The following is a 56,870-nucleotide window of genomic DNA, read 5'->3' on the forward strand; positions in this document are numbered from 1 at the left end:
CGGTTCTCGATCGCGGGAGCCCGCTCCCGGCTGGCAGGCTGCTCCCATGGATCATGCGGAGGTTCTGCTCATCGGTGGGCGCGCGGGTGTCGGGAAGTCGACAGTGGGCTGGGAGGTCTCGGCCCGGCTGCGGCGGGCGCAGGTCGCCCACGCCGTGCTGGAGGGCGACTTCATGGGGCAGGTGCATCCGGCGCCGGAGGACGATCCGCACCGGGCAGGGATCACCGAACGCAATCTGGCGGCGGTGTGGGGGAACTTCGCCGAGCTCGGCCACCGGCGCCTGATCTACACGAACACCGTGAGCGTGCTGACCGAGGCCGCGGGCATGTTCGAGCGGGCCATGGGCGAGAACGTACGGCTCGTACGGGTGCTCCTCACCGCCTCCGACGCCACCGCGGCCAAACGGCTGAAGGGGCGCGAGCTGGGCTCCGAGCTGGAACAGGAGCTGCGGGGCAGCGCGAACAAGGCCCGGCTGCTGGAGGAACGGGCGCCCGCGGACACCGTACGGGTGGTCACGGACGACCGCGAGGTGATCGACATCGCGCGCGAGGTACTGGACGTCACCGGCTGGACCGGAAACGGCGCCGGCTGAGAGAAACCGCCCGGACTGCACTCACGCCGACGGGGCACTTGTAGACGTAAGGAGTATGACGAAGAGGGGCGAAGAGGGGCTGAGATGGAGATCTCGGGCATCATCAGTGCCATCGTGATCGGCATCATCATCGGTGTGCTGGGCCGGCTCGTTGTTCCGGGCCGTCAGCGCATCGGCATTCTGTGGACGATCGCGGTCGGCATCGTGGCCGCGCTCATAGGATCGGCGCTGGCCAACGCGTTCGACGTGTCCGACACCAACGGAGTGGACTGGATCGAGTGGCTGATCCAGATCGGACTCGCGGCGCTCGGTGTCGCGGCCCTTGACCGGTCGAAGGCAGGGCGCCGCTGACCACGACAGACCGCGGCGCACCGCACACCGGCGCTCCACGAGGCGTCCGCCGTCAACCGCATGGCGCGTCGCAGTACGAAAAGCTGTTGCAGGTCGATCTCCGTCACGGCTAGCGTCTGCGGGTTTCCCCCCGCAGCCCGCACCGCACCTCAACCGTGACGGAGACACCTTGCCGCACCGCATCACCGCGCTCACCGACCCCCAGCCCAGCGCGTCGAGCCGCCGTCTGGCGTGGCTCGCGTCCGACGACGAGGGGGCGCCGGTCGGATCCGCCTTTCTGCGGCTGTTCACCAAGGAAGGGCAGGAGCATCTCGCCGAACTGGAGATCGCCGTGCACCGGACGGAGCGCCGGCGCGGTGTCGGCGCCGGCCTTCTGGACGCGGCCGTCGCGGCGGCCCGGGATGAGGGGCGCCGCTCCGTTCTCGCCCAGACAGAGGCCGGTTCCTCCGGCGATCTCTTTCTGGCGGCGCGCGGTTTCCGCAGGGTGCTGGCGCTGACGTACGCCCGGCTCCCACTGGCCGACGCCGACCTCCACCGGATCGACGAGATCGTCGAACAGCCCCATGAGGGTTACCGGTTGGTCCAGTGGGACGGCACGGTACCGCCCGAACTGGCCCTCACCTTCGCCCACTCGCGCCGGGCCATGGACGACATGCCGATGGACGGCACCGACTACGGCACGGTCGTCTGGGACGTGGACCGGGTACTCTCGGCCGCCGAGGCGATCGCCAAGCGGGGCGAACTCCTGCACACCGTCGCCGTGGTGGACACCACGGACGGGTCGGTCGCAGGCTTCTCCGAACTCGTCGTTCCCGGCGACGGCCGGGGAGACGCACAGCACTACGGGACCGGCGTGCTGCCCGAACACCGAGGCCACGGTCTCGGCCTCTGGATGAAGGCACAGTCCATCCGGCAGGCCCGTGAACACCACCCGGAACTCGGCGGCCTGCTCACGGACACGGCCGACAGCAACGCACACATGCGCGGCATCAACGACACGCTCGGCTATCTGCCCACGCACAAGGCGGTGGAGTACCAGCTCGATCTGTGAGGCGGCGTCGTCACAGCCGTGCGATGGGGTGCACGTACGGCGTGGTCGTCGTCAGTGGGGCGAAGCCGAGCCGGTCGAGGATGGGGCGGCTCTCGTCTGAGGCGTCGACCTGGAGGTAGCGGTAGCCGCGGTCGGCGGCGATACGGGCGCGGTGGGCGACCAGGGCGCGGTAGATGCCGCGGCCGCGCCAGGCCTCGGCCGTGCCGCCGCCCCACAGCCCCGCGAACCGTGTGCCGGGGATGAGTTCCATACGGGCCGAGCTCACCGGCACGTCGTCGGCGAGGGCCACGACGGCGACCACGGTGTCCGGCTCCTCGGCGAGCTGGGTCAGCAGCAGATGGCGGAGCCGGGAGCTGTCCGTGCCGAAGGCCTGCTCATGGACGTCGGCCACGAGGTCGACGCCCGCCGCGTCGGTGACAGGCCGCAGCTCGATGCCCTGCGGCGGCCGGACGTCGAGGTCCAGCTCGCCGACCTCGGCGATCATCAGCGTCTCCTCGGGTTCGGCCGTGAAGCCGGCCGCGCGCAGCCGCCGGCCCAGATCGACGGGCCGGTCGTGCCCGTACAGCTTCCACTCGAACTCCAGGCCCAGGCTGGTGAAATGGCGCACCTGCTCGGCGATCGCCGCGTCCGCGTCGGCCTCCGAGAGGTCGGACCAGAGCACCCCGTTCCAGCCCTTCTCGGGTCCGACGTGCCGCACCACCCCCGGGACGCGCTCCACCACGGAGTCGAGGCCGAAGGGGCGCGCGCCCTCGCGCATGTCCCGGTCGAACAGTGCCAGTACCGCTGCGTGATCCATTACGCCACTCCAGCATCCGCGGGACGGGCGGGCAACGGAGTTTCGGGCGAGTGGGTGCTCCGGGCGCCGACCGGGTGATCATTCGGCGTCCCGGTCGTCATTTGGCGTCGTGGAAGACCAGCCCGAGCGTGCGCCGCCGCCCGGAGCGGACCGTGCTCACCCCGTGCCGCATGGGCCCGGTGGACCAGCCCCGCCTGGAGGCCACGGGCCGGTCGCGGGTGGTGAAGATCAGGCCGTGGCCCTGGGGCAGGGTCGTGGACGATCCCCTGGACTGGGCGCGCGGGCGCTGCTCGGTCATGATGAACTCGCCGCCCGTGAAGTCGGCTCCAGGGGCGTCGAGACCGATCACGACCTGGAGCGGGAAGAGCAGGTCACCGAACACGTCCCGGTGCAGGGCGTTCCAGTCGCCCGGCCCGTAACGCAACAGGATCTGGGCGGACTTGGACTGTCCGGCCGCGTGGCACCGCTCCACCCACTCCCCCAATGTGTCGGGCCAGGGCGCGGGTTGGCCCAGCCTCTCGGCCCAGTCGCGGGCGACGGGCAGGAGCCGCGGGTAGAACGCCTCGCGCAACTCCCGTACGACATCAGGCAGTTCATGCGTGAAGTAGCGGTACTGGCCGGAGCCGAAGCGATGGCGGGCCATGTCGATGGTCGAGCGGAATCGGTCGTCCTCGTCGTACAGGGCGGCGATCCCATGGCACTGCCCTGGGGTGAGGAGCTGTCCTGTGAGCGCGTTGCCGTGCTCGTCGAGTTCGCCGGTCAGGGCGACCCAGTCCTGCGCCGCGACCCGGGCCGCCGGGTGTGTGGTGTGGTTCATGGTGAGAGGTGCCTCAGGGGTCAGAGGAGGGTGGGCTGCAGGACGCCCTCGTGGGTGAGGAGCCGTACCTTGCGCTCCACACCTCCGGCGTAGCCGCGCATGGTGCCGTCCGCGCCGATCACCCGGTGGCAAGGGCGCACCAGCAGCAGGGGGTTCGCTCCGATCGCCGCGCCCAACGCCTGGATCCGTGCGCGGGGCACACCGAGCCGCTCGGCGAGCGCGCCGTACGTGGTCGACGTGCCGTACGGGATCTCCTCCAGCGCATGCCACACGCGCTGCTGGAAGTCCGTACCGCTCGGGGTGAACTCGATGTCGAACTCGGTGAGTTCGCCGGCGAAGTAGGCGGTCAGCTGCCGGACGGCATCCGCGAAGCGGTCAGGGTCGCGCCGCCAACCGGGCTTCACAGCAGGGGCGTTGCGTTGCCCCGGCATGGACAGCGATGTCAATGTGACGCCGTCCGGTGTCTCCTCACCGACCAGTAGCAGCTCACCCAGCGGGCTGTCGATCGTCGTAGAGACGGTCATCGTGGCCTCCCTTTCACACGCTTTCGTTCCACTCCTCATACTGGGGCGTCCCGATCACGGACGCTGGCGGGATTCGGACGCCACGCTGCCCTGCGGATGCCAGTGGTCAGCACATGGCGGACTCCTGGCTGGGCGGCCACATCGCGGTCGAAGCGTGGAGCTGTCGCCCCTACCTCCCCGGGAGTAGCCCGCCGACGGGTCCCGGGGGCGCCGCGGCGGGAGCCGGTCTCGGCCGCCCGGCGGGCTTGCCCTCACACTGATGTGAACGTTTCACCATGGGCCGTATGACGAGCGCACCGATCGCCGAAGGCCCCGGCACACCCCCGTCCAAGCCCGAACCGAGGACCGCTGGGCCCGCTCTGCCCCTCTCGGGGCTGCTCGCTCTGTCCACGGCCGCCTTCACCGCCGTACTGACGGAGCTCCTTCCGGCAGGTCTGCTGCCGCGGATGGCACCGGATCTCGGGGTCTCCGAGGCGCGGGTGGGCTTCCTGGTGACGGGCTACGCGGTCGCGTCGTTCCTCACCGCGATCCCGCTCACCGCCGCGCTGCGCGGGCTGCCGCGGCGGCCCGTGCTCATCGGTGCGCTGTTGGGTTTCGCGGCCGCCAACGCCGTCACCGCGTTGTCGTCCTCGTACGGGCTGACGTTCGGGGCGCGGCTCGTGGCCGGAGCGATGGGCGGCACGCTGTGGGCGATGCTCGTCGGGTACGCGGCCCGTATGGTGCCCGCCGAGCGGCGCGGCCGGGCCATCGCGATCGTGCTCGCGGGCATCACGCTCGCGCTCTCCCTGGGGCTTCCGGCGGGCACCGCGCTGGCCGACGCACTCGGCTGGCGTGCGGCCTTCGCCGCGCCGGCGCTGCTGGCCGTGCTGCTCGTGGTGTGGATACGCCGCCGGGTGCCGGACTTTCCGGGTGAGGCGCGGGGCGAGCGCGTTCCGTTGCCTCGCGTCGCCGCGCTGCCCGGCATCGGCACGGTCCTGTCCGTCACGCTGACGCTGCTCGTCGGCCATCAGGTGATGTACACGTACGTGGCACCGTTCTCGGAACACGCGGGCTTCGGCCGTACGGGGCTGGTGCTGCTTGTATTCGGTGCCGCGACCGTCGTCGGGATCTGGCTCACCGGGCTCTTGATCGACCGGCATCCGCGCCGGACCCTGCTGAGCGCGCTCACCCTGCTCGCGTCCGCGATGCTCGCGCTGGGCACGTACGCCGGTCATGGAGCCGTGCTTCTGGTCTCGGTCGCCCTGTGGGGCGTGGCGTTCGGCGGCGCGCCGACGCTCATCCAGACCGCGCTGGTCGACGCCTCCGGTCCCGCGAACGCCGATGTGGCCACCTCGCTGCAGGCCACGGTCTACAACGCGGGCATCGCGGCCGGTTCCCTCAGCGGCGGTCTGATCCTGGAGAGCTCGGGCGCCGAAGCCCTCCCCTGGACGACGTTCCTGCTGGTCACGGTCACGCTCGCGATCGTGGCGGCCGGGCGCCGGCACGCCTTTCCCGCGCGGCGCGGCACGGAGTTGAGTACGGTCGGTCCAAGGTCAACAGGAGGGCTGGTACGGCATGGTGAGTGAAGCCGAGCTGAAGCATCTGCGCCGGTGTGTGGAGCTCGCGGCCGAGGCCCTGGACTCCGGTGACGAGCCGTTCGGGTCGGTCCTCGTGGGCGCGGACGGCACGGTCCTGGCCGAGGACCACAACCGGGTGGCCTCCGGTGACCGCACCCGCCACCCGGAGTTCGAGCTGGCCCGCTGGTCGGCGGCGCATCTGACGCCGGAGGAGAGGGCCGCCGCGACCGTCTACACCTCCGGCGAGCACTGCCCGATGTGCGCGGCGGCGCACGCCTGGGTGGGCCTCGGCCGCATCGTGTACGTGGCATCCTCCGAGCAACTGTCGTCCTGGCTCGGAGAGTTGGGTGTTCCCGCTTCCCCGGTCCGTCCGCTGCCGATCCGGGAGGTGGCACCCGGCGTGCTCGTCGAGGGGCCGGTCCCGGAACTCGCCGACGAGGTGCGCGCCCTGCACCGGCGGTTCCATCACGCGGAGGGATAGGCCCCCTTGGCGGCGAGCAGCCGTTCCAGTTCCTCCCAGAGTTCGGCCTCGCGGGCGGGGTCGTACGACGCGGGCGAGGACCGGACGGGACGGCCGCGGTCGAGATAGCTCCCGGACGGGGCGACCGGCTCACCGACCGCCGCGTAAGCGAGTTTGCGTCCCGACGCGCGCGGGTTGGTCGAGCTGGGATGGACCCGGGTGAGGTGCAGCAGGCTGTTCCAGGCGAGGCGGTCCAGCGGTCCCGCCTCGCGGGCGAGGCCGGTGCCCGGCATCAGACCGGGGTCGAAGGTGTAGACGCCGATGCCCTCGGGGGTGCGGCGGTCCAGCTCGTGGGCGAGGTGCACGGTGGCCAGCTTGCTCGCCGCGTACGCGGACCGGCCCGCCCTGACGGTGTCGGCGTCCGGGGTCGTCCAGGGCAGCGCCAGCTCGGCGACCGGAGCGGTGCGCGGCGGCGGAGTCAGCCCCCAGGTGTGCCGGAGGTCCCCGAAGTGCGTGCCGCTGCCGACGAGGACGATCCGCCCCGGTGCCGTCAGCCGGTCCTGAAGCCGCCGGATCAGCAGATGGTGCCCGAGGACGTTGGTACCGAAGGTGACTTCGAAGCCGTCGGCCGTCCGGTCCGTTGCGGTGACGGCCTGCGTGCCCGCGTTCGCCACCACGGCACGCAGCGGCGGGAGCTCCTCGGAGTCGAGCAACTCCCTTATGGAGTCGGCCGCTTGGTGTACGGAGTCGAGTGAACCCAGGTCGCAGGCGACGCCGCGCACCCGCGACGAACCGCTCTCGGCGGCCAGCCGCGCCGCGAGTCCGTCCGGGTCCGAGCGGACGGCGACGAGGAGGTGGAGGTCGGGGCGGTCGCGCAGGAGTGTCAGGGCGGTGGCACGTCCGAGACCACGGCCCGCGCCGGTGAGGAGGACGGTTCCGGGAGAGGGGATGACAGACATGGCTTGCTCCGGCCGTGGGAGAGGAGGTGAGGCACGCGAAGACGGAGAACCAATCCCCGTGAAGGAAAATAGGTTCCCGATACCAAACGGTACTTGATACCATTATGGATCGGGTACCCCGCGGACCGATATCCTGGCCCCATGGACAACGGCAAGCCGCTGAGCAGCGACGACGAGATCCCTCTCCGGGAGCGCAAGCGGCTGCGGACCCGCGGGGCCCTGATCGACGCGGCCATGGAGCTCTTCGTCGAGCACGGCTTCGAGGCGGTCACGGTCACCGACATCGCCCGCCGCGCCGAAGTCGGCCGGACGACCTTCTTCCGCTACTTCACGGACAAGCAGGAGGTGCTCTTCGCGGACGAGGACCAGCACCGCGAGGCCCTCGTCTCGGCCCTCGACGACGCTGCCGCCGCCCTCGCCCCCATCGGCGCTTCGCTCGACCACGCACTGGACGCGGGCCGCGCGGGCCTGAGGGCGCTGCTGGGCAGCATCGCCGAACACACCAGATGGCTGGCCGAGCGCGAGCGGCTGATCAACGGGGATCCCGCACTGCTCGCCCGCAGCCTGCTGAAGCAGCGCGCGTACGCAGCCGCGGCGATCGAGGTGCTGGAGCACCACGGGGCCGACCGGGAGACCGCCGTGCTCGCCGCCGCCGTCTGCCAGGCCTGCTACGAGGCCGCCGTCGCCCTGACGGACGCCGAGCCGGACCGGCTCCCGGCCGCCATGGAGGCCACTTTCGAACGGCTGTCCGCGCGGGGAGCGAACGTACGCGACGACTGAGCCGTACGAGAGGGGGCAGGCGGGACGGATCGGTTCCCCGCCCCGAGGCCAGGAGATGTGGTGTCGCAAGACTTATCAGCCCCCGCGCCCGTAGCTCTGCGGGAACGCCTGCCGGAGAAACGGGCCAAGCCGGCGTCCGCGCGCAGAGACCCGTACTTCGACAACGCGAAGTACCTCACCATCGTGCTGGTGGCCTGCGGTCACGCGTGGGAGCCGCTGACCCACGGCAGCAGGGCCGCGACGGCGGCGTATCTGACCGTGTACGCCTTCCACATGCCGGCGTTCGCGCTCATCTCCGGCTACTTCTCCCGGAGTTTCGACATGGCGCCGGGCCGGGTGCGCCGGTTGCTGACGACAGTCGTCGTGCCGTACTTCGTCTTCGAGATCGCCTACACGCTCTTCTACCGCTGGGCGCAGGACGATCCGGGCTATCCGTTCAGCCTGCTCGATCCCTGGTACGTGATGTGGTTCCTGGTCGCGCTGTTCGTCTGGCGGCTGACGACCCCGATCTGGCTGGCGCTGCGCCACCCGGTGCCGGTCGCGCTGGGTTTCGCCGTGCTGGCCGCCGTCTCACCCGACCTGGGCGGGGACATCTCGATCCAGCGGATCCTGGGCTTCCTGCCGTTCTTCGTACTCGGACTGACCCTGCGCGCCGAGCACTTCGAGCGGCTGCGCACCTGGCGCGTACGGCTGCTCGCACTGCCGGTGGCCGCTGTGGCGCTCGGTGCGGCCTACGCGGTGGCGCCCTGGTTCAGTGCCGGATGGTTCTATCACCGGGGCAGCGTCACGGGTCAGGGCGCGCCGGCCTGGGCAGGGCTGTTCACCACCCCGGCACTGTTCCTGCTCGCACTGGTCCTGACCGGCTGCTTCCTGGCCTGGGTACCGGGCAGGCTCCTGTGGTTCACCGCTCTGGGCGCCGGGACGATGTACGGCTATCTGCTGCACGGCTTCGTCATCAAGGCGTCCCGCTTCTGGGACTGGTACGACCACGCATGGGTGCGCACCCCGCTCGGTGAACTGGCCGTCACGGCGGCCGCCGTGGCGCTCATCACGGTGCTGTGCTCGGGCCCGGTCCGCTCCGTGTTCCGGTTCGCCGTAGAGCCCCGCATGGCATGGATGTTCAGCCACCGCGGCGAGACCACGACGACCGACAGACGCCCGTCCGGCTAGCCCAGTTCGAGTGTGGTGACCGCGTAGACCCGGTCCGTGGCGTACGGGCGGACGGATCCCGTGTACATCCGGGCCGTCTCGAACGACGGGGTCAGCCCGTACTCCTCGGCAAGGGCGACTCCCGCCGCGTTCGTCTCGGGCATGTCCACGGACACCGGGCGCCCGTCGGCCTCGGCGACGAGTGCGGCGAAGAGGGCCCGGGCACCCTCCGCCGTGTCGGCGAACAGCGGTCCGATACGCAGCGAGGTGAGCGCGGGCCGGATCACGCTGTAGCCGGTGAGCCGCCCGTCCACGATCCGGACCAGCGCGCGGTGCCCGGGCCCGGTGAGCCAGTGCTCGACGAAGCGCGCCCGGTCGGCCGGGTAACAGGCGCTGTCGTAGGCCGTGATCGCTTCGAGGTCCGCCGCCTCGGCGGCCCGGACGCCGGATCCGGCGGACTCCCCCGCGGCCGGGACGCCTCCGAACCGGAAGGTCTTGTAGGCGAGTTCGAACCCCGACTGACGGTAGTTGCCCTGCTGGGCGACCACCCCGTCGAGTCCGACGGTCCGGCCGCCGGCATGGGCGAGGGCCGTCTTCCAGGTGGTGAGGCCGTAGCCACGGCCCCGCAGATCGGGGCGTACGAGATAGCAGCCCAGGAAGGCGTAGTCGGCGCCGTAGTTGACGACGGAGATCGCGGAGACCGGCTCACCGTCGATCCTGCCGAGGAAGAACCCCTCGGGATCCTGGGTGAAGAAGCACGCGCCGTCCGACTCCCCCGGATCCCACCCCTCGTCCGCCGCCCACCCCTTGATCACGAGCCAGTCGTCGAGTGAGGCCTGCGTGACGACGAGGCCTTCGGGGCTCGGAGGGGTCATCTGTGCGCTCCATTCGTCGGAAGGGGTCGGAGGGGACGGAACACGGCGAGCGGAGTGCGGTGATCGGCCGCACCGCGCAGCATCCTTCCCGATGGCCGAGGTGCGTGGCGCGGCAATGAGCCAGTGTCCTTCGGAGGAGGGAGTACAGGGCCAACAGCCGCACCTAGGGTGGCCGTTCATGGATCATGTGACACTGCGCCCGGTGGGCAAGGACGACCTGACCGTGATGGAGCGGTTCCTGACCGACCCGGAGGAGGCCTCCCCCTTCCAGTGGTACGGCTGGTGGGACACCGGACGCTGGCGCCGGCAGTGGTCCGAGACCGGCCTGATCACAGACGACGCGGGCCACCTGATCGTGGCGCTCGACGGGGAAGCGATGGGATTCGTGGCCTGGCGCAGGATCGTCGCCACCCGCACCTCGTACTACTGGAACATGGGGATCGCCCTGCTGCGGGAGGCCCGCGGCAAGGGGGTGGGTACGCGGGCGCAGCGGCTGCTGGTCGAGTACCTGTTCGCGCATACGCAGGTGGTCCGGATCGAGGCGGACACCGAGGTGGAGAACATCGCCGAGCAACGGGCCCTGGAGAAGGCGGGGTTCACCCGCGAGGGCGTGCTGCGGAGTGCGGGGTTCCGCGATGGGCGGTGGCGGGACGTGGTGCGGTACAGCGTGCTGCGCGAGGACGTGGCCCCGGCGGACTCCTGAGCGCCGGGTCGTGAGGGGTGTGCCGGGCGGTGAGGGGCGGCGCCGGGCCGTGAGGGCGCGCCGGGGATTGAGCGGTGTGCCGGGCACGAGGAGCACGCGCAGGGCACGAGGGGCGTGCGCAAGGCATGAGGGCGCGCGGGCGTTGTCAGAGGGAGACCCCACCGGTTGGTGTGCCCGGTGGGGTCTTCCGTCCTCGGAGGTGTCACTCGGCTGAGAATCGACGCGGTGTCCTGCCGTGCGTGATTCAGCGCACTGCCGAGGGCGGTGCACGGACGACCGTGGGTACGGATCCGTCCGCGACCGGGACCACGTCCGCGGGCCCGGTCCGAGTGGGCGACCGCAGACCGCCGGGCGGGCCGGATCGACGTACGGTCGCCGGTTCGGGCCGATGACCGGCCGCGAACCCGGCGGACCGACCTGAGGCTCCGGTCAGGAGCCGTCCGCGGACTCCGGCCCACCCGCACCGGCATGCCCGGACCGGGGCGTGACAGCCGTCCGGAAGCGCCGGTAGAGCGCGGCGCCGCCCAGCATCAGCGCGGCGCTGGCCGCGAGCGTCGGGCCCGTCAGGTCCGTGCCGGTCTGGGCGAGGGACGCTCCGGGCTCCTGCGGCACGGCCCGTGGCGCCTCGGGCTCCACATCCGGCTTGGCCGGCTTGGCCGGCTTCGCCGGTCGCTCCGGCTTCTTCGGCGGCTCCACCGGCTTCGGGGCGGGGGGCGACACCGGGTTCTCCGGGTGGTGCGGCCGCTCCCCGGACGTGTTCGTGGACTCGTTGCCGACGGCGGGGTTGCCGATGCCGACAACGCTCACCGAGTTGCCGGTGACGTTCACGGGGAGCTGGACCGGGAGCTGGATGCCGTTGCCGGAGATCACACCTGGTGAATCCTTTGCTCCGCCCTCGGCGACCGCGCCGGCGGAACCGTCATGGGGACCGCCGCCCTTTCCGTCGCCGCCCTTGCTGTGGCCGCCCTCGTTGGCGCAGCGGTTGCCCGCTGCGGGGTTGAGGAGTCCGACCACGTTCACCGTGTTCCCGCACACGTTCACCGGAACGTGCACCGGGAGCTGAATGGTGTTGCCGGAGATCACACCCGGCGACTTGGCCGTGCCGCCGTCCGCCGCGGAGTCCGCGTACACCGGCATCGTCACGGCCACGGCGCCCGAGGCGGCGGCCGCGATGATCAAACCATTTCGGGCGACCCGTTTCATAGGTTCCCTGCCTTCCAGACATGGTCGCGGGCACTCACCCGCACCGGATAAAACGCCGGTGGGCGATGCGGGTTAGTGGGTTGCCGATTTTTCACCCCAACGGGCGGTGCCTCAGTCGAACTGTCCGGCGCGATGCCGTGACACCGCGCCGTGGGGCGCGCGGCGCGCAGAGTAAGGCCTCCGGCGCAGGTCCGCCCGCCCGGAGGCGTGGCCGGGGGTGCCCCCTTATCGTGATCGAGGGGGAATTCCCGGCTGCGCGCCGGGGCGTCCCGGGAGGCATTCATGCTGTCCACGCATCAACGCCGCGCGTTCACCGGCGCCGTGACGCTGGCCCTGCTGGGAGCGGGGCTGCCTTCGATGGCCGCGGCGGACACCGACCGTCCCGATCTGTCCCGCTTCTACGACCAGCGGATCAAGTGGTCCGCCTGCGAGGGCGACGGCCTGCCCGAGGACCTGCAGTGCGGGAAGGTGACCGTCCCGGTCAACTACGCGAAACCGGCCGACGGGACACTCGACCTCGCCCTGGCCCGTGTCCGGGCCACGGGGAAGTCCAGGGGTTCGGTGGTGCTGAACTTCGGCGGCCCCGGCGGGCCCGGAGTCAGCGAACTCGCCGCGGGTGGCGAGGACTTCATGGGCCTGACCGACGGCTATGACGTGGTGACCTTCGACCCGCGCGGCGTCGGCAGAAGCTCTCCCGTCAGCTGTGGCGAGGGAACGAGCGAGGGAACGGGCGAGGGAACGGGCGAGGCCGCGGACGAGGCGGATCCCGACGCGGACGACAGCGACGACCCGCAAGCCGCTCTCGACCTGCTGCGCAGGGCCGCCGCCGAATGCGCCGAGCACTCCGGGCCCGTGCTGTCCCACATAGGCACGGTCAATGCCTCCCGCGACCTCGACGTGCTGCGCCAGGCCCTCGGCGACAAGAAGCTCAACTACCTCGGTTTCTCGTACGGAACGCGGCTGGGCGCGGTGTACGCGGCCCAGTTCCCCAAGAAGACGGGCCGGTTGGTGCTCGACGGCGTGGACACCCTCACCGAACCACTGAGCGAACAGGGAATCGTCGGCGCGCAGGGCCAGCAGACAGCGCTTGAGGGCTTCCTCGACTGGTGCACCGAGGACATCAACTGCGCGTTCGGACAGGACACGCGCACCGCCCGGCAGGACGTGGTCCGGCTGGTCGACTCGCTGGACGAGGACCCGGTGCCGGGGGACTTCGGCGAACCGTTCTCCGGCCAGGATCTGGTGGGCGCGATCGTTCAGGCCCTCTACAGCAAGGAACTGTGGCCGGCCCTCTCGCAGGCGCTGACCTCGCTGGTCCAGGACGGCGACACCCGGGGCATCATGCGGTTCGCCGGCGGCGGTGTCTCCCTGCCCGGCGGCATCACGGTTCCCGGCGACGGCGGGCTCGCCGATGACGGGGAGGGCGGCCTGGTCGACGAGGGCGACATTCCCGTCGACAACCTCCCGGCCGCGCTGATGGCCGTCAACTGCGCCGACGACCCCGACCGGCCCACCGCCGACCAGATCACCGAGGACATCGACCGGCTGCGCGCCGAGTACGACGCGGCCTCACCGGTGTTCGGCGAGTACCGCCTCACGCAGGTCCTGATGTGTTACGGCCGCCCGAAGGGCACCACCTACATCCGCGAGCAGGTCCGCGACGTCGACACCCCGAAGCTGCTCCTCGTCGGCACCCGCGGCGACCCCGCGACCCCGTACCGCTGGACCACGGAGACCGCGGCACGGCTCGGCTCGTCGGCGGTCGTCCTCGACAACAAGGGCGAGGGCCACACCGGGTACGGGTCCTCCAAGTGCGTACACCGCAAGGTCGACGACTTCCTGCTGTACGGGTCGCTGCCGGCCGACGGGAGCTCGTGCGGGGCGGAGGAGTGAGGGCGACAGGGCGGGGCAGGGCGCGATACGACTGCCCGGTGACGTCGACGACCGATCGCCCTGTCCGCCCGGTCCGGTTCCCCCGCATGCCCGTTCGCCCATTCGGTCATATGGTGCATCTATGGAGCATGTTCTGAGTCCCACCACACTCACCGAACTGCGCCGCCCGCGGCCCTATCCGGCCGTGTCGGTGCTCACTCCGACCCATCGCCGCGAGCCCGACAAGGCGCAGGATCCCGTCCGGCTGCGCAACGTCCTGGCCGAGGCGAAGAAGCAGCTGGAATCCGACCCCGCGGTCACCCGTGAGCTGCGGATGGATGTCGTCGGGCAGCTGGATCAGGCGCTGACGGAAGTCGATCTGGCACACGCCGAGGACGGCCTCGCGATCTTCGCCGCTCCCGGGGAGCACCAGGTGTGGTCGCTGGCCCGGACCGTGCCGGAGCGTGTCGTCCTCTCGGACACCTTCCTGACCCGCAATCTCGTCGCCGCGCAGGCCTCCGAGCGTCCCTTCTGGGTACTGGCCGTCTCCGCGGACCGGATCTCCCTGTGGAGCGGCGGCGGGGGGCATGTCGTCGAGTCCGAGGCGGCCGGCTTCCCGATGACCCGGAGTCTGGAGGACCCGGACGCCGAGCGCCAGGAACGCATCGGCGACCTGCCGAGCACCTTCCGCGACGAGCGGACGCGCCACTTCCTGCGGGACGGCGACACCGCCCTCGCCGGTCTCCTGCGCGGCGACCCGAGGCCGGTGTACGTCACCGGCGAGCAGGCCGCGCTCTCCCTTCTCGACGAGGTCGGCACCGTCACCAAGGACGGCGTCCACGTCGCGCACGGCGGTCTCGCGCACGCGAATGCCGACGCCGTGTGGCAGGCGGTCAGCCCCCTGGTCGCGGCCGAGGACCGCAAGAGCGCCGACACCGTGGCGCGGGAACTCGAAACGGCCAAGGGCCGACGGGCGTTCGCGGCAGGCGTCGACGAGGTCTGGCAGAACGCGACAGCGGGCCGGGTCCGGCTGCTGGCCGTCGAGGAGAACTACCGCGTGACCGTACGCGACGACGGCGGCGACCATCTCGTCCCGGCCGGCACCGGCGATCTGGACGCCCGCGACGACATCGTGGACGAGATCGTCGAACAGTGCCTGGACACCGGCGCGCAGGTCCGCTTCGTCCCGGACGGCGCACTGGGCGACGCGGAGGGCATCGCGGGGGTACTGCGCTACTGAGCTACTGACACCGCGAAGGCGGCAGACCCGGTGCTGGGCGAGTGACCGGGGGTCCGGCCGTCCCGAAATGCCTCGCCGGAATATCCGGCATAAGGTTCATTTCGCCGACCGACCCGGCAGCGATCGACCAGGCGCCGAGAGCAAGGACGACCCGCGATGCACAGACCGTCGCCCCGTGACCCCCGCCGGCCGGGCAGGACTCGTTCGGCCGCCGTCGCGCTGGCGGCGATCGCCGCGGCCATGAGCACGCTCGCGGCATGCAGCACCGACAGCGACTCCGGGGATTCCGACCCGTCCTTCAGCGAGCGGCCGTCCCCTCCCGACACGGCGTCCTTCTCGGGTACGGCCCCCTCGGTCAACGAATCGGCCGTCGAGTCCGCACGCGCCCGGGCCTCAGCGGCTGCTTCCTCCGCCTCGGCCGCGGCGTCCTCCTTCGAGGCGTCCGTGTCGGCGGAGGTCGCCCGGGCCAACGAGGCCGCGGAGAACGAGCTCAAGGACGTCGACGGCCAGGGCAACGCGATGTCCGACGTCTCCATGACCGGCAAGCCCAGGTCCGAGACCGGCGGCCTGCTCGCCGTCGTCGTGACCATCACCAACAAGACCGACGCGCAGGCCTCGTACGCCGTGCAGGTCGACTTCCTCGATTCCTCGGGCAAGACGGTGGAGACGAGGTTCGTGGGCGCCGAGGACCTCGGCCCGGGTGAGCGCGCCCAGCCGCTCGCCATCAGCCGCAAGCCCGCCGAGCCGGTGCTGACACCGAAGCTGGTCAAGGCCCAGCGGTACTGAGGGCCCAGCGGTGCCGATGGGGCAAAACCTCGACCAGGTACCGCACATACACTCGCCGAACATACGACTGAGTGGGCCGCAGCCACTGCCGTCACTCCATCAACTCGCCTATCCTGTCTGCGACTTGACCGGATCGACCGCGTACCGACTCCGCCCCGCCCGCATCCTCCGTGAGGACTGCGACATATGCCAGAGGCACCACCGAGTCGCGTGTTGCCAAATCCCTTACAGCGCGTCGCAGGCTGTGCGACAGTCGTAACCGGTCCTTCCTTCAGCCTTGGTCGTACCGTGCCTGTATCGGAGTACGTCATGCCGTCCCATCTCTCGGCGGACCACCCTGCCGCCCAGCCGCCCCCGCGCGGCTCGGTCGACGCGCTCATTTCACAGACGCGCCGGCTGCGGGGCGAGGTGGACGCCGTACGGCGCGACGCACCGGCCGACGGCACGGATCCGGAGGGACGCTGGCAGCGTGCCCTGTGCGATCTGGCGATGCATCAACTCAGCGATCTCGACGAGCACTTGGCGCAGTTGAGGGACGGCCCGCCGGCCGTTCCCGTCGAGCCCGAGGCGGCGGCTCCCACCGCACCAGCCGTGTCGGCCGCACCCCGGCAGGGCTCACTGCTCAGCCGGGTCGGCAGCGCGGAGTGGAATCTGCTGACGGACGAGGCGAGTTGGTCCGGCGAGCTCTACCAGATCCTCGGCCGTGACCCCGCCGCTCCCCCGCTCACCCTCGACGAACTGCCCTCCGTGGTGCTGGACCAGGACCGACCCAGGCTGACGGCGATGGTCACGGACTGTCTCATCGACGCCAAGCCGATCGACGGCGAGTTCCGTGTCGTCCGGCCCGACGGCGACGTACGGACCGTGCACATGATGGGCGAGCCCGTGCTCGACACGGACGGCAGCACCGCCTCGATGTGGGCGGTCCTGCGGGACGTCAGCGAGCTGCGCCGCAGCCAGCGGACCGTCAGTGAGACCCGTGACTCCCTGCGGCACCAACGGCACCTCGCGCAGACCGAGCGCCGGCTCGCGGTCGAATTGCAGGAGGCCGTGCTGCCGCCGTGGCGCGGCTCTCTGCGCCTCCCGCGCCAGGGGCCCGAGACGCTGGACCTGGCCGCCCGCTATCTGCCGTCCTCGACGAGCGAGCTGATCGGCGGCGGCTGGTACGACGCACTCGAACTGCCCGGCGGGGACACGCTGTTGAGCGTCGGTGACCTCACCGGCCGCGGTGTGACCGTCACCTCGGGCGTGGCGATGATGATCGGCGCCCTGCGCGGTATGGCCGTGGCGGGCACCGAGCCCGGACAGCTCATGGCATGGCTGAACCAGTTACTCGACGCCTCGGTCCAGCCCGCCCTGGGCAGCGCGGTGTGCTGCCGCTACCGGCCCGAGAGCCGCACGCTGACCTGGGCGCAGGCCGGACACCCCGCCCCGCTGCTGTTCCGCAACGGGACGGGGCGCGTGCTCTCGCCGCCGGACGGCGTACTGCTCGGCGCCACCTCCGGCGCTGTCTACGGACAGGCCGAGGAGACGCTCGAACCGGGTGATCTGCTCCTCCTTCACACCGACGGACTGGTTCCCCGGCGATGGGTGTCCCCCGAGTCCCAGGAGTCCCAGTCATGGGAGTCCCACGACTCGAGCGAGGTCGAGGGTGGAGGCGACACCTCGGCGGCCGTCAGCCGTCTCCTCGACCTGGCTCCCCGCTTCGGCGAGGCGCGCGCCGCACAGGACTGCGTACGGATGGTCGTGGAGGAGTTCGGCGAGACGGAACGCGAGGACGACGCCTGCGTACTGATCGCCAGGATTGCCACCTGACGCGAGCGCAGCCCAGCCTCGGCGGACATCCGGCGTGCGACCTCGGTGGACGCCCGACGTGACTCCGGACGTGACTCCCGACAGGGATGAACAGCCGCACAGGCCCCCTATGCCCGTGCGCTGTTGCCGCTCCTGGCCTTCAACGAGCCCTTGGGCAGCGCCAGTTTGATCTCCTCACGCAGATCGTTGATCTTCGGATAGCTGGAGTACTGCCCTGTCAGCCGGTACATCTCACGCAGCCGGTCCCAGGTGCGGTGGGAGGAGTTCGAACCCATCGACGTGAGGGCCAGGCGTGCGTACCGGTCGGCCTGTTCGGGGTCGTCGGCGATGAAGCAGGCGGACGCGAGCGAGATGTGGTCGAAGATCTTCGACCGGTCCCGGCCCTTCTCCCGCAGCTCCAGGGCTTCCTTGGCGTGGCGCTGCGCGACGGCGGCGGCGGACGGGTCGTGCTCGGCGAGCGTCCGGTAGGCCAGGGCCTGCATCCCGTGCATGTCCGCCTCGTCGAACAGCTGCATCCAGCTCGGCGGCGGCACGTCACCCTTGTCCGAGACGAAGAGGTCCTCCGCCTCCCCCAGGGTGCGCCGCATGGCCTGGCCCTTGCCCAGCGACGCCTGTGCCCAGGCCTCGATGGTGTAGAGCATGGCCTGGGTGCGCGGCAGGACCTCGTCGCCCGAGCCCGACTTGGCGAGCTTCATGAGATCGAGGGCGTCGTCGGGCCGGCCCAGGTGCACCATCTGGCGGGCCGCTCGGGAGAGCGCCTCGCCCGCGCGGGGCCGGTCACCGCCTTCTCGGGCTGCGTGCGCGGCGATGATGAAGTACTTCTGAGCCGTGGGCTCCAGGCCGACGTCGTGCGACATCCAGCCCGCGAGGACGGCGAGGTTGGCGGCGACGCCCCACAGGCGCCGCTGCAGATGGTCGGGGTGTCGGTAGGAGAGCATGCCTCCCACTTCGTTGAGCTGTCCCACGACAGCCTTGCGTTGCAGTCCGCCCCCGCGGGCCGCGTCCCAGGCCCGGAACACCTCGACCGAGCGCTCCAGTTCCTCGATCTCCTGCGACCCGATGGGGGCGGCCTCGTAGCGGTCGAACCCAGCGGGGTCGGCGTGCAGGGGATTGTCGATGTCAGGGGCGTCGGCCGCGAGGGCCGGATCGGAGTGCAGCCAGTCCTGCATGGCGCTGCTGATTGCGGATCCGGCGGCGAGCGCGGCGCCCGCGCCCACCAAGCCGCGTCGGTTGAGCATGAGGTCCATTCCCGTGAATTCGGTGAGGACCGCGGCAGTCCGCTCGGGCGCCCACGGCATGCCGTCGGGATGTTCCACACTCCCGCCGCCCGGCCGTTTCCCCGTGCGCCCGTGCCGGACCAGACCGAGATCCTCGATGGTCACGACACGGCCGAGACGCTCGGTGAACAGTGCCGCCAGCACCCTCGGCACCGGATCGCGCGGGATCTCTCCCGTGTCGATCCACCGCCGCACCCTCGAGGTGTCCGTCGCCAGCTGGGGGTGGCCCATGGCCGCCGCCTGCCGGTTGACCATCCTCGCGAGTTCCCCCTTGGACCAGCCGGCCAGGCCGAACAGGTCCGAAAGGCGGGTGTTGGGTTGTCCGCTCACGTCAAGCCCCCAGGTTCTCGGCTGAGTTGACACTAACCGTCTGTCAGTTGCTGAGCGACTATTCGCCAGGGTTCGCCAGGGCACGCCAGATGGTGTGCCACTGGGCATCGGGTGTCAGGTAGGAAAGCGCCACCCCGACCCGGTCGCCGAACGGACACTCCCCAGGGTGCACCAGGGCGGCCGGGGCGGGTAGCGCAGCAACTCGCAGGCACACGAAGGGATCTGTTTCGCCCATGTACGCAGCATCGTCCTCCGTGTCCGCTCCGCCCCGGTCGCTGCACGCCCGCCCGGTCGGCAGCGGCCCCTATCTCGACCCCGTACGCCCGGGGGCGGCTCCCGTGCTCGGTGCCGGTCGGTCACGGCGCGTGCCGGGGCTCGGTACCCAACCGCTCAGCGGGAGACTCGACTTGTCCGGCCCCCAGGGGGCGCAGCTGCGCACGGCGATCGCGTCGGTGCACCGGATCTGTCCGGAGTTCTCTCCGGTGCAGGTGCTGCGCCGCAGCGGCCGTTCCGTGCTCCTTGTCGGTACGACAGGGCGCAGCACCGCCGTCGCCAAGTGCTTACTGGACCACTCCCCGGTGTGGAGCGAGCGGATCCGTCATGAAATAGCGGCGTACCGCTCGTTCGTGCGGCACCGGCCCCCGGTGCGGGTGCCGCGCCTGATCGCGGCGGACCCGGACAACTGCACACTGGTGATCGAGCGGATGCCGGGACGGGTGGCGGCGCTTCAACGGCACCCGTTGGAGTCCCCGCCGCGCGCTGACATCAGGGCGGCGCTCGGCGCGATCTGCCGCCTCAACGCGTGGCGGCCGCCGGCGGGGACGTTCGACGCCCCGCTGGACTACGCGGCCCGGATCTCCCGGTATCACGAGCTGGGGTTGCTCACCGACCGGGACATGGGCGATCTGCAGAAGCTGGTGCACGGCATCGCGCACTCGGCGGGCCGCCAGGGCATGGGCCAGTTCTGCCACGGCGACGCTCTCCTGTCCAACATTCTCCTGTCACCGGCCGGTCCAGTGCTGGTGGACTGGGAGCACGCGGGCTGGTACCTGCCGGGGTACGACCTGGCGACGCTGTGGGCGGTCCTCGGGGACGCGCCCGTCGCCCGGCGGCAGATCAGCCAGCTCGCGCAGTCGGCGGGACCGGCGGCGCGGGACGCGTTCCTGGTGAACCTCATGCTCGTCGTCACCAGGGAGATCCGTACGTACGAGATGGCCGTGCAGCGGTCGATGCACGAGACGACCCCGGCGGCACCGGGACCGGCCCACCCGGGTGCTGCGCCGTCCGGCGAGGAACAGCGGCTGCTGCTGAGGCGGCTGCACGACGACTGCCAGATGGCCCGCAAGGCCGTCCGAGCGGCGGTCGGCACTCGCTGACGGGGATGGTGGTCCGCGGTGCGCCCAGGACAGGGGCGCATCGCGGACCTTCGTCATGTCGCGGGCCTTCGTCATGTCGGGCAGCCGCTCGCGCCCGACCCTCCTTCATCGAGTTCATCGAGGATGTTCACCCGAACGGGCCAGAGGTCCACTCCACTGACGCCTCGCAGGCCGGGTCGCCGCCGCCGCGAAACCCGCGACACCCGCCGCTGACATGGGAAATCAAGTGTCTCTGGGCATGATTGACGGATCGTTGGGGAGCCGGTACCACTGACGCACGCCCGGCCCCGCACGCACCATCGCGACCGATCGTCCCAGGAGGCCTGCTTTGCGAGGATCCCTCACCGACTCCAGCCCCTCCACCGGGCACAGACGCGCACTCAGGACGGCCGGTGCCGTCGCCTCGGCGGCCCTGCTGCTGCCCCTGCTCGGCGCCGCCCCGTCCGACAGCGGCGCCCGGACGTCCTCCGCCCGCCTGCAGAACGTGTTCGCGGACGCGGCCGCCCAGTACCACGTACCGCGGGATGTGCTCCTCGCCGTCTCCTACCTGCAGTCCCGCTGGGACGCGCACGCCGGGGCGCCGAGTGTCACCGGCGGCTACGGTCCCATGCATCTGACGGACGCCCGCACGGCGATCGCCCGGACGGTGGCACCGCACCACAGCGACGCCACGGAGGACGCGCGCGGCGACGACTCACGCAAGCCTCTGCTCCCCGAGACCAAGGTCCCGGAGAACACCCAACTCCCCGCCCGTCTCAAGACGTTGACGAAGGCGGCCGAACTCACCGGGATCCCCGCGGAGCGGCTGCGTACCGACGCGGCGGCCAATGTGGCGGGAGGGGCCGCGCTGCTGGCCGCCGCCCAGAAGCAGCTCGGCGAGCCGCTCAGCGCCGACGCGGCCGACTGGTACGGGGCGGTGGCGCGCTACTCGGGCGCCGACGACACGGCGACGGCGGCGACGTACGCCGACGACGTCTTCGACGTGATCCGCCGCGGAGAGCACCGCACGACGGACGCGGGCCAGCAGGTCGCCCTGGCGGCTCAGCCTCAACTGCAGCCCATTACAAGGAAGTTGGGAGAGACGGGACTGCGGGCGGCGCGCGCGGCCGGCACCGAGTGCCCGGCGACCGTGTCCTGCGAGTGGATCCCGGCGCCGTACGAGGAGTTCGGCGACGGCGACTACGGCAACCACGACCTCGGCAACCGGCCCAAGTCCCAGAGCATCAAGTACATCGTCGTCCACGACACGGAGGGCGCCTGGGAAGGTGTCCTCAACATGGTGCAGGACCCCACCTATGTGTCGTGGCAGTACACCCTGCGCTCCACCGACGGGCACATCGCCCAGCATGTGAAGGCCAAGGACGTGGCCTGGCACGCGGGGAACTGGTACGTGAACGCCAAGTCGATCGGCCTGGAGCACGAGGGATTCCTCGCGGCGCCGGACGCCTGGTACACGGAGGCGATGTACCGGTCGTCGGCGCGGCTGGTGACGTACCTGGCGAAGAAATACGGCATCCCGCTGGACCGGCAGCACATCCTCGGCCACGACACAGTGCCGGGAACGACGACGGCGAACATCCCAGGGATGCACACGGACCCGGGCCCGTACTGGGACTGGCAGCACTACTTCACGCTGCTCGGCAAGCCACTGCGCGCCGCCCCGGGATCGAACGGCGGGCTCGTCACCGTGCTGCCCCAATTCGCCAAGCACAAGCCGGAGTTCACGGGCTGCGTCACCAAGGGCGAGCCCTGCGCGGCGCACGGTTCGAGCGCCGTACGGCTGCACACCCAGCCGCGCGCGGACGCGCCGCTCGTCAAGGACATCGGCCTGCGGCCCAACGGCGCCGACTCCACGATCGATGTGAACGACCTGGGTTCGCGTGCCTCCACCGGTCAGCGGTATGCGGTCGCCGGGCGCGACGGCGACTGGACCGCGATCTGGTACCTCGGCCAGAAGGCCTGGTTCAAGAACCCGGCGAAGCAGCCGACGGCGGTCAACGCGACGGGCCTCGTTGTGACACCGAAGGCCGGGCTGGCCGAGATCCCCGTGTACGGACGCGCGTACCCGGAGAAGGCGGCCTACCCGGCAGGCGTGCCCGTCCAGGACGTCTCGCCCCTGCCGTACAAGCTGCTCAAGGGGCAGAAGTACGCGGCGGGCGACAAGGTGCCGGGCGAGTACTTCTACGCGCCGACCTTCGACACCACGCCGCACCGGGTGGTGCGCGGCAAGGACATGTACTACGAGATCCAGTTCGGGCACCGGGTGGCGTATGTGCGCGCCGCCGACGTACGGGTGGTGCCGTCGGCCTCCTAGCGGGAACGGGTCACTTCGGCGGTTCGTGCAGTCCGAAGGCGGAGCCCTGGTCGTCGCGGCACAGCTTGAAGCGGCCGAACCGGGCGGCCGACTCCTCGCTGTCCCCGCCGTCGCCCAGGTCTTCGACCGTGCCGCCCAGTTCACTGACCCGGGCGACGGCGGCGTCAAGGTCGTCCACCCTGAAGAAGAGGTAGGGGGAGGCTCCGGCGTCGCCGCCGTGCATTCCGCCCGGCACTCCGCCGGTGCCGATGGCGAAGCCTCCGCCCTCGGACGTGCCGGGTTCGAAGGTCCAGCCGAGGAGGGATCCGTAGAAGGCGCGGCCCCGCTCGGGGTCGGCCACGCCGATTTCGAAGAAGGTCGGTTCGCCGCTCATCGCGCGTCTCCCGTCGTGAGACATGTGTCGGCCGCCTCGAACCACGGTACGCGGGACGGAACGCGGGCGCTCTCCGTGCGGCTCGGACGGGCTCAGCCCTCGATCCTGCGCAGCCGTTCGGCGTCGCAGGTGCGGGGGCAGGTGCCGCAGGCCTCGTCGGGGCGGATCGTGTAGTACATGCAGCAGCCCATGCGGGTGCGGGTGGTGTGCCGGCGGCCGTCGCTGCCGGTGAGCCGGCGGAAGTCCGCTCCGCCTGGGAAAGGTGCGACGGCCGAGGGCAGGAGCGCGGTGGCCGCGCGGACTGCGTCGGGCTCCTGGCCGAGCATGCGGCCGAGGTACCAGATGCCGGAGACGAGATCGTCGGTGACCATGCCCCACAGGGCGCGCGGACCGCGCCGGATGTGCGGGGCGATAGCGGAGAGCAGCGGTTCCATGTGATCGGCGACGGCCACCCTCAACTCGGCACGCAGGGCCTCCTCGTGAGGGGCCGTCAGCGCGCCGGGGAGTGTGGCGGCCGGGTCGCCCGGGAGGCAGGTCAGGTCCGCGCGGGGGCTGATCTCGAACACGCCGGTCGCCAGGTCGATCCGGACATCTTCGGGGTGGACGCGCGGCACCCGGCCCGTGAGGTACCAGACGCCGCTCATCAGCAGCCCGACGGACCATGCGTAGTCGTGGAGGGCTCGCGAGGCGGCGACGTCCCGGCGCGGGGTGTGGTCGTAGCGGTCCTGGATGCGGACGGTCTCCGCCAGGAGAAAGGCGTCCAGGGCCTCTTGATCCTTCGTCAACTCCGCCCCGCTGACGCCCATTCGAGTGACAGCCGGATTCGGGTCGGCGACTGTCACGGCCAACGCCTCGCACACCTCGCCCAGTTGCCGGTACGTGCCCGCGAGCAGGCGGGACACGGACGTGGCCGCACCGGTCGACAGAGTCTCCACGGTCACGGTCATCGGTACTCCTGTGCATGGGGGGCGAAGCAAGCGAAGCAGGTAAGGCTTACCTTAGTATAGAGATCACCGACAGCAGCGCGTGACCGCACCCTTGGAGCAGAGATCAAGGGAGGCGCATGTCACAGACCCTCATGGCTGGTTGAAACGTAAAATATGCCTGACTTGAGATTACGTACCGTGACCGCGCCCCAACGGGCCGCACCCACGGGTGTGCCCCCGCGCGCCCTGCGGCACATACCCGTGTTCCTCCTCGGCGGTCGGCCGGCCGGGGGTATCGCTGTCGTCCCGAGCCTGCCCCTCAACCCCCGACCCACGAGCGGAAGTTGTCCCCTCGCATGCGTATGTACCTGCTGGCCCTCAACCCGACCGACTCCGTCACCGAAGGGTTTCTGCCCGCCGCGGCGCGGCTCGGCCTGGATGTCACACTCCTGACCGACCAGCCGGACGCCCACCGGAGCGTGTATCCGGAGATCGAGATCCTGGAGTGCGACGTTCGCGATTTCCGTGCCGTCGTCACCCGGATATCGACTCATCACCGCCCCGACGCGGTCTTCACCAACAGCGACCATCTGCAGACCCAAGCCGCCCTGGCCGCCGACTACTTCGGCCTGTCCGGCAAGGACTGGTGGGTCACCCTGCGCACCAAGGACAAGGCCGAGATGCGTCGCCATCTCACCTCCGTCGGCGCGGACACGGTGTGGTCGACCGAAGTCACCGATCTCGCAGGGCTTGCCGCCCTCGACGTCCCGTACCCCTGTGTCGTCAAGCCGCGCGAGGGCGTGGCCAGCGAGGACGTCGTGCTCGTCGGCGGTCCCGAGGAACTGGTGGCGCGCTGCACGGAGATCCGGAGCCGTCGCCCGGGGGCCGCGCTGGTCGTGGAGGAGTATCTGCCGGGCGAGCTGTACACGTTGGAGACGCTCGGCGACGGTCACATCCGCCATGTCCTGGGCGGCTTCCACACCAGAGTGTCACCACCGCCGTACTTCATCGAGGAGGGGCTGACCTTCGTCGCGGCGCATCCCGAGCCGGTCGTCGCCCAGGTGCTGGCCCAACTCGACGCGCTCGGCGTGGGATTCGGCGCCTGCCACACCGAATTCGTGGTCCACGAGGGCCGAGCACGGATCATCGAGGTCAACTACCGGGCCATCGGCGACCAGTGCGATCTGCTGCTGGCGCGCCTGCTGGAGATACCGCTCTTCGAGCACATCCTGCGTACGCACCTGGGTGAGCGGCTGCCCGCGGACCTGGGAGCACGCCGTGACGGCGCGGCTCGACTGGAGTATCCCTGCGCCGAGAGCGCCGGGACGCTCACCGCCGCCCCCGCTGCCGCCGAACTGACCGTCGAAGGAGTGCAGTTGACGTACCGCCCGCTCCGGGCAGTCGGCGAGCGGCACGACGTGTATCGAACCAATCGCGACTTCCTCGGCGTGCTGCGGGCCATGGGAACCGACCAGGAGGCCGTGGACAAGGCGGTGGCCGAGTTCCTGGCCGGGCAGCGGTGGGAGATCCAACGGTGACGGCCCGGACGGCAACGGCCGTCGGCTCCTTCGACAACGGCGATAGGGGCGACACCGGCGACGGGCTCGGCGTGCCTCCGGAACCGGAAGGTGACATCTCCGAGGGCGAGTTGGTGACCCGGGTGCTCAGCGCTCTGCTGCGTGAGGACGTGGTCGGCCTGCGCACGCGCAGCACACTCGTGCACCGGCCGGACGGCGCCTGGCTGCAACGGGCCGACGGGCAAGGGGGATTACTCCTGCTGCCCGTCGTCGAGGACGGGTTCCAGTGCGAGTTCGCGGCCCGGGTGCCCTTGCTCGTGGGGAAATCCGAGGGAGGCGCACCCGTCCCGTATGAGACGTGCGACGAGATCCTTGGCGTGTTGCGCGTCCTGGCCGACCCTGTCGACCGGGACGGATTCGACGCCTTCGCGGAGGAGTGCCGTCAGACGCTGGCCACCATGCGGCTGCACGCATCGGTCCGGTCAGAGGTCGCCGAGCAACTCACGGACCGTCTTGGTGCCGACCCGGCCGACTGGACCGGGCTGACGGCCGGGCTGGGATTCGACGTGCTCGCCGCCCATCTCGACCATCCCGTCTACCCCACGGCACGGGGCCGCTCCGGGCTGGCCGAGGAGCAACTGCGTGCGTACGCACCGGAGTTCCACCCTCGTTTCGCGCTGCGCTGGCTCGCCGTGCCCCGGGAAGCGGTCACCGGCACGCTTCCGGACCGCTGGCCCACGCCGGCGCTGTTCGGCCTGGGGGAACTCGAACCTACGCATGTGGCCCTGCCCGTGCACCCGTTGAGTGTCGGCGCCCCGCTGGACGGCGCCCTGCGTGCCACCGGTCTGGCGGACCGCGCTGTGCTCGCCGACCGCGCCCACCTCGAAGCCGTGCCGACCCTGTCGATGCGTACCGTCGCTCTGTCCGCCGACCCGTTGCTGCACGTCAAACTCCCCCTGGCCACCGCCACATTGGGCCTGCGCAACCGGCGGACCATCAAGCCCGGGACACTCGTCGACGGAGCCGCGGGACAGCGTCTGATCGAGCGGGTCATCGCCCGCGAGCCCCGCTTCCAGGACACGATCCTGCACGCTGACGAGACCATGTACGCGCATGCCGGGCACGAACTGCTCGCCGCGTTGTTCCGGCGCTACCCCGCCGGTCTCCAGGACTCCGTCGTCGTGCCGATGGCCGCGCTGCTCGCCGAAGCACCCGGCGGCCGGCTCGTCATCGATCACCTGGCCGAGCGCTTCTACGACGGCGACCCGCTCGCCCTGCTGGACGCCTGGCTCGTCCTGCTCTTCGACTGGCAGACCACGCTGTTCGGCTACGGGATCGCGCTGGAGTCGCACCAGCAGAACATCTCGCTCGTCCTCGACCGGCGAACCGACGGCCGCACTCGGCTGCGGCTGTTGTTGAAGGACAACGACGGGCCGCGCATCAACGCCGAGCGGCTGCGTGAGCGGTTGAGTGAGGGATCGGGTGAAAGATCGGGGGAGGGATTGGGTGTGCGGTCGGGGGACGACACCACCGGCCCGCGTGACTTCGACGACCCCCGGACCTTCGGCGAGGGCGATCAGCCGGTCGTCGACCTGTTCACCACCATCACGGTCCATCTGTGCGCGGGCGCCTACGCGTTCGGGCTTGCCCGCCACGGTCGTGCTCCGCTTCCGGTGCTGCTGCGGCTCGTACGCGACCGGCTCGCCGAGGCGATCGAGCAGCTCGGGACAGCAGCGGGCGAGCCCGGTGCCGTACTGCGGGCCCAGGTGCTGGACTCGCCCCGCCTGCCCGTAAAGGCGATGGTCACCGCGGGAACCCTGCTCACCAAGGAACGCTCGGGGGCTGCGGACATCAACAAGCACTACACGAGTGGCCCCAACTACCTTCTGTGCACGGGGGATTCGGCATGACCGCCGAAGTCCTGCGGATGCCCCGCCCCGGGTTCGAACCACGGCAGGTGCACGCCGTCGCGGGCTGCTACTTCGTGGCGTCCTTCGCGGCACTGGGGCTGCCGCCGTTTCTGACCGAGATCCTGCCGGAGCTCGGCGACCGGACGGCTCGCTGGGCGGGTCTGCTGTATGTCGTGCCCACCGTCTTCGGCGCACTCGGCGCTCCCCTGTGGGGCCGGCTCGCCGACCGCTTCGGACGAAAACGGCTGTTGCTGCGGGCCCAGTTGGGGCTCGCCGTGGCCTTCCTGCTCGCGGGGTGGGCCGATTCGCTCGGCACGTTCACCGCGGCGCTGGTGTTGCAGGGCATCCTCGGCGGCACGTTCGCGGCGTCCAACGGCTACCTCGGTGCCGCGCTGGAAGGGCCGCACCTGTCCAGGGCGCTCACGCTGATGCACGGCAGTGCGCGGGCGGCCCTGGTCGTCGCCCCAATCGTCGTCGGCTCCCTGTCGTCCTGGCTGTCACCCCATCGCCAGTACGCACTGCTGGCCCTTCTCCCGCTGGCCGCCGCCCTGTTGCTCGCCGTGCTGCCCGAACCACAGGCGCAGGAGGCCGAGTTGAAGGAGGTGACGGAGACCGCCGAGCCCGTGTCGGCGGCGGCTCTGCGCTCCCTGTACGTGCTCGAATTCGCCTTCGTCTTCTCGACGGTCATCTCCTTCCCCTACCTCATCTCCCTTGTCGAGGAACGAATACCGGGCGCGTCACCGACGTTGGCGGGCGTGCTGTTCGCCGTGCCCCACCTCTGCTACCTGATGGCCGCCATGCCCGTACACACCGCCTTCCGGGACCGTCCCCGGACCGGAATCGCGATCGGCTTCGTCTGCGTCGCGATCGGACTGGCCGGACACAGCGTGGCCGACTCCCTCGCCACTCTGATCGCCGTACGGCTGATCCTCGGCGTGGGACTGACGCTCGGCCTGGTGTGTCTGTCGGTGCTGGCCGCCGACTGCGTCAAGGGCCGTTCCCCCGGCGGGCTGTTCGGCTCGCTGGAGTTCTTCTCCAAGGCCGGCGCGGTCGCCGCCGGCGTGGCCGCGGCGGCGGGCAGCGCCCGCTACGGCCCGACCGCACCCTTACTCACCGGCGCGGCCGTCGCACTGATCACCGTATGCGCGACCATCCTCCGCTCTCTTTGCACCCGCTGGAGCCACACATGCCCTCGCTGACCGAGTCGCTCGGTAGCACCCCGACCTCCACCGCCGCCCTCGCCGCGTCGGCCGAACTCCCCTCCCCCGACGAGGCCGTGGCGCACACGCTCCTCAACTGTCTGCTGCGCGAGGTGTCGGCGCCCGAGCGCCAGACCGCCTTCACCGACGGCCGTCTGCTGCTGCGGCTCCCCCGCCGCGGCGTGCTGCTGCGCGTCGCCCTGCGTCGTACGTCGCTGCTCGGAGCGCACCGCTTCGCCGGCCCGGTGAGCGAGCGGACGGCCGACGGTGACTGGGAGGTGATCGGTTGGCGGCGGCTGGCCGAGTACACGCAGGACGAGCTGTCCCTGCGTACCGGCGTGTGCAACGAGGAGTTCCTGGAACAGATCGACTCCAGCCACCGGACCATCGCCGCCTCTCTCGCCGTACGGGCGGGGGCTGTTCCCGACTCGATCCCCGTACGGGCGGGGAGCAACTCGATGTCGGCGGACACGCCCGTCGCCGCCTACCTCTCGTCCGAGCAGTCGCTGCTGTTCGGGCACCGCTTCCACCCCACGCCCAAGGCGCGTACCGGGGACGCGGAGTCCTGGCTCGCCTATTCGCCGGAGGCCGGCGCGGCCTTCCCCCTGCGCCATCTGGCCGTACGTGAGCACCTGATCGCCGAGGAGGCGGCGGAGCCCGGCGCCCTGGACGTGCTCGACGGGCGGGACCGGCGGAACGGAACGGGCGGTGCCGACGTGCCCGACGGCTACCGGCTGCTGCCCGCCCACCCCTGGCAGTACGCGATCCTCCGCGAGCACCCGACGCTGCGCGCGGCCCTCGGGCGCGGGGACATCCTCGACCTCGGCCCGGGCGGCAGGCCCTTCGCCGCCACCGCGTCCGTGCGGACGCTGTACGACGGCGAGTCGTTCCTGAAGTTCAGTCTGAACGTCCGGATCACCAACTGCCTTCGCAAGAACGCGAGTTACGAGCTGTCGGGCGCCGTCGCGCTCACCCGCATCCTGGGCCCGGCCCTGGCCGACCTGGCGGAGCGCTTCCCCGGCAGCGCGGTGCTTGGCGAGCCCGCGTTCCGGAGCCTCGCCCTGCCCGGTCCGGACGGCACCCCGGACCGTGAGCTGCTCGAAGGCTTCGGCGTCATCGTCCGCGAGGGCCTGACCCGGCATCTCCTGCCCGGCACCACTCCGCTACTCGCGGCGGCTGTCGCGGACGAGTACCCGACGAGTCCCGCGCACGTCTCCCGCCTCCTCGACGGGGCCGGTCCGCAGGCCGCGCTCGACTGGTGGTCGGCCTACCTGAGGCTGCTCGTGCCGCCGGTCCTTGCCGCCTACTTCGACCACGGTCTGGTGCTGGAACCCCATCTGCAGAACGTGCTGATCTGCGTCGACGGCGACGGCATGCCCGCCCAGGTCCTCTTCCGCGACCTGGAGGGCACCAAGCTCGTGCCCGAGCACCACGCCGAGAGCCTCGCCGCGCTGCCGCCCGAGGTCGCGGGCCCGATGACGTACGACGCACAGCGCGGCTGGGACCGGGTCGTCTACTGCCTGCTCGTGAATCACGTCGCCGAGCTGCTCGCCGCGCTTGCCGACCTGCACCCCCATGCCGAGGCCGCGCTGTGGGCGGAGGTCCGCCTCACCCTCCAGCGGTACGCCGACCGGCACGGCTGCCCGCCGCCACTGGCCGCGCTGCTCGCCGGAGTGCCGCTGCCCGCCAAGGCGAACCTGCTCACCCGCTGGGGGCGCAAGGCCGACCGCGAGGCCGGATACGTCCGTCTGCCCTCTCCGCTCGGCGAGGACATCCTGCGCCACACGACCGGGAGTACCCGATGACCAACCCCACCGCGGCCGTACGGGACCGCGTGCTCTCCCTACCGTCCGGCGAACTCCCCGCCTACGTCTACGACTTGGCGGCCTTGCGCGAGCACGCCGCGAGCGTGCGGGCCGCCCTGCCCGCGCGCGTCGAGCTCTATTACGCGGCCAAGGCCAACCCGGAGCCGGAGATCCTGGCCGCCCTGGGCCCGTATGTGGACGGCTACGAGGTCGCGTCGGGCGGCGAACTCGCCCATGTCGCCAAGGCAGTTCCGGGCCGCCCTCTGGCCTTCGGCGGTCCGGGCAAGACGCCTGCCGAGATCACGGCCGCGCTGGAGCGGGGGGTAGAGCGTTTCCATGTGGAGAGCGAGTACGAGCTGCACATGCTGGCCGAACTGGCCCGGCAGGTCGCGCCCGACAACCGGGTCGCTGTCCTGCCACGCTTCAACCTCCCCGTGGCATCCGGTTCGTTGGCCGCGAGCTCGCTGGCGATGGGTGGCCGCCCCACGCCCTTCGGCATCGACCCGTCCGAGGCGGACACGGTCGTGCGTCTGCTCACCGACGGTACGTATCCGCACCTCGAACTCCGGGGTGTTCACGCCCACTTGGCCAGTGGGCTCCGGGCTCCGGAGCAGCTCGCGGTGGCCGAGTCCATCGTGAGCTGGGCCGTGGGGCTGGCCGAGCGGCACGACGGAATGCGGCTCTCAGAGGTCAACGTCGGCGGGGGCATGACGGTCGACTACGCCGCTCCCGAGGAGCGCTTCGACTGGGTCGCGTACGGCGAAGGGCTCGCCGAACTCACCAGCCGGCACCCGGATCTGACGTTGCGTGTCGAACCTGGGCGGGCGCTGACGGCGTACTGCGGCTGGTACGCCACCGAGGTGCTGGACGTGAAGCAGAGCCAGGGCGAGGCGTTCGCCGTGGTGCGCGGTGGCACGCACCACATGCGCACTCCCGCGACCAAGGGACACGACCAGCCCTGCACCACGATTGCGGTGGAGGACTGGCCCCACCCCTGGCCGCGGCCGGTCGCGAGACGCGAACTCGTCACCCTCACAGGCCAGTTGTGCACTCCGAAGGATGTCCTGGCCAGGAACGTCCGGGCGCCGGGGCTGAGGGCGGGCGACCGCGTGGCGTTCGCACTGGCGGGCGCCTACGCGTGGAACATCTCCCACCATGACTTCCTCATGCACCCGCGGCCCGGGTTCCACTTCCTGGACGGCGCGGACACCGAATCGGCGTGGGTGAGGAGGCGTCGGGCCAGAGGCGGACAGCGGGGTTCAGCCCTGCTGGAAGAGCTCCGCGGGCAGGGGCTTGAGGAGCGCGTACAGGTCGTCGGTGATGGGGCGGTCCCAGGCGGCGATGGTCACCAGGACGTTGTCGCTGCGGTCGAACTGGACGCAGGAGATCCGTGTCTCGGAGAGCTTGAGGCGGCGCACGATGAGGAGGTTGTCGCCCTGCATCACCGGCATGTCCTCGGCCCCGACGACCGTGACCTCTTCCTCGTTCTCCAGCGCCAGCAGCAGCTGCGCCACCTCGAACGGGACCTCTCCCTCGGCGACGTCCCGGGCCGGTGAGCCCTCCGGCAGATTGCCGATGATCATCGCGGGGCCGCGGCCGCCGAACAGGTCGTAGCGCAGGAAGACGCCCTGGCAGCTTCCGTCGGGCGCGGGCAGCAGGCCCGCGCCGAGATTGCCGGGCCAGTCGCCCGGGTCCATGGCCAGAACGTCGAATTCAGGCCCGGCGGGAGTGGCGCTACGGCGGCGGAGGAAGGACATGCCGCAATGGTACGTGCCCGGAGGGGTGGACGGGCGTGGGGTCGACGGCCGTTGGCCAGCGAACGTTGGCCATCATGCGTTGGCTGGGGCCGGTCCGCCAACGGGCGTTGACCGTCGCGTGGCGGCTTCGAGCCGTTTTCGTCACCGCCTGTTTGCCAACGGTCGTTGCCCCGGGCCTGGCGTACGCCATCGAGCGTTTGCCAACAGGCGTTGGCTTTGCCTCCGCCCGCTGCCCCACGCTCGTGGGCCAACGCGGGTAGGCCCACGCCTGTAGGCGAACACCGGTCAGCCCACACCCGTAGGCCGACGCTGGTGGGCCAACGCCGGTAGGCCACACCTAGGGGCCAACACCTGTGGACCCACACCCGTTGACTAGCCCTTCGCCCCCGATCCCGATCCCGATCCCGATCCCGATCCCGATCCAGCCCCCTCTCCCCCTGCCTCCACTGTCGCCGCTGCCTCCGCTGCCCTGGCCTCCCCCAACGCCGCCCCAAGCCCAGCCCGATCCGTGCCCACCTTTCGGTACACCGCCGACAGGAGTCGCACCACGGCCGGCTCCTCGGTGTGCAGGTCCTCGGCGATACCGGCGAGGGTGCGACCGCGCACGGTGAGTGCCGCGGCCGTGCGTTCGCGGGCGGTGAGCGTGTCCGTCTCGGTGCTGTGGAGACGGCGCGGCCGCAACCCGGCGGCGGCCAGTTCGTCGCGGGCGGCCTCGACAAGCCCGTCGGCGCCGCACTGCACCGCCGCCTCCAGCCCCCGGTAGAGGTGCTCGGCGGCTTCCTTCGGGCGGCCGGTGCGCCGCAGCTCCGTGCCGAGGGCGACAAGGGCGCAGGCCAGTTCGTACGCGGCAGGCGAGCGTTCCAGCTGGCCGACGGACTCCTCCAGGAGCTTCAGGCGGGTCGAGCCCGAGGAGACGTCGGCCGCGGCCCGCAGCGCCTGGCCGATCGCCGACGGCGCGCCGAACAGCCTGGCCCGGCCCACGGCCTCGAACGCCGTGGTCACCGCGCGCTCCGGGGCGTCGTGGCTCTCCGCACGGGCGAGGTGCAGCTGCCAGGGGCACCAGGACGGATTCCGCATGCCGCGCGGGTCGAGGCGGCGCCCGGCCGCGGCGAGTTCGACGGCCGCGTCCTTCGTCAGCCCCCTGGCCAGCAGCAGCTCGCCGTGCACTGTCTGGGCGTCGGGGAAGACGACGGCGGCGGGGAACGGCTCCCCGAAGGCGTACTCCTCACCGATCTGCGTGGCCTCGGTGATCCGGCCGCGGGCGATCAGGATCTCGATGAGGGTGCCCACGGCGTACCAGTGGGCGGGCGTGCCGGGCCCGACGCGTTCGGCCAGCCGGAGCCCCGCGCGTACGAAGTCCTCGGCCTCGGCGAGACGGCCGCGGCGGAAGCGCAGGTACCCGAGGAGGGTGTAGCCGAAGGAAAGGTGGGCCCCGTGCCAGCCCTGCCGTTCGAAGTCGGCGATTCCGGCGGCGAAGAGTTCCTCGGTGCGCCCGGGCCGGTCCGCGTACATGAAGGTGAGGGCGACCAGGACGGGGACCTCGAAGCCGCGGTCCGCCTCGGCCCAACCGAAGCCGCCGGCGAGGGCACGTTCGGCGTGGTGGATCGCGATGTGGGCGGGTTCGCCGCGCAGGGTGGCGTCCCAGGCGCGCAGGCCGATCACGTAGCGCTCGGTGAGGTCGCGGCCGGTCAGCCGGTCGGCGAGCCTGGCGAGGCGGCGGGAGCGGGCCGGTGAGTCGGGCTCATCGGCCCGGAAGGCGTCCCACATGAACTGCTCGGACTGCATGCGCAGCCGTACGCGGGCGTCGCCGGTCACCTTGATCTCGCGGGAAAGGGCGTCGGAGGCCTCGGCGAGGCGGTCGCTGTGGGCGAGGACCTGGGAGAGCCGGTAGACGATGTTGTGCCGCAGCTCGGTGTCGGCGATGGGCTCTTCGAGGGCGGCCCGCAGGTGGTTGACGGTGGTCGCGGGTTCGGTGAGCAGGGAGGCGCTGCCGAGTTCGTACAGCACGGCGGCCCGTTCCCCGGCGGGCGGGGGTTCGCGCAGCGCGCGGGCGAGGTGGCGGCGGGCCGCGTCCGGGGCTCCGGCTCGCAGGGTCTCGCGGGCGGCGGCGCGCAGCTGCTGGACGACCCAGACGTCGCCGTCGGGGTGGGTCTCCATGAGGTGCCGGGCAGCGGCGGCGGAGCCGAGGCCGGCGTCGACGACGCACCAGGCGGCCTGGCCGTGCAGGGCGACCCGTACTCCTCGGGGGATGGCCCGGTAGACGGCGGTGGCGATGAGCGGGTGGACGAATTCCAGGGTGTCGGCGCCGGTGAGGATACGGGCGCCGCGCAGGGCGTCCGCCGCGTCGGCGGCCTCCTCCGAGCCGAGGCCCGCCACGGCCGCGGCCAGCGCCGGTGGGATCTCGGTGCCGAGGACGGCGCAGGCCCAGGCGAAGCGGACGGTCGAGGTTCCGAGGCGTTCGAGGCGGGCGACGAGTCCGCTGCCCTTGACCGCGGCGGCCAGGTCGCGCAGCAGATGTGCTCCGGCCTCGGTGGGGGTCAGGCCACGGTCGCGTACCTTCGCGGTGAGTTCGACGGCCTCGAACGGGTTGCCGGCGGTCACGGCCCAGCATTCGCGGCAGAACGCGTCGTCCGCCTGGGTGCCGAGGGATTCGCGCACCAGATGAGCGACGGCGACCGCGCTGAGCGGTTCCAGGTCCAGGGGGCGCCCGCCCGCACGGCCGGGCAGGCGCCTGAACGGCTCGGCGTGGTCGGGGAGTTCGTCGGGACGGTAGGCGACGACGAGCAGCAGGGGCAGTTCCTCGGCGCGGGGTGCGAACGCGGCGAGCCACTGCAGCGACTCGGCGTCGGCCCAGTGCGCGTCGTCGAGGACGAGGACCATCGGGGCGCGCCGCACCGCGAGGTGGGTGAGCACCCAGTCGAGGCCGTCGCGCAGGCCCTGTTGGTCGGGAGGTGCGCCCTCGGCGGGGGCGCACAGGCCGAGAGCGGGTCCGACGATGGCGTACCAACTGCCCAGCGTGGCACGGAGTTCGGCCTCCGGGACGCCCGCGAGCTGGGGCTGCAGCAGCTGGCGCGCGACGTGGAAGGCGACGCGCTGCTCCTGGTCGCCGCCGCGCGCGGACAGTACCGTGCAGCCCTTGGCGGTGGCGCGACGGCGTACTTCGGTAAGAAGGGTGGTCTTGCCGATTCCGGCCCGACCGGCGAAGGCGAGCAGCCCGCCGCGGGGCCGGTCGTACGGTTCGGTGACGTCCAGGGCTGGGCCGATGCCGTCCCGACGAGGACCGCTGCCCTCCCCACGAGGACCGCTGCCGTCCCGACGAGGGTCGGTTACATCTCGACGAGGCCCGGTGGCACCTCGATGGCTGTCCGAACGCGTACGTCCGCCGTCCGTTCCCAGCCCGGTGACCTCGTCCAACGCCTCGTCCACAGCAGCGAGTTCACTCTCGCGCTCGAAGAGCGTCCTTCTGCTCCGCATGCCGCGCTGACCCATGCCGCACCCCCTGCCACGGTGGTGCGACCGGCGCGGGGAGACGGTGCGCTCCGTGACCTACAGGCACCTCAGAGTACGCCCGGAGCCAGTGGCGTGGACCCGTTAGGCCGTTACTGACCGGAGCGGTCGGCCAGCCGTTCCAGAAGGGCCACGGCCTCGGCGGCACGCTCGTGCGGCACGAAGAGGTGATCGTGGTGGAAGCCCGCGACGACGTTGCAGCTCAGGCCCGCTTCGGCCAGTGCCTGGGCGACGGCGGCGGTGAGGCCGACGGCGTCCAGCGCGGAGTGGATGCGCAGGGTGATCCAGCCGGCCACGAAGTCGTACGACAGACGTGCGGCGTCGGCGCCCTCCTGCTCGACGACGAGGGTGAGGCCCTCGTCCTCGACGACGGTGACGACCGGTGAGAGTCCTGGGGGTGCGGTGGTCCCTGGAACGGTGGTGAAGACGAAGCGGCCGGGGTGCAGGGCGGGTGCCATACCGCTCAGCAGTCGACCGAGATCACGTTCCGCGCTCTTACCGCCAGGACCGCCCATACGCGAAGGCTATGCCGTCTTCTTGTGCCGTTCGTGGTGACGGGCGACACGGGCACGATTGCCGCACGAGGGCTTGCACCATTCCTGACGGGGGTGGTCCTTGAGGAAGTAGCGCACACAGCGCGGCGCGTGGCAGGCGCGCAGCCGCTGCCGGTCGGGGCTCGCGAGGAAGGCGATGGCCGCGCGGGCGAGGGCCGCGGTGAGCTCGGCGTCGCCGTGGGCGGGTTCCTGGCGTACGACGGGGTCGGCGCCCTCCGTCCACGACAGTACGGGGACGGTCGGGGCCAGTGCCGCGCGGGTGTTGAGCCGCTCGACGGCGTCCCGTACGGGCATGAGCCGGGCGGCGTCGGCCGGGCTCGGCTCGCCGGGGAGCACGGCGCGGGCGAACAGGGCACGCACGGCGGCGCGTACCTCCCGTACGGCAGTCAGGTCCGTGTCGTCGGCCTCGAACCCCCTGGCCCCGAACCCGTGGGCGCCGGTCTCCGGACGCTCGCGCACCCAGGCGGTGAGGCCCTCCGCGGTGGCGAGATCGTCGGCGACTCCGCCGTGGCCGTCGTGCCGGATGGTGAGGGCGAGATCCAGGGCGAGGCGTGCGTCCGCGCCGATCGAGGCGTTCATGGGCTAATGATACGGTCAACCACATCCATTAGCGCACGCGCGCACCCCTCGGCGCCCGAGCGCGTCCGTGAGCGCCCGAGCGGGGAGTGTGTCGGTGGAGGATCTGCGTCAACTGCTGCGTGGCCTGGAGGTGTTCGCGGGCGAGCTGCCCGTGTTCGACCCGTCCGAGGCCCCGGGGACACCGGCGGAAATGTTCGCCGAGTGGCTGCTCGCCACCGTGGAGGCCGGGGTGCGCGAGCCGCACGCCATGACTCTCTCCACGGCCGGTGCCGACGGCAATCCCACGGCACGGACCCTGATCCTCAAGGGGCTCGGCCCGGACGGCTGGCAGTTCGCGTCGGACAGCGGCAGCGTCAAGGCCCGAAACCTGGCGGAACGGCCCTACGCGGCGCTCACCTTCTACTGGCCGTCGCTCGCACGGCAGATCCGGGTGCGTGGACCGGTCGAGCCGGAGAGTCCCGAGGACAGTGCGGCCGACTTCCTGGCACGGAGTGCCGGTGCCCGCGCGGAGGCTCTGCTCGGCCGTCAGTCGGGGCCCCTCGCGGACCTCGCCGAGCGCGACACGGCGGTGAAGGAGTCGCTGGCCCGTCTGGAGGCCGAGCCGGATCTCGTGGCGCCCGGCTGGACGCTGCACTCGGTGCGCCCCGAGTCCGTCGAGTTCTGGCAGGGCGACAGGGAGCGACGGCACACACGACTGGCGTATGTGCGGTCCGGGGATGGCTGGGTCAAGCAGTTGCTGTGGCCGTGAACGCGCACCGGCCGGGTGCACGACCGTGACCGGGCCGAATGCCCGCGAATGGCTCGTCGGCGGTCTCGGTTTCCCGGGGCCGGCCTCACTCAGGCCAGGTCCCGGGAAACAGCCGAAGATCGCGTGTCCCGGACAAGGGCGGAATCGCACCCCTCTCGTCGGGTCAGGCTCCCCCACGTCCTCTCACGTGAGGTCGAACTCCCCTTCCCGCGCCCCCGACACGAACGCGCCCCATTCCGCGGGCGTGAAGATCAAGGAGGGGCTTTCCGGGCGGCCACTGTTGCGCATCGCGATGAAGCCTTCGACAAAGGCGATCTGGACATCCCCCTGTCCGCGGCTGCTGGAATGCCAGTCGGCGCTGCTGAGGTCAAGCTCCGGCTTGTCCCAGCCCGCGAGCGGGTGCTGCTGGATGGTGCTCTCGGCCACGTCCGTGCTCCTCCCGGTTCGTCGTCCGCGGCCAGCCTAGCTTTCGGTCCCTGCCCCGCACAGGCCACGTGAGGGGGACACCTTCAGGACGTGGGGGGCGTGGCTCCGACCAGCCACATCGAGAAGAACTGGGAGCCGCCGCCATAGGCGTGTCCGAGGACCCGACGGGCGCCGTCGACCTGGTGCTCTCCGGCCTGTCCACGCACCTGAAGTGCGGCTTCCGCGAAGCGGATCATCCCGGAGGCCCCGATCGGGTTGGTGGAGAGCACGCCGCCCGACATGTTCACCGGCAGGTCCCCGTCGAGTTCCGTGACCCCGGATTCGGTGAGTTTCCACCCCTCGCCCTCCGCGGCGAAGCCGAGATTCTCCAGCCACATGGGTTCGTACCAGGAGAACGGGACGTACATTTCCACCGCGTCGATCTCGCGGCGGGGGTCGGCGATGCCGGCCTGCCGGTACACGTCGGCCGCGCAGTCCTTGCCGGCCTGCGGCGAGACGAAGTCCTTGCCCGCGAAGAGCGTCGGTTCGCTGCGCATCGCGCCGCCGTGCATCCAGGCGGGCGGACGCGGCGAACGGGCCGCTCCCGCACGGTCGGTGAGGATCATCGCGCAGGCGCCGTCGGAGGACGGGCAGGTCTCCGAGTAGCGGATCGGATCCCAGAGCATGGGCGAGGCCTGGACCTTCTCCAGCGTGATGTCGTGCTCGTGGAGATGCGCGTAGGGGTTCTTGAGCGCGTTGCGGCGGTCCTTGTAGGCGACGAGGGAGCCGACCCCGTCGGGGGCGCCGGTGCGTCGCATGTAGGCGCGTATGTGCGGGGCGAAGAAGCCGCCCGCGCCGGCGAGCAGGGGCTGCTGGAAGGGGATCGGCAGGGACAGGCCCCACATGGCGTTCGACTCGGACTGCTTCTCGAAGGCGAGGGTCAGTACGGTGCCGTGGACGCGGCCCGCGATCAGGTTCGTGGCGACGAGCGCGGTGGAGCCGCCGACGGAGCCCGCGGTGTGGACGCGCAGCATGGGTTTGCCGACTGCGCCGAGGGCGTCGGCGAGGTAGAGCTCGGGCATCATGACGCCCTCGAAGAAGTCGGGCGCCTTGCCGATGACGACGGCGTCGATGTCCGCCCAGGTCAACTCGGCGTCTGCGAGCGCGCGTTGGGCGGCCTCGCGGACAAGTCCCGCGATCGACACGTCCCTTCGGGCCGCGACGTGCTTGGTCTGGCCGATCCCGACGACGGCCACGGGCTCCTTGCTCATCGCGGGTCTCCCTCCAGTACGGCGACCAGGTTCTGTTGCAGACACGGACCCGAAGTGGCGTGCGCCAACGCCCGGTCGGAGTCGCCGCGGTGGATCCGGGCGGCCGCCTCGCCGATGCGGATAAGGCCCGCGGCCATGATGGGGTTGGCGGCGAGCGGTCCCCCGGACGGGTTGACGTCGACGCTGTCGTCCAGCCGCAGGGCCTTGCGCAGCACCACCTCCTGCGAGGTGAACGGGGCGTGCAACTCGGCGGTGTCGACGGGCCGTTCGAAGGCTCCGGCCCGTTCCGCCGCCAGCCGCGAGGACGGCGAGTCGGTCAGGTCCCGTACGCCCAGACCGTGTGCCTCGATGCGGTGATCGATCCCCCGGATCCAGGCGGGCCGCTCGCACAGGTCACGGGCCCGCTCCCCCGCGGCGAGGATCACCGCGGCCGCCCCGTCACCGATGGGCGGGCAGTCGCCGGTACGCAGCGGACGTACGGCGTAGTCGCCCCGCGGCACCGAACCCCTCAGCTGGGCATGCGAGTTGTCCGAGGCCGAGGCACGACTTCGCGCTGCGACGGCGGCCAGCGCGGGCTCGTCCGTGTCGCCCGCGTCGATGAGCGCCTGGGCCTGCAGGGCGGCCAGAGCTATGGAGTCCGGCCACAGGGGCGCCACGTAGTAAGGGTCGAGTTGCCGCGTCAGCACGTCCCTCACCGACCCGGGGGACGACTTGCCGTACGCGTACACGAGTGCGGTGTCCGCCTCGCCGGTCAGAAGCTTCGTCCAGGCCTCGTACAGCGCCCACGCCCCGTCCATCTCCACGTGCGACTCGGAGATCGGCGGCCAGGCGCCGACGCCGTCGAGTGCCATCGTGAACGAGAAGGCGCGGCCCGCGAGATAGTCGGAGGAGCCGGAGCAGGTGAAGCCGATGTCGCTGGTCTTGAGCCCGGTCCGGTCCAGGACCTCGTGCAGGACGGGCATGAGCATCTCCACCTCGGAGAGCTCGTCGGTGGTGCGCAGATGGTCGGTCTGGGCGAAGGCGACGACGGCGATGTCCCTCAGCGGCCTCGGCGCGGGCATCTACACCAGCTCCTTGTACGTGTCGTAGTCCGCGTCGGGTTCGCCGGTGGGCCGGTAGTGGTCGGGGTAGCGGCCCCCGTCCGTCCACACCGGCTCGACGCGCAGGCCCATGCGCACCTGGTCGTAGGGGATGCCGCCGATGCGTCCGTGCAGGGCGAGGTCGGCGCCGTCCAGGGCGATGTGCCCGTAGACGTAGGGCACTTCGATGTCGAGGTTCTTCGCCTTGATGTTGACGATGCAGTACGTCGTGAGAGTGCCGCGCGGCCCTACTTCCACCTGTTCCGATGTGGCCACACCACAGGTGGGGCACGCACCCCTCGGCGGGACGTACACCTTGCGGCAGGACGGGCAGCGCTCGCCGACGGCCCGCCGGTCGGAGAGCGCGTTGATGTATCCGGACTGGGCGCGGCCGGGCGAGTAGGTGTAGTCCAGCCGGGCGGGCGCGACGATTCCGGTCACCATCTCCTCGAACCGGCCGTCGCTGCCGGTGAGTTCGGCGCCACCCCCCTCGTACGGTTCGAAGCAGGCGATGTCCGTGATGGCCCCCGCACGCTCCTCGGCCCACCGGACCCGAACCCGCATCCCGGTGTGCACGGCCTCGGGGCCCGGGGCGTCGAGCGCGTGCAGCAGACCGGTGTCGGCGCCGTCCAGCCGCACCAGGACCCAGGCGAAGGGGGTGTCGAGAGGCTGCCCGCGACGCGGCTCGTGATTCCAGGCCCAGGTGCTGACGGTCCCGGTGGACGCCACCTCGACCAGCTCACCGAGTTCCTCGGAGGTGACGGGGTCGTACTCGACGGGCGGGACCAGCGTCCGCCCGTCACGGGTCTTCACCCCGAGCACCACACGCTCCCGCAGCCCGGTGAGAAACGCACTCTGGACGGGACCGAGGGAACGAGTGAAGGGAAACTCGACAACCAGGGGAGCTTTGAGAACTTCGGGCACGGCATCTCCTCACGAAGCGGTTGGCCGCGCCCCGACAGGGGCGCGGGGAACTGCGCGACCAGCCACAACGGACCCGCAGCGTCAAACCGGCCTTGCAGCGGCACCTCACTCCCTCCGAAACACCGGCGGACGCCGCTCCGCAAAGGCCCGCGACCCCTCCTTCGCATCGGCCGTGTCGAAGACCGGCCACCCCCGCTTCAGCTCGGCCGCGAGCCCGTCCCCCTCGCTCATCTCGGCGGTCTCGTACACGGACGCCTTCACGGCCTCGACGGCGAGCGGACCACAGGCGTTGACCTGCCCGGCGATCTCGAGGGCCTTCTCCAGGGCCGTCCCGTCGGGGACGACATGCCCGATCAGACCGATGTCGGCGGCCTCCCGCGCCGAGTACGCACGGCCGGTGAGCAGCATCTCCAGCGCGTGCGTCCGAGGAATCTGCCGCTGGAGGCGGACCGTCGAGCCGCCGATCGGGAACAGACCGCGCTTCACCTCGAAGAGCCCGAACGTGGCGGACTCCCCCGCGACCCGGATGTCGGTCCCCTGGAGGATCTCGGTCCCGCCGGCCACACAGTGGCCCTCGACCGCGGCGATCACGGGTTTGCGGGGCCGGTGGTGGCGCAGCATCGCCTTCCAGTGCAGATCGGGGTCGGCCTTCAGGCGCTCCCGGTACTGCTCGCCCTCCATCCCCCTGCCCGCGAGGGCCTTGAGGTCCATGCCGGCACAGAACGCGCCGCCCGCGCCGGTGAGGATGATCGAGCGGATGGCGTCGTCCGCGTCGGCCTCGACCCAGCCGTCGTACAGGCCGACCAGCATCGGCAGCGAGAGCGCGTTCTTGGCCTCGGGCCTGTTGAGCGTGAGCACCAGTGTGGCGCCTTCGCGCTGCACGGTGAGGTGTTCCGTCCCACCCATTGCCGTCCTCCCATCTCAGGAACGAGAACAGGTTGCAGGAGCGGAGGGGCCAGTTCAAGGGTTTTCTGACAGTCAGTCAGATTTCTTCTGCGCGGACCCTTCACAGTTGTGGCGGGCTTTGCTCTGATGACCGGCGAAGCGATGACGCACGTCCATTCGTCGAAGCTTGCCGGGGTCAGGAGGAGCGGTGGAGTACAACCTTGCCGACCTGTTCGAGTCGGTCGTCGACGTGGTCCCCGACCGCGAGGCGCTCGTCTACATCGACCACCCCGGCACGGGTGCGGAGCGCCGGCTCACGTACGCGGAGCTGGACGCGGCGGCCAACCGCGTCGCCCACCATCTGATCGACAGCGGCATACGCCCTGGTGAGCATCTCGGGCTGCATCTCTACAACGGCATCGAGTATCTCCAGACCGTCCTCGGCTGTCTCAAGGCCCGGATCGTGCCGGTCAACGTCAACTACCGCTATGTGGAAGAGGAGTTGGTCTACCTCTACCGGGACGCGGATCTGGCGGCACTGGTCTTCGACACGGAGTTCACCGAGCGGGTCGCGGCGGCCCTGCCGCGCACCTCGGTACTGCGCCATCTCGTACGGGTGGGCGCTCCGGCCCCTGACGCACCCGCGCTGCCCACCGTGGTGGACTTCGCCGGCATCGACGCCTCCGGAACGTCCGAGCGCGGCTTCCCGCCCCGCTCCCCCGACGACCAGTTCATCATCTACACCGGCGGCACCACCGGAATGCCCAAAGGTGTGATGTGGCGTCAGGAGGACCTGTTCTTCTCGGGGTTGGGCGGCGGCGCTCCGACCGGGGAGCCGGTGAAGACGCCCGAGGAGGTCGCCGAGCGGGTCGCGGCCGGCGGCGAGGGGATCACCTTCTTCCCCACACCTCCGCTGATGCACGGCACCTCGACCCTCACGGCCTTCATCGGCTTCAACTTCGGCCAACGCATCGTGATCCACCGCAAGTTCGTGCCCGAGGAGGTGCTGCGGACGATCGCGAAGGAGAAGGTCACCAGCGTGTCGCTGGTCGGCGACGCGATGCTGCGGCCCCTCATCGACGCGCTGAACGGGCCCATGAGGGGCACCGACACCTCGTCCATGTTCAGCGTCTCCTCCTCCGGCGCGATCATGTCGGAGACGGTGCGCGCTCAGTTCCAGGCACTCATTCCGAACGTCATGCTGCTCAACAACTTCGGCTCCTCCGAGTCCGGCTTCAACGGCACGGCGACGGAGGACTCGGGCCCCGACCGCGGGTTCCGGATCCGCGTCAACTCCCGTACGCAGGTGGTGGATCCGGCGACCTACGAGCCGGTCCCCGTCGGCGAGGTGGGCCGCGTCGCCCAGCGCGGCCATGTGCCCCTCGGCTACTACAACGACCCGAAGAAGACCGCCGAGACCTTCTTCGAGAAGGACGGCGCCCGGTGGGTACTGCTCGGCGACATGGCGACCGTCGACGAGGAGGGGGTCGTCACCGTCCTCGGGCGCGGTTCGCAGTGCATCAACACCGGCGGCGAGAAGGTGTATCCGGAGGAGGTCGAGCAGGCGCTCAAGTCGCATCCCGATGTGTACGACGCGCTGGTCGCCGGAGTGCCCGACGAGAAGTGGGGCAACCATGTGGCGGCCGTGGTGCAGCTGCGCACCGGCGCGGGGCAGCCGTCCCTGGACGACATCCAGTCCCACTGCCGCACTCATCTCGCGGGCTACAAGATCCCACGCCAGCTGGTGATCACGGAGTCCATCCAGCGCTCTCCGAGCGGCAAGGCCGACTACCGGTGGGCGCGCTCGGTGGCGGCGGAGGCCGCCCACTAGACCTCACCCCTGGCGCGTGCCGCAGAGACCCCACCTCTTCCCCCTGCGGCCGCCCCATGTCTTGACGACGGCCCGTACCCCTGAATTACTGATCCAGAGCAGAGCGACCGAATGATCGGTCGCCCGTAATGGAACGTTTGGTGAGGGAGCGGCCCCATGGCGGATTCGACGGACCTGCTGGACGAGGGCGAGCGGCTCGACGCGCAGGGGCTGCGCGCACTCCAGCTGGAGCGGCTGAGGGCTTCACTGCGGCACGCGTACGAGAACGTGCCCTTCTACCGGGACTCCTTCGACAAGGCGGGGCTCCGGCCCGAGGACTGCCACTCGCTCGCCGATCTGGCCCGCTTCCCCTTCACCACGAAGGCGGACCTGCGCGAGAACTATCCGTACGGGATGTTCGCCGTGCCGCAGGACCGTATCCGCCGCATCCACGCATCGAGCGGTACCACCGGGCGCCCCACGGTCGTCGGCTACACCGAGAACGACCTTGCCATGTGGTCCGACATGGTGGCCCGCTCGCTCCGCGCGGCCGGCGCCCGGCCCGGCGACACGGTGCATGTGGCGTACGGCTACGGGCTGTTCACCGGTGGGCTCGGCGCCCACTACGGTGCCGAGCGGCTCGGCTGTACGGTGATCCCCGCGTCCGGCGGCATGACCGCCCGCCAGGTACAGCTGATCCAGGATCTGAAACCCCGGATCATCATGGTGACGCCCTCCTACATGCTGACGCTCCTCGACGAGTTCGAGCGGCAGGGCGTGGACCCGCGGCACACCTCGCTCCGGGTGGGTGTCTTCGGTGCCGAGCCCTGGACCGAGGAGATGCGCCGGGAGATCGAGGAACGGTTCGCGATCGACGCGGTCGACATATACGGGCTGTCGGAGGTGATCGGCCCGGGAGTCGCCCAGGAGTGCGTCGAGACGAAGGACGGACTGCACATCTGGGAGGACCACTTCTACCCGGAGGTCGTCGATCCGTTCACCGGCGAGGTGCTGCCGGACGGCGAGGAGGGCGAGCTGGTCTTCACCTCGCTCACCAAGGAAGCCATGCCCGTGATCCGCTACCGGACGCGGGACCTCACACGGCTGCTGCCCGGTACGGCCCGGATCTTCCGCCGGATGCAGAAGATCACCGGGCGCAGTGACGACATGGTCATTCTGCGCGGTGTGAACCTGTTCCCCACCCAGATCGAGGAGATCGTCCTGCGCACACCGGGCGTCGCCCCGCACTTCCAGCTGCGGCTGACCCGCGACGGCCGCCTCGACGCGCTCACCGTGCGCGCCGAGGCCCGGGCCGGCGCCACGCCCGAGATCCGCGACGAGGCCGCGCGCGCCATCACGGCGGCCGTGAAGGACGGCATCGGGGTCTCGGTCACCGTCGAGATCGTCGAACCGGAGTCGCTGGAGCGGTCGGTGGGGAAGATCAAGCGGATCATGGATCTGCGCCCGCGCTAGTCATGCCGTCCGCACCGGCCCCGGACGGCGGGGCCGGTGCGGGCCTCGACTCCGGACCGCAACGCCGCACCGCGACGCCCGACCGCGACGCCGGACCGGGCCGCCTCTACCGCTTGGCGGGCGTCGAGCCGTACGCGGTCAGGAAGCGGTCGCGGAAGGAGTCCATCCGCCACACCGGTGCCGACGTGTCGGGCTTGATGCCGTCCGTCCAGCCCCAGTCGTCGATCTTGTCGAGTACGGACTTGTCGTGGGCGACGATCGAGACGGGCACGTCCCGGCTGGCGTTGCTCCCGCTGACGCTGGCCAGCGGCTGGTGGTCGCCCAGGAAGACGAGCACGGTGTTCTTGCTGCCGTACTTCACCACGTAGTCGATCAGGGAGTTCACCGAGTACTCGATGGACTTGCCGTACTCCTCCTTGACCTTCTTGGAGTCGTAGAACACGTCCGCGGGGTCCTTGCCCGCCTTCTCGATGCCCTCGTAGACCGAGCCGTCGCCGACCTGGTCCCAGGGGATCATCTTGGGGATCGGGGCCCAGGGCTGATGGCTGGAGGTCAGGATGATCTCCGACATCAGCGGCTTGTCGCGCTTCTTGCCGTGCTCAAGGCGCTCGAAGGCGCTCAGGGCGTACTGGTCGGGCATGGTCGACCAGCTGAACTTCGGGCCCTCGTAGCCGAGTTCCCGGGAGTCGTAAACGCTGTCGAGGCCGTAGAACTTGCCCTCCGGCCAGTTCTTCTGGACGCCCGGCATGACGCCCACGGTCCGCCAGGCGCCGGTGCGCTGGAAGGCGCCGGTGAGGGTCAGGTGCTCGCCCGCGGTGACGGTGCGATAGCGGTTCTGGTTGTTGATCCACAGGCCGGACAGGAAGGTCGAGTGGCCGAGCCAGCTGCTGCCGCCGTAGGTCGCCGAGGTGAGCCAGCCGCTCTTGGCGGAGTAGCCGGCCTTGGTCAGGGCCTCGTTCTTGGCCGTGAGCGTCGCGTCGACGCCCGCGGCGGTGGCCTCGTCCTCGATCGCGCTGCGGCCGTAGCTCTCGATGAAGGCGATCATGACGTCCTTGCCACGCAGATCGGTGAGGAGCTGGTCGCCCGGGGTACCGCCGAAGGCGTCCTTCTTGGCCTCCTTGGCGAACGCCGCCTCGTCCTTGAGGGTCGCCTGCACCCGGTTCACACGGTCCTCGACGCGGGCGACCGTGTTCCTGGCCGCGATGCCCGGGCCGGAGAGCTGCAGGCCGAGCGCCGCGCAGGTGACCCAGGCGGTTCCGACCAGCAGGGTGACGCGGGTGGCCGCGTCACGGTTGCGGGTCATGACGTTGCTCACCCGGAGCACCGCCAGGGTCATCACGACCAGCACGACGAGGACAAGGACCACGACCGCGATCACGGCGCCGATCGCGCCGCCGTTGCCCATCGTGTCCTTGAGGTACGCCTGCGCGTCGTCGAACAGGACCCAGTCGAGGACCACGTTGAATCCTCGGCCGAGGAACATGTTGAAGCCGACGTCGAGGAGGTTCAGGACGGTCAGCACGCCGAGGACCGCTCCGGAGACGATCGCCACCACGATCCGGGGCCTGCGCGGCAGGACGATGAGGACGGCGGCGCCCAGGACCGCCTCCACCGGGATGCGCAGGAACACGCCGGGCGTGAAGTTGTCGGCGGAGGTCGGCATGAGGAGCGCGAAGCAGACGAGCAGGAGGGACAGGCCTGTGACGGCCCATCCCACGTTGCGCGCGGCGACCGCGTGCCGGTCCCGCCACTTGCGGGGGGCGGGGGCGGCGGGTTCGTCCGGGGTCCCGGCGGGTTGGTCGCCGACGGAGGTGCCCTGATCGGAAGCGGAGCTGTCCAGGTCAGAAGCGGATGTGTCCAGGTCGGAGGCGGAGGTGTCCTGGTCGGAGGCGGTGCTGCCCTCGACTGCGGGGGCCTTCTCGACGGACGGGGTCTGTTCTTCAGCCGGGGTCTCTTCGGCAGCCGAGGTCTCCTCAGCGGCCGTGCTCTCCTCAGCCTCAGGAGCCTCGCCGGAGGGAGCGTTCTCCTCCCCCGCGGAAGCCTCTTCGGAAGGCGCTGCCTCCTCCGCCCCGGACGCCTTGTCAGAGGCCGTGTCCGTGTCGAGGTCGACGGCGGGTTCCTCCTCGGGTTTCCCTTCGGAGGCGGCGGCACCTTCCCCTACGGACGTCTCCGCGGCGGACGTCTCCTCAGCAGACGTCTCCCCCGCCGGCCCCTCCTCGGCGGCGACGGCGTCCTCGGCGTCGGCCCTCTTGGAGGAATCGGCGTGCTCGGCCGCAATGCCCTTTCCGGGGGCGGCATCCTCGGCAGGGGTGCTGTGCTGGATGTCTTCGGGCGTGTCCGCCGGAGGGGCCTCCGGCGTCACTTCGGGCTCCGGGGTTGTCCGGTCCATGTCCGGCAGCTGGCGAGAGTTCGTGGTGCGCGACAACCCGAAGGTCCTTCCGTGCGAAACCCGGTGGTGATACGGCGGACCAGGCTCGGGTATTCGGGCCGCCGTTATTGGTACGGCTCACCGGCGGATTCAGTTCACCGACCGAGGATCCGACCACCAGGGATTCAACCACCGGGAGTGCAACCGTCGCGCCCGGCCAAGGTCAAGCCTCTCCCAACCGGTCCCGCAGCTCCCGCTTGAGGATCTTCCCGCTGGCGTTACGGGGCAGTTCGTCCACGAACACCACCCGCTTCGGCGCCTTGAAGTGGGCGAGGTTCTCGCGCGCGTGGGCGACCAGCTCGTCCTCGGTGACCGTGCCGCGGGGGACGACCACCGCGGTCACGGCCTCGATCCAGCGGTCGTCCGGCAGCCCGATCACCGCGACCTCGGCCACCTCGGGATGCGTGTAGAGCGCGTCCTCGACCTGCCGTGAAGCGACCAGGACACCCCCGGAGTTGATGACGTCCTTCACCCGGTCGACGACGGTGTAGTACCCCTGGGCGTCCCGCACCACGAGATCGCCGGAGTGGAACCAGCCGTCCCGGAACGCCTCGGCCGTCTCCTCGGGCTTGTCCCAGTAGCCCTCGCACAACTGCGGTGACCGGTAGACGACTTCACCGGACGTGCCGTCGGGCACGTCCTTGCCGTTCTCGTCGACCACTCTCGCGTCCACGAACAGCACCGGACGCCCGCAGGAGTCCAGGCGCGCCTTCCTGTGCTCGTTCGGCGCGAGGACCATGGACAGCGGGCCGATCTCGCTCTGGCCGAAACAGTTGTAGAAGGCCAGCTTGGGAAGCCGTTCCCGCAGCCGTTCGAGGACGGGCACGGGCATGATCGACGCCCCGTAGTAGGCCTTGCGCAGCCCGCTCAGGTCGCGGGTCGCGAAGTCGGGGCGGTTCGACAGACCGATCCACACGGTGGGCGGCGCGAAGAGACTGTCCGCGCGGCCGGCCTCGATCAGGTCGAAGAGCTGCTCGGCGTCGGGTGCGTCGAGGATGGTGTTCCGCGCGCCGACCGCGAGATACGGCAGCAGGAACACATGCATCTGCGCCGAGTGGTACAGCGGCAACGAGTGCACGGGCAGATCGCCCGCACTCAGGTCGAGGGCCGTGATCGCGCTCAGGTACTCGTGCACCAGCGCGCGGTGCGTCATCATCGCGCCCTTCGGGAGGGCCGTCGTACCGGAGGTGTAGAGCAGCTGCACCAGGTCCTCGGTGCGCGGCTCGGGACCGTCGTACGGAGGTGTCGACTCCAGCCGCGCGAGCAGCGAGTCGTCGGCGTCGCGCAGCGGCACCACCCGTACGCCGTCCGGGAGTCGGTCCGCGAGGTCGGGGTCGGCCAGGACGAGCGTGCTGCCGGACTGGCCGACGATGTAGGAGAGGTCGTCGCCCGTCAGGTTCTGGTTGACCGGTACGTGTACGAGCCCGGCCCGGGAGCAGGCCAGGAAGCCGATGAGGTACGCGTCCGAGTTGTGGCCGTAGGCACCGACGCGGTCGCCGGGAGCCACGCCCGAGGAGATCAGCACCTGGGCCGCGCGGGAGACGGCCTCGTCGAGTTCGGCGTACGTCCAGGAGCGGTCGCGGTAGGTGACCGCTGTGCGCTCGGGGGTGCGTCGGGCACTGCGTCGCAGCACTCCGTCAACCGTGCTGCCGTGTCCAGGCGTCATGACACGTGATCCTCGTTCCGTTCCGTGAGCGGGGTCAAGTCCCGTACGAGGAGGTCAGGCCCCGAGCGCCTGCCCTGCGTACACCGTTGTCACGTTCAACCGCCCCTTCCCTCAATGATGTTGGGAGGCACGATGCGTACCCGCCTGAGACAGCTCGTCGTCACGGCCGTGGCCCTGGCCACCGCCTCGGCCGCACTGCCGGCCGCCACGGCCCAGAGCCAGGACCGTCAGGAACGTCCCGCGCACGGTGGTCTGTCCGCCACCGTCCGCTATACCGAGTACGGCATTCCGCACGTCGTCGCGAAGGACTACGCGAATCTCGGCTTCGGCACCGGCTGGGCACAGGCCGCCGACCAGGTGTGTGTGCTCGCCGACGGATTCGTGACCGTTCGCGGGGAGCGCTCCCGCGTCTTCGGCCCCGAGGAGGCGCCGGACCGCTCGCTCTCGTCGGCCGGCGAGAACCTCTCCAGCGACCTGTACTTCCGCGGGGTGCGGGACGCCGGCACCGTACAGAAACTGCTGGACCAGCCGGCGCCCGGAGGGCCGAGCCGTCAGGCGAAGGACCTGATGCGCGGCTGGGCGGCCGGCTACAACGCCTGGCTGAAGCAGAAACGGATCAGCGACCCGACGTGCAGGGGTGCCGCCTGGGTGCGGCCGGTCACCGCGCTCGACGTGGCCACGCGCCTGTACGCCCTGTCGGTGCTCGGCGGTCAGGGAGGCACCGTCGACGACATCACCGCCGCGCAGCCGCCCACCGGCTCCGCCACCCCGGCCGCCCGTACGCCGGACGCCGAGGATCTGGTCCGAGCCGTGCGCGATCTGCTGCCCGACGGCTCGATGGGTTCCAACGCGGTCGCCTTCAACGGCAGTACGACGGCGAACGGCCGTGGTCTACTGCTGGGCAACCCGCACTATCCGTGGCACGGCGGGCGCCGGTTCTGGCAGGCGCAGCAGACGATCCCGGGCGAGCTGAACGTCGCCGGCGGCTCGCTGCTCGGCACGCCGACGATCTCCATCGGGTACAACGCGCATGTGGCATGGAGCCACACCGTCTCGACCGGTGTCCCCTTCACCGTCCATCAGCTCACGCTGGTTCCGGGCGATCCGACGGCCTATCTGGTGGACGGCACGCCCGAGCGGATGACCGAGCGAAAGGTGACCGTCGCGGTCAAGGACGGTACTCCGGTGACCCGGTCGCAGTGGTGGACCCGCTACGGCCCGGTGCTCTCCTCCCCCGACGGCGAGCTCCCGCTGCCCTGGACCACGACGACGGCGTACGCGCTGAACGACCCGAACGCGGCGAACCTGCGCTTCGCGGACACGTCTCTCGGCTTCAGCAAGGCGCGCAGCACCGCCGACGTCCTCGGATCACTCACCCGGAACCAGGGCCTGCCCTGGGTGAACACCATCGCGGCCGACTCCTCGGGTCACTCCCTGTTCAGCCAGTCGCAGGTGCTGCCCCGGGTCACGAACGAGTTGGCGACCCGCTGCTCGACAGCGCTCGGCAAGGCCACCTATCCGGCGGCGGGGGTCGCGGTCCTCGACGGCTCGCGCGGTGACTGCGCACTCGGCAGCGACGCGGACGCCGTACAGCCGGGGACCTTCGGTCCGGCGCGGATGCCGACGCTGAAGGACGCGCCGTACGCGGAGAACTCCAACGACAGCGCCTGGCTGGCCAATGCCGACCGGCCGCTGACGGGTTACGAGCGGATCTTCGGCACGGTCGGCACCCAGCGTTCGATGCGCACCCGCGGCGCGATCGAGGACGTGGCGGCGATGGCCGGGCGCGGCGATCTGACCGTGAAGGACCTTCAGCGCCAGCAGTTCGCGAACCGGGTGCCCGCGGGTGATCTCGCGGCGGACGCCGCCGCCCGCGCGTGTGCCGCGCTCCCGGGAGGGACCGCAACGGGCAGCGACGGCAAGGCGGTCGACGTCTCCGAGGCATGCGGTGTCCTCAAGGCGTGGGACCACTCCATGGACACCGACAGCAGAGGAGCACTGCTCTTCGACCGGTTCTGGCGGAAGCTGATCAGGGCGGTGCCGGGTGCGCAGCTGTGGAAGGTGCCGTTCTCGGCAGCGGACCCGGTCCGCACCCCGAACACGCTGAACACGGACGCACCGGGCTTGGCCAGGGCCCTCGCCGACACCGTGACCGAACTGCGTACGGCGGGGATCGCTCTGGACGCGGAACTCGGGGCGAACCAGTTCGTCGTACGCGGTGGTCAGCGCATCCCGGTTCCGGGCGGTACCGAGTCGCTCGGCGTGTGGAACAAGATCGAGCCGGTGTGGAACGCGGCGGCCGGCGGCTACACGGAGGTCACCACGGGTTCGAGCCACATCCAGGCGGTCGGCTGGGACGGCAGTGGCTGCCCGGTGGCCCGGACGCTGCTCACGTACTCCCAGTCGTCGAATCCGAATTCGGACCACTTCGCCGACCAGACGCGGCTGTTCTCGCGTGAGAAGTGGGTGACGTCCCGCTTCTGCGAGAAGGACATCCTCGCCTCGCCCGCGCTGAAGGTGGTGCGGGTGCGCGAGTAGGCAGGGCACATGTGGTCCCGCCCCATGTGGGGCGGGACCACACGCGTACGCACCGGCCCATCCTGTCGTTGACCATCAGCGACAAAGGGCGCGTAATGGTAGTTATGGACATCAGGCCGCCAATCCGGTCTCCCGCCCTGGAACGGTCACTCCCCGTATCCGAACCACTACCCGAACCTCGGACATCGGCCGGTCCACGGCGGTTGGCCTGGCTGGACGCACTGCGCGGCATCGCGGCACTCGTCGTGGTGTTCGAGCACGCGTCGTACTCCTTCATGCCGGAGTTCCGGCAGGAACTGATGCCGGAGTTCAACACCGGCCGGTACGGCATCCTGGTGTTCTTCCTGGTCAGCGGCTACATCATCCCCGCCTCACTTGAGCGCCGGGGCAGTGTCCGGACGTTCTGGATCGGGCGGGTGTTCCGCATGTACCCGCTGTGGGCGACCGCCATTGCCGCCGTCCTCGCCGTCAACCTCCTGGGTCTGGCGAACATGCGCGACTTCGGCAACCAGAGCACGGCCACGGCGGCCGTCGCCCACGCCGGCCTGCTGCAAGAGCTGCTCGGGACGCCCAGTGTGCTGCTCGTCCTGTGGACGCTCTCGTACGAGATGGCCTTCTATCTGCTGGTCGTCGCGCTCTTCACGGTCCGTCTCCACCAGCGGTCGGCGGCGGTCGCCGTCACCCTCGCGGTGCTGGCCGCCGTGAGCGTGGCGGCAGGCATCACGCTGCCGGATTCCGCCCTGTCCGGCCTCCTCGGCACGGGCCTGCTCATCGGCCTCGCCTCGGGCGCCTTGGTGGTCGCGATCTGCTGTGCGAGCGCCGGGGCACCCGCGCTGCGCGTGGTCGGCGGCGTGCTGGGCGGGGTGCTGGCGCTCGTCCTGGTCCCCTTCAACGGCACGGTCCCGCTGTGGGAAGGCCTGATCATCCTCGCCGTGATGTTCCTCGGCACCGCCGTCCACCGGGCCGAGAACGGCCAGAGCTCCTGGTGGCAGGCGGGCCGCACGGCCGCGGTGGTGATCGCCTGCGCCGTGGCCGGCGCGTACTGGAACAGCGACGAGGCGCCCTTCACCCGGCAGGGCTGGATCGTGGCGTTCCTGCTGGCCGTGCTCACCTTCGGTATCGCGCTGGCGTTGCGCCACCGGCGGATCCCGCGCTCGCTGATCTGGCTGGGAATGATCAGTTACTCGGTCTATCTGCTGCATCCGGTGCTGCTGGCGGTGAGTGACGGCACGATCGGCCGGTGGCCGCGGGACAATCCCGTACTCGTGGTGGCGTTCTTCGCCGTGCTGCTGCCGCTGTGCGCGCTGACCTACCGGTACATCGAGGCTCCGGGCCAGGCGTGGGGCCGGAAGCTGGCACGCCGCGCCGAGCGGTCGCGACGGGCACCCGCGCCGCAGGTACGCCCCAAGAAGCCGCAGGTGAGCCCCGCGAAGCCGCCGATACCCCCCGGGAATCCACCTGCGGCACGTCACACCGCACGGCACACTGCACGTCAGACCGCACGTCCCATCGCCCCGGACCGAGCAGAGGTCCAAGGCGATGTGACCGTCGGATCCTGAGCTCACACGGGACGGGTCCGCCCCTCCCAGTACGGGTCCCGCAGTCGCCGCTTGTAGAGCTTCCCGTTGGGATCGCGCGGCATCGTCTCGATGAAGTCGACGCTCTTGGGGCGCTTGTACCCGGCCAGCTGCCGCTCGCAGTGCTCCAGGATCGCGGCGGCCAGCGCCTCGCCCGCCTCGAAGCCGGGGGCCGGTTCGACGACGGCCTTGACCGCCTCGCCCCAGTCGTCGTGCGGGATCCCGAAAGCGGCGGCGTCGGCGACGGCGGGGTGGGTGAGCAGGGCGGCCTCGATCTCGGCGGGGTAGATGTTGACCCCGCCCGAGATGATCATGTCGATCTTGCGGTCGCGGAGGAAGAGATAGCCGTCCTCGTCGAGATATCCCAGGTCACCGACGGTGAAGAAGTCCCCGATGCGGTTCTTCTTCGTCTTGCCCTCGTCCTTGTGGTACGAGAATCCGCCCGTGCTCATCTTCATGTAGACGGTGCCCAGTTCACCGGGCGGCAGCCTGTTTCCGTCGTCGTCGAAGACGGCCAGCTCGCTGATGGGCCAGGCCTTGCCGACCGTGCCGGGCTTCTTCAGCCAGTCCTCGGCGGTCGCGAAGGCACCGCCGCCTTCACTGGCCGCGTAGTACTCCTCGACGCTGTGGCCCCACCACTCGATCATGGCCCGTTTCACGTGGTCCGGGCATGGGGCGGCGCCATGGATGGCGTGCCGCATGGACGACACGTCATGGGCCGCCCTTGTGTGGTCCGGCAACGCGAGCAGGCGGTGGAACTGGGTCGGGACCATATGGGTGTGCGTGCACCGGTGGGCGTCGATGAGCCGCAGCATCTCCTCGGGCGTCCACTTGTCCATCAGCACCAGCCGGTGCCCGATGTGCAGGGATGCGCCCGCGAACTGGAGGACCGCCGTGTGGTAGAGCGGCGAGCACACCAGATGCACGTTGTCGTCGAACGGCTTGATGCCGAAGATGCCGAGGAAGCCGCCGAGGTAGGTCTCCTCGGGGAGCTTGCCGGGCAGGGGTCGCCGGATGCCGCGCGGGCGGCCCGTGGTCCCCGAGGTGTAGTTCATGACCCAGCCGAGCGTGCGGTCCTCGGGCACCGACTCGGGCTGCCCGTCGAGGAGTTCGGCGTACGGCCGAAAACCCTCGACCGCGCCGACCGCGTACCGCCGCTCCTCGGGGAGCTTCGCCTCGTCGGCCGCGTGGCGTGCCGCGTCGGCGAACCGCTCGTGCGCGATCAGCACTTTGGCACCGGAGTCGGAGACGATCCAGGCGATCTCGGGGCCGACGAGGTGGTGGTTGACGGGCACGAGATAGAAGCCGGCCTGCGAGGCGGCGAGATACGCGGTGAGGAACTCGACGCCGTTGGGCAGCACGACGGCGAAGGCGTCGCCGCGTTCGAGCCCGGCGGCGCGCAGTCCGTGCACCAGCCGGTTGGTCTCGGCGTGCAGGCGTCCCGCGGTCCACTCCTCACCGTCGGTCGCGATGAGGACGGTGCGCTCGGGGTCGGCGATGGCCTGGGCCCAGAAGCCGTTGGGGGGCTGGCTCACTCGTGGCTCCTTCCGGCGATGCGGTTGAGTCGGTCGACGGCCTTCTCGAAGTCGCGGGTGAGGTCGTCGACGACTTCCTGGACGCTGCGTTCGCTGTTCATCCGGCCGACGATCTGTCCCACGGGCGTCCCGAGCAGCGGTTCGACCTCGTGCCGCTGGATCCGCGAGACGGCGTCGGCGACCAGCAGCCCCTGCAGGGGCATGGGAAGCGTGCCGGGCCCGTTGGGGTCGTCCCAGGCGTCGGTCCATTCGGTACGCAGCTGACGTGCGGGTTTCCCGGTCAGCGCGCGCGAGCGGACCGTGTCGCCCGACCCGGCGGCGAGCAGTTTCCGGGTCAGGGCGCGCGAGTGCATGTCGGCCTCGGTGACGGTCAGCCAGATGGAGCCGAGCCACACACCCTGGGCGCCGAGAGTGAGCGCGGCGGCCATCTGCTGTCCGCTGCCGATACCGCCCGCCGCGAGCACGGGCAACGGGTCGACGGCCTCGACGACTTCGGGCGTCAGCACCATCGAGGCGATGTCACCGGTGTGGCCGCCGGCCTCGTAGCCCTGCGCGACGACGATGTCGATGCCCGCCTCGGCGTGCTTGCGCGCGTGCCGGGCGCTGCCCGCGAGCGCGGCGACGAGCACGTTCTGGTCATGGGCGCGCTCGATGACGTCGGCGGGGGGTGAGCCGAGCGCGTTGGCCAGCAGCTTGATCGGATAGTCGAAGGCGACGTCGAGTTGGTTGCGGGCGACCTGTTCCATCCAGCCGGTGATGCGCCAGCCGGAGGCCTCGCCCTCGGCGAGTTCGGGCACTCCGTACTTGGCCAGGGTGTCCTTGACGTACTGGCGGTGCCCCTCGGGGATCATCGCCTCCACGTCCGCCTCGGTCACGCCCTCGACCTTCTTGGCGGGCATGACGACGTCCAGTCCGTACGGCATGCCGTCGACGTGCGCCTCGATCCAGTCGAGGTCGCGTTTGAGGTCGTCGGGGGCGGTGTAGCGGACCGCACCGAGCACGCCGAACCCGCCGGCCCGGCTGATGGCAGCGGCGACGGCGGGGAACGGCGTGAAGCCGAAGAGGGCGTGCTCGACTCCCAGTTTCTTGCTCAGCTCCGTCTGCATGGGCGCAGGATGCCGCAGTCCTCCGGACGAAGGAAGACCTTTTCTGATGGACCGTCAGTTTCCATCGGTTTTCCCGAACCCGGACCGGTCCGGACGGCACCGTTGACACGCCCCCCGTCCGACACAAAAGTTTCATCGAGCACAGCGAACTCGGAAAGATACTTTCAGGCAGCCACGGCGGCACAGCGTCTCAACGGAAGGCTCCTCGATGACGGACAGAGCGGGCGGCGGGCCGACCCGTCGTCAACTGGGCCGGGGTTTGACGGCGTTGGGCGGCGCGCTGATCCTCGCTCCCCTCCCCGCGGCATCGGCGGCACCCGACACCGCCGAGAGCGACGGTGACGCCCACGGCCGCCCGACCCTGCGGCACGGCTCCGCCGAACGCGCCGGACTGCTCCCCGCCCCTCTGCGCCAACTCGTCACCGACGCCGAGGCGTTCCTCGGCCCCTCCCCCAAGTACCCCTGGTACGCG

Annotated in this window: 46 protein-coding genes and 1 pseudogene (1 of these 47 running past the window's edge); 25 read left to right on the forward strand and 22 right to left on the reverse strand. The window is 70.8% G+C overall.

The genetic code is table 11. The features are described from left to right. Positions 1 to 46 precede the first annotated feature (46 nt). The 3 genes from ACFWXQ_RS11120 to ACFWXQ_RS11130 all read left to right on the forward strand — a co-directional run bounded on the left by ACFWXQ_RS11120 (position 47) and on the right by ACFWXQ_RS11130 (position 1,994). Entirely contained in the window at positions 47 to 592 is a 546-nt protein-coding gene (locus tag ACFWXQ_RS11120) for a hypothetical protein (RefSeq protein WP_383947597.1), read from the forward strand. A gap of 84 nt (positions 593 to 676) precedes the next feature. Then, positions 677 to 943 (forward strand): GlsB/YeaQ/YmgE family stress response membrane protein, encoded by a 267-nt coding sequence (locus ACFWXQ_RS11125; protein ID WP_200400619.1) that lies wholly within the window; start codon positions 677 to 679, stop codon positions 941 to 943. A gap of 169 nt (positions 944 to 1,112) precedes the next feature. Further along, complete coding sequence (locus tag ACFWXQ_RS11130; protein WP_383947601.1) at positions 1,113 to 1,994, forward strand: GNAT family N-acetyltransferase; 882 nt, start codon at positions 1,113 to 1,115, stop codon at positions 1,992 to 1,994. A gap of 10 nt (positions 1,995 to 2,004) precedes the next feature. Here ACFWXQ_RS11130 and ACFWXQ_RS11135 read toward each other — a convergent pair whose 3' ends face one another. The 3 genes from ACFWXQ_RS11135 to ACFWXQ_RS11145 all read right to left on the reverse strand — a co-directional run bounded on the left by ACFWXQ_RS11135 (position 2,005) and on the right by ACFWXQ_RS11145 (position 4,131). Beyond that, on the reverse strand, positions 2,005 to 2,790 hold the full coding sequence (locus ACFWXQ_RS11135; RefSeq protein ID WP_383947603.1) for a GNAT family N-acetyltransferase: 786 nt from the start codon (positions 2,788 to 2,790) through the stop codon (positions 2,005 to 2,007). Between the two features lie 97 nt (positions 2,791 to 2,887). Continuing rightward, positions 2,888 to 3,607, reverse strand: a complete 720-nt coding sequence (locus tag ACFWXQ_RS11140) for a 2OG-Fe(II) oxygenase (RefSeq protein ID WP_383947606.1) — start codon at positions 3,605 to 3,607, stop codon at positions 2,888 to 2,890. Positions 3,608 to 3,627: 20 nt separating this feature from the next. Beyond that, the gene (locus ACFWXQ_RS11145) at positions 3,628 to 4,131 is read right to left on the reverse strand and encodes a methylated-DNA--[protein]-cysteine S-methyltransferase (protein WP_383947609.1); all 504 of its coding nucleotides are present in this window, start codon (positions 4,129 to 4,131) and stop codon (positions 3,628 to 3,630) included. A gap of 284 nt (positions 4,132 to 4,415) precedes the next feature. Between ACFWXQ_RS11145 and ACFWXQ_RS11150 the strand changes: the two genes are divergently transcribed. Then, complete coding sequence (locus ACFWXQ_RS11150; protein WP_383947612.1) at positions 4,416 to 5,696, forward strand: MFS transporter; 1,281 nt, start codon at positions 4,416 to 4,418, stop codon at positions 5,694 to 5,696. Continuing rightward, complete coding sequence (locus tag ACFWXQ_RS11155; protein ID WP_383947615.1) at positions 5,686 to 6,168, forward strand: nucleoside deaminase; 483 nt, start codon at positions 5,686 to 5,688, stop codon at positions 6,166 to 6,168. Before ACFWXQ_RS11150 ends, ACFWXQ_RS11155 begins: the two co-directional genes overlap by 11 nt. On the opposite strand, the gene ACFWXQ_RS11160 is transcribed toward ACFWXQ_RS11155, so the two are convergent. After that, positions 6,153 to 7,106, reverse strand: a complete 954-nt coding sequence (locus ACFWXQ_RS11160) for an SDR family NAD(P)-dependent oxidoreductase (protein ID WP_383947617.1) — start codon at positions 7,104 to 7,106, stop codon at positions 6,153 to 6,155. The two genes, ACFWXQ_RS11155 and ACFWXQ_RS11160, sit on opposite strands and share 16 nt — an antisense overlap. A 141-nt stretch (positions 7,107 to 7,247) precedes the next feature. Here ACFWXQ_RS11160 and ACFWXQ_RS11165 point away from each other — a divergent pair, with 141 nt between their 5' ends. Together ACFWXQ_RS11165 and ACFWXQ_RS11170 are read left to right on the forward strand one after the other, a co-directional pair. Next, a complete protein-coding gene (locus tag ACFWXQ_RS11165; RefSeq protein ID WP_383947620.1) occupies positions 7,248 to 7,886 on the forward strand; it encodes a TetR family transcriptional regulator in 639 nt (212 codons plus the stop codon). A 60-nt stretch (positions 7,887 to 7,946) separates the two neighbouring features. Next, positions 7,947 to 9,056, forward strand: a complete 1,110-nt coding sequence (locus ACFWXQ_RS11170; protein WP_383947623.1) for an acyltransferase family protein — start codon at positions 7,947 to 7,949, stop codon at positions 9,054 to 9,056. On the opposite strand, the gene ACFWXQ_RS11175 is transcribed toward ACFWXQ_RS11170, so the two are convergent. Continuing rightward, positions 9,053 to 9,910, reverse strand: a complete 858-nt coding sequence (locus ACFWXQ_RS11175; RefSeq protein ID WP_383947625.1) for a GNAT family N-acetyltransferase — start codon at positions 9,908 to 9,910, stop codon at positions 9,053 to 9,055. The two genes, ACFWXQ_RS11170 and ACFWXQ_RS11175, sit on opposite strands and share 4 nt — an antisense overlap. Positions 9,911 to 10,088: 178 nt before the next feature. Between ACFWXQ_RS11175 and ACFWXQ_RS11180 the strand changes: the two genes are divergently transcribed. Beyond that, positions 10,089 to 10,613, forward strand: coding sequence for a GNAT family N-acetyltransferase (locus ACFWXQ_RS11180; protein ID WP_383947628.1), 525 nt, complete (start codon positions 10,089 to 10,091; stop codon positions 10,611 to 10,613). Positions 10,614 to 11,042: 429 nt separating this feature from the next. Here the strand turns inward: ACFWXQ_RS11180 and ACFWXQ_RS11185 are convergent, their stop codons facing one another. After that, on the reverse strand, positions 11,043 to 11,816 hold the full coding sequence (locus ACFWXQ_RS11185) for a chaplin (RefSeq protein WP_384079389.1): 774 nt from the start codon (positions 11,814 to 11,816) through the stop codon (positions 11,043 to 11,045). Positions 11,817 to 12,098: 282 nt separating this feature from the next. Between ACFWXQ_RS11185 and ACFWXQ_RS11190 the strand changes: the two genes are divergently transcribed. From ACFWXQ_RS11190 to ACFWXQ_RS11205, 4 genes are all read left to right on the forward strand, one after another. Then, positions 12,099 to 13,709: an alpha/beta hydrolase gene (locus tag ACFWXQ_RS11190; protein WP_383939591.1), complete on the forward strand. Its 1,611-nt coding sequence runs from the start codon at positions 12,099 to 12,101 to the stop codon at positions 13,707 to 13,709. 121 nt (positions 13,710 to 13,830) lie between these two features. Continuing rightward, positions 13,831 to 14,928 carry a chemotaxis protein gene (locus ACFWXQ_RS11195; RefSeq protein ID WP_383939588.1) on the forward strand — a complete coding sequence of 366 codons (1,098 nt, stop codon included), beginning with the start codon at positions 13,831 to 13,833 and terminating at the stop codon, positions 14,926 to 14,928. Between the two features lie 156 nt (positions 14,929 to 15,084). Beyond that, the gene (locus tag ACFWXQ_RS11200; protein WP_383939585.1) at positions 15,085 to 15,714 is read left to right on the forward strand and encodes an FxLYD domain-containing protein; all 630 of its coding nucleotides are present in this window, start codon (positions 15,085 to 15,087) and stop codon (positions 15,712 to 15,714) included. A 309-nt stretch (positions 15,715 to 16,023) separates the two neighbouring features. After that, on the forward strand, positions 16,024 to 17,529 hold the full coding sequence (locus ACFWXQ_RS11205; protein ID WP_383939582.1) for a PP2C family protein-serine/threonine phosphatase: 1,506 nt from the start codon (positions 16,024 to 16,026) through the stop codon (positions 17,527 to 17,529). A gap of 107 nt (positions 17,530 to 17,636) precedes the next feature. Here ACFWXQ_RS11205 and ACFWXQ_RS11210 read toward each other — a convergent pair whose 3' ends face one another. Beyond that, the gene (locus ACFWXQ_RS11210) at positions 17,637 to 19,136 is read right to left on the reverse strand and encodes a hypothetical protein (protein ID WP_383939579.1); all 1,500 of its coding nucleotides are present in this window, start codon (positions 19,134 to 19,136) and stop codon (positions 17,637 to 17,639) included. Positions 19,137 to 19,369: 233 nt separating this feature from the next. Between ACFWXQ_RS11210 and ACFWXQ_RS11215 the strand changes: the two genes are divergently transcribed. Both ACFWXQ_RS11215 and ACFWXQ_RS11220 read left to right on the forward strand, forming a co-directional pair. Beyond that, the gene (locus tag ACFWXQ_RS11215; protein WP_383939576.1) at positions 19,370 to 20,512 is read left to right on the forward strand and encodes an aminoglycoside phosphotransferase family protein; all 1,143 of its coding nucleotides are present in this window, start codon (positions 19,370 to 19,372) and stop codon (positions 20,510 to 20,512) included. Between the two features lie 328 nt (positions 20,513 to 20,840). Next, positions 20,841 to 22,826, forward strand: coding sequence for an N-acetylmuramoyl-L-alanine amidase (locus ACFWXQ_RS11220; protein ID WP_383939573.1), 1,986 nt, complete (start codon positions 20,841 to 20,843; stop codon positions 22,824 to 22,826). A gap of 10 nt (positions 22,827 to 22,836) precedes the next feature. Here the strand turns inward: ACFWXQ_RS11220 and ACFWXQ_RS11225 are convergent, their stop codons facing one another. After that, the gene (locus ACFWXQ_RS11225; RefSeq protein ID WP_383939570.1) at positions 22,837 to 23,199 is read right to left on the reverse strand and encodes a VOC family protein; all 363 of its coding nucleotides are present in this window, start codon (positions 23,197 to 23,199) and stop codon (positions 22,837 to 22,839) included. A gap of 92 nt (positions 23,200 to 23,291) precedes the next feature. Further along, the gene (locus ACFWXQ_RS11230) at positions 23,292 to 24,146 is read right to left on the reverse strand and encodes a (2Fe-2S)-binding protein (RefSeq protein ID WP_383939567.1); all 855 of its coding nucleotides are present in this window, start codon (positions 24,144 to 24,146) and stop codon (positions 23,292 to 23,294) included. Positions 24,147 to 24,481: 335 nt separating this feature from the next. Between ACFWXQ_RS11230 and ACFWXQ_RS11235 the strand changes: the two genes are divergently transcribed. The 5 genes and pseudogenes from ACFWXQ_RS11235 to ACFWXQ_RS11255 all read left to right on the forward strand — a co-directional run. Beyond that, on the forward strand, positions 24,482 to 25,663 hold the full coding sequence (locus tag ACFWXQ_RS11235) for an acetyl-CoA carboxylase biotin carboxylase subunit family protein (RefSeq protein WP_383939564.1): 1,182 nt from the start codon (positions 24,482 to 24,484) through the stop codon (positions 25,661 to 25,663). A gap of 71 nt (positions 25,664 to 25,734) precedes the next feature. Beyond that, positions 25,735 to 27,552: an IucA/IucC family protein gene (locus ACFWXQ_RS11240; protein WP_383939597.1), complete on the forward strand. Its 1,818-nt coding sequence runs from the start codon at positions 25,735 to 25,737 to the stop codon at positions 27,550 to 27,552. Beyond that, positions 27,549 to 28,751 (forward strand): MFS transporter, encoded by a 1,203-nt coding sequence (locus ACFWXQ_RS11245; protein ID WP_383939561.1) that lies wholly within the window; start codon positions 27,549 to 27,551, stop codon positions 28,749 to 28,751. The genes ACFWXQ_RS11240 and ACFWXQ_RS11245 overlap by 4 nt, the downstream gene beginning before the upstream one ends. Next, positions 28,739 to 30,556: an IucA/IucC family protein gene (locus tag ACFWXQ_RS11250; RefSeq protein ID WP_383939558.1), complete on the forward strand. Its 1,818-nt coding sequence runs from the start codon at positions 28,739 to 28,741 to the stop codon at positions 30,554 to 30,556. Before ACFWXQ_RS11245 ends, ACFWXQ_RS11250 begins: the two co-directional genes overlap by 13 nt. Beyond that, a pseudogene (locus ACFWXQ_RS11255) lies at positions 30,553 to 31,755 on the forward strand (type III PLP-dependent enzyme); the annotation flags it as partial. The gene ACFWXQ_RS11250 and the pseudogene ACFWXQ_RS11255, both read left to right, overlap by 4 nt. A 60-nt stretch (positions 31,756 to 31,815) precedes the next feature. Here the strand turns inward: ACFWXQ_RS11255 and ACFWXQ_RS11260 are convergent. From ACFWXQ_RS11260 to ACFWXQ_RS11275, 4 genes are all read right to left on the reverse strand, one after another. Then, on the reverse strand, positions 31,816 to 32,313 hold the full coding sequence (locus tag ACFWXQ_RS11260; protein WP_055610485.1) for a hypothetical protein: 498 nt from the start codon (positions 32,311 to 32,313) through the stop codon (positions 31,816 to 31,818). Positions 32,314 to 32,685: 372 nt separating this feature from the next. Next, a complete protein-coding gene (locus ACFWXQ_RS11265) occupies positions 32,686 to 35,802 on the reverse strand; it encodes an ATP-binding protein (RefSeq protein WP_383939554.1) in 3,117 nt (1,038 codons plus the stop codon). Positions 35,803 to 35,912: 110 nt separating this feature from the next. Further along, positions 35,913 to 36,335, reverse strand: a complete 423-nt coding sequence (locus tag ACFWXQ_RS11270; protein ID WP_383939551.1) for an ACT domain-containing protein — start codon at positions 36,333 to 36,335, stop codon at positions 35,913 to 35,915. A gap of 9 nt (positions 36,336 to 36,344) precedes the next feature. Continuing rightward, the gene (locus tag ACFWXQ_RS11275) at positions 36,345 to 36,953 is read right to left on the reverse strand and encodes a CGNR zinc finger domain-containing protein (RefSeq protein ID WP_383939548.1); all 609 of its coding nucleotides are present in this window, start codon (positions 36,951 to 36,953) and stop codon (positions 36,345 to 36,347) included. A 94-nt stretch (positions 36,954 to 37,047) separates the two neighbouring features. Here ACFWXQ_RS11275 and ACFWXQ_RS11280 point away from each other — a divergent pair, with 94 nt between their 5' ends. Continuing rightward, positions 37,048 to 37,701 carry a pyridoxal 5'-phosphate synthase gene (locus ACFWXQ_RS11280; protein WP_383939545.1) on the forward strand — a complete coding sequence of 218 codons (654 nt, stop codon included), beginning with the start codon at positions 37,048 to 37,050 and terminating at the stop codon, positions 37,699 to 37,701. Between the two features lie 183 nt (positions 37,702 to 37,884). Here the strand turns inward: ACFWXQ_RS11280 and ACFWXQ_RS11285 are convergent, their stop codons facing one another. The 5 genes from ACFWXQ_RS11285 to ACFWXQ_RS11305 all read right to left on the reverse strand — a co-directional run bounded on the left by ACFWXQ_RS11285 (position 37,885) and on the right by ACFWXQ_RS11305 (position 42,286). After that, positions 37,885 to 38,127, reverse strand: a complete 243-nt coding sequence (locus tag ACFWXQ_RS11285) for a DUF397 domain-containing protein (protein WP_055617755.1) — start codon at positions 38,125 to 38,127, stop codon at positions 37,885 to 37,887. An 83-nt stretch (positions 38,128 to 38,210) separates the two neighbouring features. Beyond that, positions 38,211 to 39,377 (reverse strand): thiolase domain-containing protein, encoded by a 1,167-nt coding sequence (locus tag ACFWXQ_RS11290; RefSeq protein WP_383939542.1) that lies wholly within the window; start codon positions 39,375 to 39,377, stop codon positions 38,211 to 38,213. Next, a complete protein-coding gene (locus ACFWXQ_RS11295; protein WP_383939539.1) occupies positions 39,374 to 40,438 on the reverse strand; it encodes a thiolase domain-containing protein in 1,065 nt (354 codons plus the stop codon). The genes ACFWXQ_RS11290 and ACFWXQ_RS11295 overlap by 4 nt, the downstream gene beginning before the upstream one ends. Next, positions 40,439 to 41,380: a Zn-ribbon domain-containing OB-fold protein gene (locus tag ACFWXQ_RS11300; RefSeq protein ID WP_383939536.1), complete on the reverse strand. Its 942-nt coding sequence runs from the start codon at positions 41,378 to 41,380 to the stop codon at positions 40,439 to 40,441. A 105-nt stretch (positions 41,381 to 41,485) separates the two neighbouring features. After that, on the reverse strand, positions 41,486 to 42,286 hold the full coding sequence (locus tag ACFWXQ_RS11305) for a crotonase/enoyl-CoA hydratase family protein (protein WP_383939533.1): 801 nt from the start codon (positions 42,284 to 42,286) through the stop codon (positions 41,486 to 41,488). 187 nt (positions 42,287 to 42,473) lie between these two features. Here ACFWXQ_RS11305 and ACFWXQ_RS11310 point away from each other — a divergent pair, with 187 nt between their 5' ends. Both ACFWXQ_RS11310 and paaK read left to right on the forward strand, forming a co-directional pair. Beyond that, positions 42,474 to 44,096, forward strand: a complete 1,623-nt coding sequence (locus tag ACFWXQ_RS11310; RefSeq protein WP_383939530.1) for an acyl-CoA synthetase — start codon at positions 42,474 to 42,476, stop codon at positions 44,094 to 44,096. A 156-nt stretch (positions 44,097 to 44,252) separates the two neighbouring features. Continuing rightward, positions 44,253 to 45,548, forward strand: a complete 1,296-nt coding sequence (gene paaK, locus ACFWXQ_RS11315; RefSeq protein WP_383939527.1) for a phenylacetate--CoA ligase PaaK — start codon at positions 44,253 to 44,255, stop codon at positions 45,546 to 45,548. Between the two features lie 106 nt (positions 45,549 to 45,654). Here paaK and ACFWXQ_RS11320 read toward each other — a convergent pair whose 3' ends face one another. Both ACFWXQ_RS11320 and ACFWXQ_RS11325 read right to left on the reverse strand, forming a co-directional pair. Further along, entirely contained in the window at positions 45,655 to 47,937 is a 2,283-nt protein-coding gene (locus ACFWXQ_RS11320) for a sulfatase (protein ID WP_383939524.1), read from the reverse strand. 202 nt (positions 47,938 to 48,139) lie between these two features. After that, complete coding sequence (locus ACFWXQ_RS11325; RefSeq protein ID WP_383939521.1) at positions 48,140 to 49,642, reverse strand: acyl-CoA synthetase; 1,503 nt, start codon at positions 49,640 to 49,642, stop codon at positions 48,140 to 48,142. 132 nt (positions 49,643 to 49,774) lie between these two features. On the opposite strand from ACFWXQ_RS11325, the gene ACFWXQ_RS11330 reads away from it, so the two are divergent. Beyond that, entirely contained in the window at positions 49,775 to 52,180 is a 2,406-nt protein-coding gene (locus ACFWXQ_RS11330; RefSeq protein ID WP_383939518.1) for a penicillin acylase family protein, read from the forward strand. A gap of 203 nt (positions 52,181 to 52,383) precedes the next feature. After that, positions 52,384 to 53,739, forward strand: a complete 1,356-nt coding sequence (locus ACFWXQ_RS11335; RefSeq protein WP_383939515.1) for an acyltransferase family protein — start codon at positions 52,384 to 52,386, stop codon at positions 53,737 to 53,739. Between the two features lie 2 nt (positions 53,740 to 53,741). On the opposite strand, the gene ACFWXQ_RS11340 is transcribed toward ACFWXQ_RS11335, so the two are convergent. Together ACFWXQ_RS11340 and ACFWXQ_RS11345 are read right to left on the reverse strand one after the other, a co-directional pair. Further along, a complete protein-coding gene (locus ACFWXQ_RS11340) occupies positions 53,742 to 55,292 on the reverse strand; it encodes an acyl-CoA synthetase (protein WP_383939512.1) in 1,551 nt (516 codons plus the stop codon). Next, complete coding sequence (locus tag ACFWXQ_RS11345) at positions 55,289 to 56,398, reverse strand: NAD(P)H-dependent flavin oxidoreductase (RefSeq protein WP_383939509.1); 1,110 nt, start codon at positions 56,396 to 56,398, stop codon at positions 55,289 to 55,291. The genes ACFWXQ_RS11340 and ACFWXQ_RS11345 overlap by 4 nt, the downstream gene beginning before the upstream one ends. Positions 56,399 to 56,606: 208 nt before the next feature. Between ACFWXQ_RS11345 and ACFWXQ_RS11350 the strand changes: the two genes are divergently transcribed. Continuing rightward, positions 56,607 to 56,870, forward strand: partial view of a serine hydrolase gene (locus ACFWXQ_RS11350; RefSeq protein ID WP_383939506.1) — the 5' end (the start) only. 1,524 nt of this gene lie beyond the right edge of the window; 264 of the gene's 1,788 nt are visible here — the first part of the coding sequence; the start codon lies at positions 56,607 to 56,609; its stop codon lies beyond the right edge, outside the window.

Origin of the sequence: Streptomyces sp. NPDC058697 (genome assembly GCF_042715345.1) — a bacterium.
In the GTDB taxonomy this organism is placed as follows: Bacteria; Actinomycetota; Actinomycetes; order Streptomycetales; family Streptomycetaceae; genus Streptomyces; species Streptomyces liliifuscus.

Coding starts and splice junctions, on each gene's coding strand:
- ACFWXQ_RS11165 (WP_383947620.1), top strand. CDS start 7,248: ATGGACAACGGCAAGCCGCTGAGCAGCGACGACGAGATCCCTCTCCGG.
- ACFWXQ_RS11180 (WP_383947628.1), top strand. CDS start 10,089: ATGGATCATGTGACACTGCGCCCGGTGGGCAAGGACGACCTGACCGTG.
- ACFWXQ_RS11275 (WP_383939548.1), bottom strand. CDS start 36,953: ATGAACGCCTCGATCGGCGCGGACGCACGCCTCGCCCTGGATCTCGCC.
- ACFWXQ_RS11140 (WP_383947606.1), bottom strand. CDS start 3,607: ATGAACCACACCACACACCCGGCGGCCCGGGTCGCGGCGCAGGACTGG.
- ACFWXQ_RS11215 (WP_383939576.1), top strand. CDS start 19,370: ATGTACGCAGCATCGTCCTCCGTGTCCGCTCCGCCCCGGTCGCTGCAC.
- ACFWXQ_RS11195 (WP_383939588.1), top strand. CDS start 13,831: ATGGAGCATGTTCTGAGTCCCACCACACTCACCGAACTGCGCCGCCCG.
- ACFWXQ_RS11260 (WP_055610485.1), bottom strand. CDS start 32,313: ATGTCCTTCCTCCGCCGCCGTAGCGCCACTCCCGCCGGGCCTGAATTC.
- ACFWXQ_RS11230 (WP_383939567.1), bottom strand. CDS start 24,146: ATGACCGTGACCGTGGAGACTCTGTCGACCGGTGCGGCCACGTCCGTG.
- ACFWXQ_RS11185 (WP_384079389.1), bottom strand. CDS start 11,816: ATGAAACGGGTCGCCCGAAATGGTTTGATCATCGCGGCCGCCGCCTCG.
- ACFWXQ_RS11125 (WP_200400619.1), top strand. CDS start 677: ATGGAGATCTCGGGCATCATCAGTGCCATCGTGATCGGCATCATCATC.
- ACFWXQ_RS11175 (WP_383947625.1), bottom strand. CDS start 9,910: ATGACCCCTCCGAGCCCCGAAGGCCTCGTCGTCACGCAGGCCTCACTC.
- ACFWXQ_RS11290 (WP_383939542.1), bottom strand. CDS start 39,377: ATGAGCAAGGAGCCCGTGGCCGTCGTCGGGATCGGCCAGACCAAGCAC.
- ACFWXQ_RS11345 (WP_383939509.1), bottom strand. CDS start 56,398: ATGCAGACGGAGCTGAGCAAGAAACTGGGAGTCGAGCACGCCCTCTTC.
- ACFWXQ_RS11250 (WP_383939558.1), top strand. CDS start 28,739: ATGCCCTCGCTGACCGAGTCGCTCGGTAGCACCCCGACCTCCACCGCC.
- ACFWXQ_RS11145 (WP_383947609.1), bottom strand. CDS start 4,131: ATGACCGTCTCTACGACGATCGACAGCCCGCTGGGTGAGCTGCTACTG.
- ACFWXQ_RS11205 (WP_383939582.1), top strand. CDS start 16,024: ATGCCGTCCCATCTCTCGGCGGACCACCCTGCCGCCCAGCCGCCCCCG.
- ACFWXQ_RS11225 (WP_383939570.1), bottom strand. CDS start 23,199: ATGAGCGGCGAACCGACCTTCTTCGAAATCGGCGTGGCCGACCCCGAG.
- ACFWXQ_RS11325 (WP_383939521.1), bottom strand. CDS start 49,642: ATGACGCCTGGACACGGCAGCACGGTTGACGGAGTGCTGCGACGCAGT.
- paaK (WP_383939527.1), top strand. CDS start 44,253: ATGGCGGATTCGACGGACCTGCTGGACGAGGGCGAGCGGCTCGACGCG.
- ACFWXQ_RS11200 (WP_383939585.1), top strand. CDS start 15,085: ATGCACAGACCGTCGCCCCGTGACCCCCGCCGGCCGGGCAGGACTCGT.
- ACFWXQ_RS11245 (WP_383939561.1), top strand. CDS start 27,549: ATGACCGCCGAAGTCCTGCGGATGCCCCGCCCCGGGTTCGAACCACGG.
- ACFWXQ_RS11295 (WP_383939539.1), bottom strand. CDS start 40,438: ATGCCCGCGCCGAGGCCGCTGAGGGACATCGCCGTCGTCGCCTTCGCC.
- ACFWXQ_RS11270 (WP_383939551.1), bottom strand. CDS start 36,335: ATGGGCGGTCCTGGCGGTAAGAGCGCGGAACGTGATCTCGGTCGACTG.
- ACFWXQ_RS11155 (WP_383947615.1), top strand. CDS start 5,686: ATGGTGAGTGAAGCCGAGCTGAAGCATCTGCGCCGGTGTGTGGAGCTC.
- ACFWXQ_RS11265 (WP_383939554.1), bottom strand. CDS start 35,802: ATGGGTCAGCGCGGCATGCGGAGCAGAAGGACGCTCTTCGAGCGCGAG.
- ACFWXQ_RS11135 (WP_383947603.1), bottom strand. CDS start 2,790: ATGGATCACGCAGCGGTACTGGCACTGTTCGACCGGGACATGCGCGAG.
- ACFWXQ_RS11150 (WP_383947612.1), top strand. CDS start 4,416: ATGACGAGCGCACCGATCGCCGAAGGCCCCGGCACACCCCCGTCCAAG.
- ACFWXQ_RS11330 (WP_383939518.1), top strand. CDS start 49,775: ATGCGTACCCGCCTGAGACAGCTCGTCGTCACGGCCGTGGCCCTGGCC.
- ACFWXQ_RS11190 (WP_383939591.1), top strand. CDS start 12,099: ATGCTGTCCACGCATCAACGCCGCGCGTTCACCGGCGCCGTGACGCTG.
- ACFWXQ_RS11120 (WP_383947597.1), top strand. CDS start 47: ATGGATCATGCGGAGGTTCTGCTCATCGGTGGGCGCGCGGGTGTCGGG.
- ACFWXQ_RS11305 (WP_383939533.1), bottom strand. CDS start 42,286: ATGGGTGGGACGGAACACCTCACCGTGCAGCGCGAAGGCGCCACACTG.
- ACFWXQ_RS11320 (WP_383939524.1), bottom strand. CDS start 47,937: ATGGACCGGACAACCCCGGAGCCCGAAGTGACGCCGGAGGCCCCTCCG.
- ACFWXQ_RS11160 (WP_383947617.1), bottom strand. CDS start 7,106: ATGTCTGTCATCCCCTCTCCCGGAACCGTCCTCCTCACCGGCGCGGGC.
- ACFWXQ_RS11235 (WP_383939564.1), top strand. CDS start 24,482: ATGCGTATGTACCTGCTGGCCCTCAACCCGACCGACTCCGTCACCGAA.